The organism is Cupriavidus sp. C1SS-2L (genome assembly GCF_057073735.1).
Genome location: NZ_CP172710.1, coordinates 343,821 through 398,933, shown reverse-complemented (window position 1 = coordinate 398,933; position 55,113 = coordinate 343,821). Strand labels below are relative to the sequence as shown.

Below are 55,113 nucleotides of genomic sequence, written 5' to 3'. Positions count from 1 at the left end.
TGTCGCCACCGGCCACCGAGAACGCCAGCGGGAAATTGCTGGCGCCGAAGACGGCCACCGGGCCCAGCGGGACGTTGCGTCGGCGCAGGTCGGGGCGCGGCAGCGGCGTGCGATAGGGCAAGGGCGTATCCAACGTCGCCCCATGCCAGTGCCCGGCCCGTACAACCCCTGCGAACAGCCGCAACTGGCCCGCCGTGCGCGCCTGCTCGCCCTGCAGACGCGCTCGCGGCAGAGCCGTCTCGGCCATGGCGCGCTCGATGAGGGCGTCGCCGAGGCCTTCGATGCCGGTGGCGATTGCTTCCAGGAAGCTGGCGCGGGTCTCGGGCGTCGTCTCGCGATACCTCGCAAAGCTGCTCGCAGCCAGGCGGCAGGCCCGATCGACGTCGGCGGGGCCGGCGCCGCCGAACGCGGGCTCGATGTCGGCGGCAAGCGCCGGAGAAAACGCCTTGAACGCGCCAGCGGTGCCGCTGACGCTGCTCTGCCCGATCAGCATATGTCCGGTGATCCTCATGACGCCTTCTTCCCAATGAGCGGGCAGCCACCTTCTTCCATCGGCCGGAACGCCTCGGTGGCGGGAATGGTGGCGATGAGCTTGTAGAAGTCGCCCGCGTACTTCGATTCCGACGGCTTCTTCACCTCGAAAAGATAGAGCGGGTGGATCTTCCGGCCGTCTTCGCGGATGCTGCCCTTGCCGAACAGCTTGTCGTCGGTGGGCATCGCCTTCATCTTCGCGACCACGGCAGCGCCGTCGCCGTCCGCCTTCATCGCCGCCACTGCCTTCAGGTAGTGGATCACCGCCGAGTACGTGCCCGCCTGCGCCATGGTTGGAAACTTGCCGTTGTTGGCGGCGGCGAATTCCTTGCCGAACTTGCGGTTCTCATCGGTCATGTCCCAGTACCAGGTCTCGCTCAGCAAAAGGCCTTGGGCGGCTTTGAGGCCGAGCGCCTGGACATCGCTGCTGAAGACGAGCAGGCCTGCCAGCTTCTGACCGCCGGCGGTCACGCCGAACTCGGCGGCCTGCTTGACCGCGCCGATGGTGTCCCCCCCGGCGTTGGCCAGGCCCACTACCTGCGCCTTGGAGGCCTGAGCCTGAAGCAGGTAGGAGGAGAAATCGTTGCCCGGGAAAGGATGCCGGACCTTGCCGAGGACCTTGCCACCGTTCTTGACGACAACGGCCTCGGTGTCGCGTTCGAGCGAGTGGCCGAAGGCGTAGTCAGCAGTCACGAAGAACCAACTCTTGCCACCAGACTTGACAACCGCCTTACCAGTCCCATTCGCCAGTGCCCACGTGTCGTAGGCCCAGTGGATCGCATTGGGCGTGCAGGCTTTGCCGGTGAGGTCGGAGGTGCCGCCGCCGGTGACAATCATCACCTTGTTCTTCTCCTTGGCCACCTGGTTGACCGCCAGGACGACCGACGAGGTCGGCACGTCGACGATAGCGTCCACCTTGTCCACGTCGAACCAGCGGCGGGCGATGCTCGCCCCGACGTCCGGCTTATTCTGGTGGTCGGCGGCCACGATCTCCACCTTCAGACCATGCTTCTCGGGCGCAAAGTCCTGGACTGCCTTCTTCGCGGCCCAGACCGAACCGGGACCAGCCAGCCCGGCATAAACGCCGGTCTGATCGTTGAGCACGCCGATCCGGACCACGCCGTCCGTGATCTCGGCCTGCGCCGTCGAGGCCGTCAGCAGCGCGGCGAGCGAAAGCAGCTTGATGCGATTGTTCATCATGTGTCTCCTCTACTGTGGGGATAGATATGGGGTGTTCCGTTCAGCGCCAGATTTCATGCCTTTCCTTCCACGCGCCGGCCAGGCACGCCTGCTCCGGCGGGCGTTTCGTCATGACTTGGTGCCGGCACGGCAGCGTGGCACGGTGCGGGCCGGCCGCGGCGGTTGCCTACAATGTTCTGGCACAACGCGTTCAACTCGCCGACGATGCCGCGGCGGAACGCCAGCACGCACACGACGAAGATGCTCCCCATGATCACGGTGATCATGGAACCGACCTTGTCGGCCAAGGCGTTCTGGATGGCGACCACTATGCCCGCGCCCACCACCGGGCCGAAGGCCGTGCCAAGGCCGCCCAACAGCGTCATCAGCACGACTTCGCCGGAGGTGTGCCAGTGCGCGTCGGTCAGCGTGGCAAACTGGAAGACCAGGGTCTTGGTGGCCCCGGCAAGGCCGGCCAGGCCCGCCGAGAGGACGAAGGCCAGCAGCTTGTAGCGCGCGACGTCGTAGCCCAGCGAGGTGGTGCGCGCCTCGTTCTCGCGGATCGCCTTCAGGATCTGGCCGAAAGGCGAATGGATGATGCGGTGGATCAGCCAGAAGGCGAACAGGAAGATCGCCAGCACGAAGTAGTACATGCGCAGGTCCGACGCCAGGTCGATCAGGCCGAACAGCCTGCCTCGCGAAATAGCCTGCATGCCGTCCTCGCCGCCGGTGAACGGCGCCTGCAGGAACAGGAAGTAGAACATCTGTGCCAACGCAAGCGTGATCATCGCGAAGTAGATGCCCTGCCGGCGAATAGCGAGCGCCCCGACGACAAAGCCCGCGGCAGCCGAGACGGCCGTGCCGAGCAGCAGGCCGAGTTCCGGGGTCAGCCCCCAGGTCTTCATGCCGTAGCCCGATATGTAGGCCGCCGTGCCGAGGAACGCCGCATGGCCGAACGAGAGCAGGCCGGTATAGCCGAGCAGCAGGTTGAAGGCGCAGGCGAACAAGGCGAAGCACAGCACCTTCATCAGCATCACCGGATAGAGCACGGCCGGGGCCGCCAGCGCGCCCAGCAGAAGGACACCGTAGCCAAGATTTCTCATTTTCATACTCGACCTCACTTTTCCTTGCCAAACAGGCCTGCCGGCCGAACCATCAGCACGATGACCATGATCACGAAGACCACCGTGGCCGACGCCTCCGGATAAAACACCTTTGTCAGTCCTTCGACCACGCCCAGCCCCAGCCCGGCGACGATCGCGCCAAGGATGGAACCCATGCCGCCGATCACCACCACCGCGAACACGACGATGATCAGGTTCGACCCCATCAGCGGACTTAGTTGCCCCGTCGGTGCTGCCAGCACGCCGGCCAGCCCGGCCAGGCCCACGCCGAAGGCATAGGTCAGCATCACCATCACCGGCACGTTGACGCCGAAGGCTTGGGTAATGCTTGGGTTCTCGGTGGCGGCGCGCAGGTAGGCGCCGAGGCGGGTCTTCTCGATCGTGAACCAGGTCACCAGGCACACTGTGAGCGAGGCGCCGATGACCCACGCGCGGTATTTCGGCAGGCTCATGAAGCCGAGGTTGATGGCGCCGGCCACCTCGTCGGGAATCGAATAGGGCTGCCCCGAGACGCCGAACTGGAAGCGGAACAGGCCTTCGATAATCAGCGCCAGCCCGAAGGTGAGCAGCAGCCCGTACAGGTGGTCGAGCTTGTACAGCCACCGCAGCAGGCCGCGTTCGATGGCGATACCCGCTAGCCCGACCAGCGCCGGCGCCGCCAGCAGCGACCACCAGTAGCTGATGCCGAGATACTCCAGGCCCGCCCAGGCGACGAATGCGCCCACCATAAACAGCGCGCCGTGGGCAAAGTTGATGATGTTGAGCATGCCGAAGATCACGGCAAGTCCGAGGCTGAGAATCGCGTAGAACGAGCCGTTTACCAGCCCGAGCACGAGTTGCCCCAACAGCCCCTGTAGCGGGACTCCCAGAATCGTTATCATGTTGTCTCCTCCGCAGCGGTCTCAGACACCCAGGAGTTCCTGGAGCAGGTGCTGCTTCTCGTGAATCTCGTGCTGGTGGATCTCCGCGGCGATTTGGCCGTGCTCCACCACGTACATGCGGTCGGCCAGCGGCGCGGCGAACCGGAAGTTCTGCTCCACCAGCACGATCGTGTAGCCCTTCGCCTTGAGGTCGCGGATGACCTGGGCGAGCTTCTGCACGATCACCGGCGCCAGTCCCTCGGAGATTTCGTCCAGCAGCAGCAGCCGCGCCCCGGTGCGCAGGATGCGCGCCATCGCCAGCATCTGTTGCTCGCCGCCCGAGAGCCGCGTGCCCTGGCTATGCCGCCGCTCGTGGAGGTTGGGGAACATCGCGTAGATCTCTTCGAGGCTCATCCCGCCGCCACCCACCTGCGGCGGCAGCAGGAGGTTCTCCTCGCAGGAGAGACTGGAATAAATCGCCCGCTCTTCCGGGCAAAAGCCGACGCCGAGACGCGCGATGCGATGGGCCGGCATGCCGATTGCCTCGCGGCCGTCGATCATGACCGAGCCGGCGCGCCGCCCCGTCAGGCCCATGATGGCGCGCAGGGTGGTGGTACGGCCTGCCCCGTTGCGGCCGAGCAGGGTCACGCACTCTCCCTCGTTCACCAGCAAGTCGATGCCGTGCAGGATGTGCGATTCGCCGTAGAAGGCATGGAGGTCGGTGACCCGCAGGTATTCCGTCGCCATGATCAATGCCCTCCCGGCGCAGCGAGCGCGGCATCAGCGCTGCCCATATAGGCCTCGATGACCTGCGGGTTGGCGGAGACTTCCGCGTATGTGCCCTCGGCCAGCACGCTGCCGCGCGCCAGCACCGTGATGGCGTCGCAGATGCCGGACACCACTTTCATGTTGTGCTCCACCATCAGGATGCTGCGATTGGCCGAGACCTTCTTGATGAGCTGCATGACGCGGTCAACGTCCTCGTGGCCCATGCCCTGCGTGGGCTCGTCGAGCAGCATCAGCTCGGGGTCGAGGGCCAGCGTGGTGGCGATTTCCAGCGCGCGCTTGCGGCCGTACGGCATCTCGGCGGTCGTCATGTCGGCGAAGTCCTCCAGTCCGACGTCGGCGAGCAATGCCATGGCCCTGTCGTCGAGCGATGCGAGGACTTTCGGCGAGCGCCAGAACTGGAAGGAAATCCCGAGCCTGCGCTGCAGCGGGATACGTACGTTCTCGAGCAGGGTCAGGTGCGGAAACACCGCCGAGATCTGGAAGGAGCGCACCACGCCCCTGCGTGCGATCTGCGCCGGCTTCTCGCCGGTGATCTCGGCACCGTTGAACCGTATGGTGCCGCGCGTGGGATCCAGGAACTTGGTAAGGAGGTTGAAGCAGGTGGTCTTGCCTGCACCGTTCGGACCAATCAGCGCGTGGATGTGCCCACGCCTGACCTTGAGACTGACGTCGTTTACGGCGACAAATCCCTTGAATTCTTTCCTCAGTCCGACGGTTTCAAGAATGAGATTGCTTGCCATGGTCATTTCCGCGCCCGTTGTTGGGTCTGCTGGAGAATATGGCCGCAACTAAAACACGTCCAATATATTATTGGTTCGTCATTGACACTTTTTGTGTATATGTTGGAGGCGCGCAGCCAGTCGGGCGCCACTCGCGAATTGTCGCGGACGTCAGGACACGAAGGCGTGTCGAAGTGCCACAAGGCGACAGAAGCGATTGGTATCTGCACCCGACTTACGCGGTAACGCCAGCGCGCGAACCGTTGGGCATGCTTGACGCTTACATGTGGGCGCGCGAGCCCAAGGGTCCGGATGGCGTGCGGCCGGGCATTAAGGAGAGTACCCGCCGGACCGAAGGGTATGAGCGGGTCGCCGAACAAGCGGCCACACTGCCTGCCACGCGACTCGTCTATGTGGCTGACCGGGAGCGGACATCATGGCGCTGATGGTCAAGGTAAAGGAGTTGGGCCACCCGGCGGATTGGCTACTGCGCTCGCAGCACAATCGCACCTTGCCTGGCGGCGGCACGCTGTGGGACCGATCGCGCACTCTCCGCTGCTGAAGCGCTGCGCGCGTTACGTGAGGGACTCGGCTGACTTATGTATAAAGGTATGCGTCTTCGAATCAACGAATTGAATGGCCGCTTTCCATAGGCTGACGAGGGGCTGACGAGGGGCTGACGAGGGGCTGACGAGGGGCTGACGAGGGGCTGACGAGGGGCTGACGAGGTCGCTGGCCAACTCACTTTGTTGACTCTCAACGCACAGGCAGCGCGCGAGCGTCATTTCCGTTTGGCGCCTTCACAAACGCAGCATAAATTCAGCAAAGGCTTCCGAGTTAAGCGGGCGGCTGATTAGATAGCCCTGAATGGAGTCGCATCCGGCGTCCTTCAACTCTGCGGCCTGGCGCTGGCACTCGACGCCTTCTGCGATAGTTTTCATGCCCAGCGAACGAGCAAGACCGACAATGCCTCGAATGACCGCAGAGGCCTTCTCCGACTCCACCAGCGCTCGAACAAACGCCTTGTCGATCTTGAGCGTGTCGATAGGCAGTCGGACCAGATAGCCGAGACTGGAGTATCCAGCGCCGAAGTCGTCAAGCGGTGTGGATATTCCGGCTTGCTTAAGCGCGGCAAGAACCGACGTTGCCTTTTCGATATCACTCACAAGAGAGTCCTCCGTGACTTCAATATCGAGCATGGCGGGGGAGATGTCGTACGCCCTCGCGATATGCAGAATTCTATCGGATAGTCCCACACCGAGAAGTTGCCGAGCCGACAGATTGAGGCCGATCCGCGGTACGAATTGAAATGAACGCGTCCCACCCGTGGGCGGTGGGGTCAAGGGATCTTGAGATCGACCCTTACGGGCCAACGACATGGAAGTGTCCAGGAGAGCTGCTGCCCATCCTGTCAGTGTCTGAACAAGCGAAAACCTAGCGCAAACGGGACGCGTTCATATAGGTTACCCCATTCGCCGCCATGCAACGATATGCTGGCAAACTGCATTGAGCAGCCATTCGGCCAGAGCGCCTTCATATGGCGACTCAAGCAACAGATCCAGGAATGCGGCAGGCGTCAGCAAGCCTCGTTCAGGGTGACGCCAGCGAAGAAGCGCCTCAGCACCGATCAGGGAGGCGTCCGCGAGTGCTATCTGAGGCTGGAAATGAAGCTCAAACTGGTTCGCCGCAAATGCCTCACGGAGATAGATGCGCAAGGCAACGCGGTCGCGCATGCCCCGGTCGAGTGCCGCATCGTATGTGCGCACTTGAAACCCGCCGGATGACTTCGCTGCGTACATGGCCGTATCGGCATGACTCAGCAAGTCCTCGGCTGATTCCGGTTCTCTTCTCAGTAGCGCGATGCCAATGCTCGCGGACAGGGAGACGGATCTTCCGCATGCTTCGAATGGCACTGCTAGCACGTTGAGTACCGAGTTCGCGCTTGACGGCAGCCGGTGTTGTGCAGGGGGCTCAGTCGACGAGTCGCCGTTACCTGGTCATCGAAGGGCGGGCGCCTCGTAAGCGGACATTCGCGAACGGATCGCAAGGGACGCTCATGGCCGAACTCTGCCGTCGGGCCATCTCGCGATGGCAGATACCTTGGGCGCGTTGCCGAGCCATGAGTTAGATACCGTCAGACGGCAGCCACCTTGTTGGCGTGGTTAGAGGCGAATTCGCGTTGTGACGATGGGGGTTGAAGGGTCCCGCTGCACACCTGTGAGCCCAGCCCCGCTTTGCTGGCAACGATCTCGAGTCCTTCCGGCAGCCGCACGCCGTTCTTCGCCGCTGTCAACTCCGCCAGGATCGAGATGGCGATCTCATGCGGTGTCCTGCTGCCGATATATATGCCCACTGGCCCGTGCAGGCGAGCCAATTCCTCGGCTGTCACATCGAATTCCCGCAGCCGTTCGCGCCGAGCACGATTGTTGGCGCGGGAACCAATGGCGCCGACGTAGAACGCATCGGACTTGAGCGCTTCCATCAGCGCGAGATCATCGAGCTTCGGGTCGTGGGTTAGCGCGATGACGGCGGTGCGGGCGTCGGGGCGCATGGCGAGGACCGTGTCATCGGGCATGGTGCGGACCAGTTCGGCCCCGGCGACAGACCATTCCGACGAATATTCTTCGCGCGGGTCGCAGACTATTACCTGGTAGTCCAGAGCCAGCGCGATTTGCGCGACGAAAGCCGACAATGCGCCCGCACCGATCAGCAAGAGCCGGTAGCGTGGGCCGTGGACCGTGACGAGACGACCGCCGTCGAACAACAGCGCTGCTGTCGGTGCAGCCGGCCGGAAGGTAGTGGTGCCGTTGGCGATATCCACCTCCCGAGCGAACAGCATCCGCTGGCCGGCCAGTTCCAACATCCGCCCGATCATTACCGCGTCCCGCAACGGCTCCATCACGAGCTGGATGGTGCCACCGCAAGGCAGCCCCATGCGTCGCGCTTCTTCCGCGTTGACGCCGTAGGTGATGACCTCCGGCGTACTTCCTGTCGGCTGCGCCGCCCGGCCTCGGTAGATCAGGTCGTCCTCGATACAGCCGCCCGAGACCGACCCTGAAACCCGACCGTCATCTCGCAGGGCGAGCATGGCGCCGATCGGGCGCGGACTCGAGCCCCAGGTGCGGGTCACCGTAACCAGCGTCACGCCGAATCCAGCATCGAGCCAGCGCTTTGCGTCCTTCAGTACCTGCAGGTCGATGCTGTCCATGATGTGCTCCGCGAATGGCGTGTCTATTTTTCCGCGAGACGGCCCAGCGTCTCCGGTACGATTGCTGCCCCCGCCAGGTAGATCAGCGTGACCACTGCGACGAAGATGCCAAGGACTACCGGAAGGTCGGCTGGTGTGCGCGCAGCGAGTGAGGCCAGGGTCGGCATCATTCCGCCAATGGCGAAGCCGATGTTCCACGAGAGTCCCGTGCCCGAGGCGCGGATGCTGGTGGGGAATCGTTCGTTCAGGAAGATCAGGATCGGCGCAAAGCCGGCGCACCCGAGCATGCTGAGGGCCGCCGCGTAGACGCCGCGGAGAACGGCGGTCGGTGCGGCCGGCATCCACTGGTAGAGCAGCGGCATCAGCACCACGCTGACCGCGCCGATCAGCAGGAAGGCGCGCTTGCGCCCGATCATCGTGCTGAGGTGGCCCGCTGCTACCGACGCCACAATCACGCCGACGCTGCTCAGCATCAGGGTCGCCGCAGCCTCCCCGGGGGACGCCTTCACCACGACCTTAAGGAAGGTCGGCAGGTAGCCGGACGTCAGGTAGTAGGCGCTGCCGCCTCCCACGGTGAGCAGGATGTTGACCAGCAGTACGCCGCGATATTCGCGCGAGAACAGCGTGCGCAGCGGATGCGTCTGCGGCTTTGCTTGGCCGCTTGCCGCCTTTGCCGCTTGTAACTGCTTCCACAGCGGCGACTCCTCCAGCGAATTGAAGATGACCAGCCCGAGCACCGAGCTGACGATGCCGGCGAAAAACATGCAGCGCCATCCCCAATTCTCGAAGGCGTCGCCGGGAAAGAGGGCCGTCATCGCCATATACGTGATCGACGCCAGCAGCGCCCCAATGCCCGCGCCGCCACCGCCCACCAGTCCCGACACCGCCCCGCGCCATGACGGCGGTACCGATTCCGTGCCGATGGTATGGGTCGACGCTACCACCCCACCGACGAACACCCCCTGCACCAGGCGCAGCAGGATGAACAGCGCCGGCGCAAAGAGGCCGATCTGGCCGACCGTCGGCAGTAGCCCGAATGCCGCCGTCGACAGGCCCACGCCGGTCACGGCAACCACCATCGCCCCCTTGCGGCCATGTCGGTCCGCGTAGGAGCCGAAGATGGCCGAGCCGAGCGGCCGCATCAGCAGCGTCACCGCGAACGACGCGTAGACAGCCGCCAGCGACAGCATCGCGTGCTCGGAAGGAAAGAACAGCTTGCCGATCACCGGTGCCACGAACAGCAGGATGAACAGGTCGAACAGATCGAGCGCCCATCCCATGCATGAGGCCGTCACCGCTCCCAGCACCTGCCGGTTGCTCGCAGCCGGTGACACCACGGTCCCCGAGCCGCCCAGTTTCGGCTTGTCGTTTGCCAGCATTTCCATCGTTGTCTCCTTGTTTCTTTGAACAAGCGGCTCCCCGCGATGCCCGCCAAAGGGCATCGCCGCGGGGCCTTCTTACCTCGGAGGGCGGGCAGTTCAGCCCCGCCCGCGCATACGGTCAGCTACCGCGAAATGCAGGTTTGCGCTTCTCGTGGAACGCTTCAACGCCCTCGCGAAAGTCGTCCGAGCTACGCAGGCGGCTGTAGCAGTGCCCTTCGAGTTCGATGGCGATCGAAAGCGGCGCGTCCTCGGTGTCATTCAGCAGCTTCTTGGCGGTGCGCTGGGCCAGCGGCGAGAATGCACGCAGTTCGTCGGCCAGCGCGTCGGTGGCAGCTTCCAGTTCGGCATCGGCCACGCAGTCCACAACGATGCCCCAGTCGTACGCCTGCCGGCCGGGAATGCGGCGCGAGCGCATGACGATGTCCTTGGTGCGGCCGACGCCCACCATCTTCTGCAGCCGCGCGGAGCCGCCCGAGCCCGGAATCTGGCCGAGCTTCTGTTCGGGCAGCGCGTACTCGGTGGTGTGGGTGGCGATGCGGAAGTCGCACGCCAGCGAGAGTTCGAAGCCAACGCCGAAGCAGTAGCCCCGGTTGGCGGCAATCACCGGCTTGCTGCAACGCGCCGGCGCCGCAATGTTCCACGCCAGCTTCGATACGTGCTCGGGCGATGCCTCCAGGAATCCCTTGATATCGCCCCCGCTCGAGAAATGTTCACCTTGCGAGCGCAGGACGATGACGCGCACGCGGTCGTCGGCGTCCAGCGTCTCGAACACGGCGCGAATCTGGTCGCGGGCAGCCATCGAGATCACGTTGTAGGGCGGGCGGTGCAGGATGATGTCGGCCCGCTCGCGTGCAGGATCGATTTCGACGGAAAAGCCGTCGAGGTTCTGGAGCCGCTGCTGGTCGGGATGGGTCAATGCGAAGGCTTGTGTCACGTCGTTACTCCTTGGTCGGGACGTTGGAAGAAGGGCTGGAAAGCGAGGTGTATTCGCCGGCCGACAGTTTGCGGCGCAGGATCTTGCCGACCGGCGACTTCGGGAGGTCGGCCACGAACACGTAGTCGCGCGGGCGCTTGAAATTGACGAGGTCGGAGCCGCGGCAGAAGGTGTCGAGCGCCTGGGCGTCGACGCAGCCGCGTGGCTTGACGAATGCCACTACCTTCTGACCCCAGCGGAGATCCGGCAGGCCGGCCACGGCCACCTCATCCACGGCCGGATGCAGGGAGAGAACCGACTCGATGTCGGCGGGCGAGATGTTCTCGCCGCCGCTGATGATCATGTCATCCACTCTCCCCGTTACGAAGAGATCGCCGTCGGCGTCGAAGTAGCCGATGTCGCCCGTGAAGTACCAACCCTCGTGCAGCGACTTTGCATTGGCGTCGTCGCGGTTCCAGTAGCCTTCGAACGCTTCATCGCCGCGCAGGTCGGCGATGATCTGACCCTCTTCGCCTGAGGCGGTCACCGCCTCAGGCGAAGTGGCGTCCAGCCGTACCACGCGCAGCCGTGTATTGAGGCCGGCGCGACCGGCGCTGCCCGGCTTGCGCCCCGCGCGCTGCTCGATGCTGAATGTGTACACCTCGGATGAACCGTAGTGATTGACGAACAACTCCGGGCGGAATGCTTGTTCGAGCCGTGACAGCAAACCGTCGCTCATCGCCGCGCCGGCGAAGCCAAGCTTGGTGACCGTGCGGACACCCATGCTGTCGAAGCCCGGGGCGGCCAGCAGGTCGTGGTACAGCGTAGGTACAAGATAAAGGCAGCTCACGCGATGGTCGGTGATGGCCTGCTGCGCCTGCGATGGGCTCCAGCGCCGCACGCAGACGAACAGGCCGTCCACCAACGCCATGGCAAGCAGCGAGCGCACGCCCATCGTGTGGTACAGCGGCATCACGCCGAGCGTGCGCTCGCCGCGCCGATACAGGTTCTGCGCGACGTGAGCCAGGGCGGCGGCGCGCTCCTGCCGGTGGCGGCGCGGCACGCCCTTCGGCCTGCCGGTGGTGCCGGAGGTGTACAGCATCAGCGAGATGTCGTCGGCTGCGGCTAATGTGCTGTCGGGCCGGGGTGTGACGTCGAGCAGAGTGTCGAATGACAGCGAGCCGCCCGGCGCATGGTCCAGTGCGATGCAGGGTATCTCCTGCGCGGCGGGGCTCTCCAGCACGGCGTCGGCGCTGACGGGCTCGAACACCAGCGCCCTGGCGCCGGCATCGCGCACGCAATAGTCCAGCTCGTCCGGCTTGGCGCGCCAGTTCAGCGGGACGATGACCACGCCGGCGAACTGGCAGGCCCAGTGCAGCGTAGCCGCTTCCCAGCGGTTCTGCAGGATGGCCAGGAGGCGATCGCCGTGGCGCAGGCCGAGCTCGTGCAGGCCGGCGGCCACGCAGCGGATGCGCGCGAGCCATTGCTCGTAGGTCAGCAGCAGGTCGCCGTCGACGATGGCGGGGGCGCTGGGGCTGCGCTCCACGCTTTGCAGGAAAGTGCGGCCGAGATCAAGCATCGGAGGTCTCCCCGACTGTCGTCGCTTCGACGTGGCGTGCCCGCGCCCGGCTGGCCGCGACATCAAGGACGGCGGCGACGATCGGCGTGTAGCCCGTACAGCGGCACAGGTGGCCGGACAGCATGTCGCGCACCTGCGCCTCAGTCGGCTCGGGCACCCGTTCCAGGTAGTCCGCGCACGACATCAGGATGCCTGCCGTGCAGAAGCCGCACTGCAGGGCGTGGTGGCGTCGGAAGGCTTCCTGCAGGTCGCCCAGGCCTTCGCGCGGCGCGAGGCCCTCGACGGTGTCGATGGCGCGGCCGTCGGACTGTACGGCCAGCATCAGGCAGGATCGCGCGGCTACGCCGTCCACGCGCACCGTGCAGGCGCCGCACACGCCGTGCTCGCAGCCGACGTGCGTGCCGGTGGCGCCGAGTTCATGGCGCAGGAAGTCGGACAGCAGTTCGCGCGGAGCGCACAGGCCGCTGCGCTCGCTGCCGTTCAGGGTCAGGGTGACGCGATGGCGCTCGTCGCGCCGCATCACTGAGAGCGTGCCGGCTGGCGCGCCACGTAGGGTCTTGCTCATCTTGCCTCCTCGATTACGCGCATGCCCAATTGCCGCACCAGGTGGCGGCGGTACTGCGCGCTAACATGGGCGTCGTCCTGCGCGCCCAGCTTCCAACTGAAATCGTTGATGGCCTCGGCCAGCGCCTTGCCTTGCAGCCGTGGCCAACTCTCCAGTACTGGCCGGTCGGCCACGCCGCCCACGGCCAGTGAGATGGCGTCGTCGGTGACGATCGCAGCGCACGCGACCAGCGCGAAGTCGCCATGCCGGGCCGAGAACTCCATGAAGCCGTAGCGCGCGCCAGGCCGCCTCAGCGGGAAGCGCACGGCTTCCACCAGTTCGTCTGGCTCGCGCGCGGTCATCAGCATTCCCTGGAAGAACCCGGCGGCCGGCAGCACGCGGCGGCGGCGCAAGGAGCGCAGCACGACTTGGCCACCGAGCGCCGTGAGCACCAGCGGCAGTTCTGCGCTGGGGTCGGCGTGCGCGACGGAGCCGCACACCGTGCCCCGGTTGCGGATCTGGAAATGCGAGATGTGCGGGAAGGCGAGCGCGAGCAGCGGTACCTCGTCGGAGAGCGATGCGCGCCATTCGACGCTGCCCTGCGTCACGGCGGCGCCCACCACGAGATGGCCGTCTTCTACGCGCACGGTATTGAGGTCGGCGGTGCGAGAGATGTCGACCAGCAGTTGCGGCTGCGCGAGCCGCATGTTGAGGACGGCCATCAGCGACTGGCCGCCGGCCAGAATGCGGGCGTCCTCGCCGGCACGGGCCAGTGTCTCCAGCGCGTGCTGTGTGGATTCGGCGCGCAGGTAGTCGAACGCGGCGGGTTTCATCGACGGACTCCCAGGAGCGCCAGCAGGCGAGCAATCCAGCCGGGACTGCGCACTGGCTTGCCGCCTGCCTGCCGGCCGAGCGATTCGAACAACTGGCGCAGCACCACTTTGGCCGCGCCTTCGAGCATGCGGCCGCCGACGGCCGCCACCTTGCCGGACACCTCGGCCTCGTAGTCGTACGCGAGACGGGTGCCGTCGCCGTGCGGGGTCAGCTCTACCATTCCGGAGCCGCGTGCGCTGCCGAGCGAGGACAGGCCGGCGCCTGCCAGCCGTAGCCGGTGCGGCGGCTCCAGGTCGGACAGCGCGATCTCGGCTTCGTAGCGCGCCTTGATCATGCCCACGCCCACGGTTACGTCCGCGCGGTAACGGTTCTCGCCGATGCGTTCGAGCGCGTGGCAGCCGGGCACGACCTGGGCCAGCGCCTTCGGGTCGAGCAGGACGGCGAAGACGGCTTCCGGTGTGGCGTCGAGATCGACCGTCCCGCGTGCGCTCAGGGCCTTCGCGGCCTTGCCGCCTTTGCCGTTTGCAGGTGCTGCCTCTTTCGCCGCTTCGGCCAGTTCGGGGCGCGACGGCGGCGGATCGTCAAAGCCGATCATCGCCATCACCCTGGCGGGCGTAAGTGGCAGGCGGATGTCGCGCACGCCGAGTGCGTCCGCCACGGCGTTTGCGACGCACGGCGGTGTGCTCATGCTGTTGCCCTCGCCGAGCCCCTTGGCCCCGAGCGGCGTGAACGGGCTCGGCGTTTCCAGATGGACGATGACCGGGTCGGGCACTTCGCACGTGGTGGGCAGCAGGTAGTCGGCCAGCGTGCCGGACTGGAAGCTGCCATCGGGGCCATAGCGGAACTCCTCCATCAGCGCCGCGCCGAGTCCCTGCGCGAAGGCGCCGCGGATCTGGCCGTCGGCCAGTGCCGGATTGAGCAGCTTGCCGGCATCGTGCGCGGTGATGTAGCGGTCGATGCGCACGCGGCCGGTGGCACGGTCGATCTCCACGCCGCACAGGTCAAAGGCGAAGCCGTAACAGGCGGACGTGTTGACGCGATCCTGTTCGTCCGGCGCGTCGAGGTTGGGCGGTGACCAGAACACGGTCTCACGCAGGCCGGGTTCCTCACCGGCTGGCAGGAGTTGCGGCGACCAGTGCGGCGCGTTGCTGGCGGCGCGGGCGAAGGGTAGTGCGGTGTCTGGCGAAGCGCTCTTGCGGGCAATGCGGCCGTTGGTGAAGACCAGTTCGGCCGGGTCGCAACGGAGGTGGGAAGCCACGATGCGCGCCAGCTTGTCGCGCACACGCGTAGCGGCCAGGTGCACGGTTCCGGCCACGGCGCCGGCAAACCGACTGGAGTAATTGCCCGCAGCGACGGACCACGCGTCCTTGTGGGTATCAAATTCGACGTTGACTGCCACGTCCGCGGGGTCGATGCCGAGTACATCGGCCACGACCTGTGCACATACGGTCATGTGGCCCTGTCCTGCTGGCGTGGAGGCGACGGTCACTACCACGCCGCCGAGCAGGTCGACGCTGACTGTAGCGCTGGCGATAGCGCCGTTCTTTGGCCCAGCCTTGCGGCGTTCCTCGGCCGGTGTGGCGGTGGTGATGTAGCCCATGTTCGACACCGACGGCTCGACGATGGCAGCAAAGCCAATGCCGTACAGCCGGCCCTCGGCGCGCGCGGCATCGCGACGGCGCTTCAGTTCATCGTAAGCCCCCGCTTCCAGGGCGCGAGACATCGCCAATTGGTAGTTGCCGGAATCGAGCAACGCGCCGGCCGCCGCGCGATACGGAAAGGCGTCGGCGGGCACGAAGTTACGGCGGTAGACGTCGAGCGGATCGAGGCCGAGTTCCACAGAGATTCGCTGTACCAGCCGCTCCAGCGCGAAGTACACTTGCGGCCCGCCGAAGCCGCGCACAAGGCCAGTCGGTGTCTTGTTGGTCAACACCACGCGGTTGCGCACCAGCAGGTTGGGGATCGCGTAGGCGCCGGTCAACAGGCCATGCATGCGGTAGAAGGTAGCGGGCTCCGGCGCGCGCAGGTAGCCGCCGCAGTCCTCGAGCTGATCGTACGATAGGGCAACGATGCGGCCATCGGCCTCGACGGCAGCTTCCAGGGTGGAGAGCCGCGCGGTGGCCGAGGTGGCGGCGCTCAGATGCTCGAGCCGGTCCTCCACCCACTTCACCGGCGCGCCGGCCTTGCGCGAAGCGAGGCACATCAGCACCACGTAGGGAAACACCGCCTGCTTGACGCCGAAGCTGCCGCCCGAGTCGCGCGGAGCGACGTGGCGCAGGCGGTTGGCGGGCACCTGCAGGGCCATCGCCATGACTGCGTGCAGCGAGAACGGCCCCATGAAGTTGGAGGTGACCTGGTAGCCCTCGTCGCCCGGCAAGTGTTCGGCAATTACCACCCCACACTCGATAGGCGTGCACGTGTTGCGCGGGTAGTGGGCGGTCAGCGTCACGCGGTGCGGCGCGGCGGCGAACGCGCCCTCGGGGTCGCCGTAGCAGAAATGGCGGTCGCTGGCGACGTTGCTGCCGAGGCCGGAGTGCAGCACGGGGGCGTCGCCTGCCACGGCAGCCTCGATCGACACCACCGGTGGCAGCGCGCGGTAATCCACGCGCACGAGGTCGAGCGCATCCTCGGCCAGCGCGCGGCTTTCCGCCACGACTACGGCCACCGGTTCGCCTACGTAGCGCACGCGATCCTTCGCCAGCGCCCACTGCTCCATCGGCGCCTTCACGCCGACCACGAAGGGCCGGGACCAGGCGGGCAGGTCAGCGGCCGTCAGCACCGCGCGCACGCCCGGTACCTTCAGTGCCGTCGCGAAGTCGATGGCGCCGAGCTCGGCGTGCGCGTGCGGCGAGCGGAGGATGGCGGCGTGCAGGGTACCGGGCCTGACGCCGAGGTCGTCGGCATAGCGGCCGCGGCCGGTCAGGATGGCGGCGTCCTCGACGCGCGCCATTGGGCGACCGACGTGGGGTGCCTGCCGGCTCTCCTGTGTCTCCTGTACCGTGCCGGTCGTTTCGCCGGCATCGAATCTTTTCATTTGCGACTCCGTTTCACGCGACGGAACCGGGCCGGAAAGCGGGCAGGGACCGTGCAACGTCAAACAGAGATTAGTGAGATTCAGATATAAGTTCTAATATTGTTTTTTGATGAACTGAATCATTATTTATGATCTCATAGGTGATTAATAATCCACACTTTATGTGATTCTTCGGCACCCACCCCAGGATGACATGCATCACAGTAACTGATGACGTGACGCATATTTATTGATATCTATCCGAAAATGGACCTTAGACAAATTCAATACTTCATTGCGTTGTTCGAGGACGGTTCCGTCACACGGGCGGCGAAGCGGCTCAACATCGTGCAGCCGGCGCTCAGCATGCAGATCGCCCGGCTGGAAGAGGAATTTGGGCAGAAGTTATTCGAGCGTATCCCACATGGGATGGCGCCTACGGCTGCTGGCCGGATGATGTACCGCCTGTTCCTGCCCATCGTGCGCGACCTCGCGAGCGCGCGGCAGCAGATGATGCAGCGCGAGGAGCAGATGGCCGGCCGCATCGCGCTGGGTATGGTCGCCTCTGAGACAGAGAGTGTGCTGGTGGGGTCGCTAGCGCGCTTCAACGCGCGCTACCCGAATGTGGAGGTATCCGTGGCGGACGGTTTCAGCGCCGCGCTGATCGATCTTGTGTCCGCCGGCCAGCTCGACGCCGCGGTGGTCCACCGGCAGCGCGGTCGGCTAGCGCTACAGGTGCAGCCGCTGCATGACGAGGAGATGGTGTTGGTGACCGGCGCCGCGCATGGTCCAGAACTACCGGAATCGGTAGAGATGGCGAAGCTGCCGGGGTTGGAGTTGGTGCTACCGACCAAGCGCCATGGTCTGCGCGTGGTGCTGGATACGGCCACGCAGGCGCACGATGTCATGCTTGCGCCGAAGTTCGAGATCGACATCCTCGGCACCATCGTGCAATTCGTGCAAGCCACGCGCTTTGCTACCGTGCTGCCGCGCATCGTGGTGCAGCGGGCCGTGGAAGACGGCCGGCTACGCATGCATGCCATTGTTGCTCCGCGCATCGTGCGACACCTGGTCTGCGTCAGCCATCCGCAGCGGCCGCTGAGTACGGCCACGGAAGCGTTGATCACCATCGTGGCCGAGGAAATCCGGCGAGTTTCCGGGGGCGGCACCCCGTGAGACTAACGTCGCATGGCGCCATTCAATCGCTGGAACTCGGGATCCAATCAAGACCCCGTCCCTTCTTTCCGGAGCGGGAGCGGCAAGTGGCATCGCGCTCATGAACGCGATTAGCGGATTTGCTGGATTCTTCGCCCGTGGCTCGTGGGCGTTGCGCGCAGCCAGTCGAGCGATTTCAACCTGGCGATTTACTGCCTTGCGGCAAGTGCGGCGATGGCTGCAATCCTGGCGGCATTATTGCCGTACGGTCGAAAGTGAATGGCACCTCTCAAGGTGGCATGAGTATCGAGCCTGCGTGTCCGGAGTAGAGAGGTCAGCCGACGTTCGAATGACTTGGCAAGGCTGGGGGCCGAGGGGCGATATTGGCCGGTCTCTGCCCTCCATCCTTCCGGCGTCGGCGCAGATTCTCGGTCAGATCTCGCCCGCCTTACAAGCGCCCTTTCTTGTCTTTCGATTTCGCCCTGCGTGTCTATCGATTCGCTGGAAAAAGCGTGTTATTTCCAACTCCGCCACGCTGATGCCGTTAGCGCGTGAGAGTGCTTGTGCTGCCACGCTCGCTTTCGTGGGTGGGACGCGCCGTGTCGAACCAGCGCGACGTCATCTCTCCAAACTACATCGATGCGACCTCAGCCGTGCCGGAGACTACATCGAAATAGCGCGAAGGCGGCATCGAATCCATCGTCGCCCGAACCGATTCCTTGCGCAGGGACGGACGCGTGAGGAGCGCATTGACATATCGGATGACATTGGGCCGGTCTTTCCACATTGAGGCGAGGCCGAGGTACGCCAGTCGTGTCAGGTTGACGCCCCACAGCACATCTCCCAGTGAGAAGTGTGGCCCCAGGAGATACGGCGACGAGGTTCCTAGCAGGCGATCGAGGTCAGCCAGCAGGACCGCGACGTGGTCACGCGCTGCGCGCTGCAACGCGGCATCGTGTCGGACCGACTTGCCGCCCTGTTCCTTAGCGATTTTGGCGCGATAGGCGGAAACGAGCTCCGCATCATCGGCGTTGGCGTCGATCATTGCTTTCAGCGCCGCGACCTTGTAGTCGTAGACCGATTCCATGACCGTCCTGAGCGCCTCCGGCCGCAGGTCCGCATCAGGGTGGAAGCCATAGAGCAGCGTACCGTTCGGAATCCGGTCGACAATATCCACCTGCTGCATCACAAGGGCGCGCGCATCGGCGTCCTCCGGTACGAGCTGGACCGGATTGCGCGACACCGCGTCGAGATAGCAGCAGATGCGCCGCGAGTCCGCGATGACCCGGCTGGCCTCGTAATCCACGAGCAACGGAACCACGCACGGGTCGAAGCCTTCAGTCTGCACCGAAGTGCGCCCGCTATAGCCGCTGACGAATTCCCGCCCGATTTCCTCGCCTGCAATCAGCCGCAGCCCGACATAGGGCGCATGGTAGTGCTCGGCCGGAACGATGCCGTCCGGACCCATCGAACTCAGGATCTTCATGTCGTTCGAGCGGTACGGCAACTGCTTCTCGAACAGTACCGTGCGCACCTTCTGCGAGCAAAGCGAACTGGCTGCGTGGAAAAGTTCGAAACGCGGGTTGGCGTCACTCCCCACGAAGGTCGTTCGCGCGGGATCCGCGATCGCGGCACGCGCGCTGGCCGCCAGGCTCTTCAATGGATGTTTGGTCATGGTTCTTTCCTCCGGATTGTTGGTGCTGTCCGTCTTTGCCAACAGGGCATTCCATTACTTATGCATATGCGGACACACTGTGGGCGGGTCGCCGATGGAGCCACGCGCCGACCAAAGTTCCGGGAAGGGAGTCTCATCCATGGTCTGGCGCAGCCACGCGATGCCTTCCGTGCCAAAATAAGCGGGGCGCGCGCCAAAGGTCCGGCGCGTGGCCATCAGGTGGAAGTGTTTCCAGGCCGAGAATCCTTCGGCGATATCGGCCAGCGTCTCACCGAGATGCTGAAGTTGGAGGTTTCCGTTCGGGTCGGCGTAGATGTCGCACCAGACTTTCTCGACGGCCTTGTTCGGTGCGTACGGTACGCTGAAATCGCGATCAAGCGCCGTCTCAGGCAACGCAAAGCCGTTGCGATGCAGATAGGCCAGCACGTCGTCATAAAGGCTCGGTTCCGTCAGCGCTTGGCGGAGTTGATCCCACCGCTGCGGCTGCGGGGTGAAATGCTGCAAATGCTCCGCCTGCTTGATGCCCAGCAGATAAACCATATGCCGGTACGTCCAGCCCTGCAGGGCCGTGTCCTTGCCGTACGTTGCCACCGCTCGCGACAGAATGGACAGCAGATCGGTGGGCGTCATCCATGCGATTGACCGCCACGTGGCGTTGAGCGGCTCATGATGTGCCACCACGCGCTGCAGGGTCCGGCAAGCCTGCATCAGGTCATCCGCCCGCAGTTGCGCCTGGGCCATCTGGAGTTCCCTGATGATCAGCATCCAGTAGAGCTCGGACACCTGCACCGAGGTAATCCATGCATGCTCGCCGGGATGATCACTGACCGGATTCTGCAGCGAGTGAAGCGTGTCTGTCCGCATCCATGCGCTGTACGGTGTCTGTCCGGTCGGTGCGCTTGCCCGAGCCGGATCGGGGCGCTCATGTTTGACGTTGTCGTTCATCACTATCTCCTCGTTGTGGGGTTCACGGCTATAAGTTCTCGCGGTCGGCGCCCGCTTGCGTGGAGCAGAAGCTGGCCGAGATGCGGTGGATCTTGTCGATGCCTGCGTCCCAGGGGCATGTCGTGGATGCAGGGCTCCTTCAGTTGCCATGCACGTGGAGTGAAGCCAGGCCGGGATCGTCACGGACCATTCGCTCGATCTCGGCAGCGATCTTCAGCAGTGCGCCGTCGTCGCCTGGATGAGCAACGATTTGCATGGCGGCGGGCAAAGCGCAGCCCGCCGACCACAGCGGGATCGAGATGGCAGGAAAGCCGGCGACGTTAAAGGGCGCGGTATAGGTCATCAACGCCTGCCGAACAGTGCCGGACCATGCGCCGATAGAAGCAACACTCGCGTCGAGCTTAGGAGGCAAGCATGCGCAGGTCGGCAGTACCAGGTAGTCAAGTTCGGTCATCATTGCCTTGAGCCGGTGCCTGAAGCGGTGCCGTGTCTGCTGTGCCCTCGCATAGTCGCGCAGGCTCATCGCCTTTGCTAGGTCGAGCCGCTGGCGCGTTTCCTCGCTGTAATGGGCCGCCATGCGGGCCTCGTCGCTGCGACGGAAGTGTTCGACGCTGCCCTCAGTGAGGACGATGGCCGCGAAAGCGTCGTAGACGCCGTCGAACAGGTCTGCCGGGTCGACGTACTCGCAGGTGAAGAGCGTGCGCAGCATCCGGACCGCATGCGCGGAAGCGCTGAACACCGCGGTGTCGGGCGGAACCGGCGGCACATAGGCAAGCACACCGAGCCGCGCCGACAGCCAAGCGTCACTCTCCGGGATATCGATGCCGCTGGCTCGGGCAAGCACCGTGATGTCGTCGACGCCTTGGCCGAGGAGGCCGGGGTGGTCGAGCGTCGGCGCAAGCGGGAAGATGCCCCGGGTGGACAGCGCACCCAGTGTCGGCTTGAATCCCGCAATGCCGCATAGTGCGGCGGGAATCCGGACCGAGCCGCCAGTGTCGGTGCCGAGGCCAGCGGCGACCGCGCCGGCCGCGATGGCTGCGGCGGCACCGCCGCTAGAGCCGCCGGGCGTGCGGCTCCGGTCCAGCGGATTCAGCGTGTCGCCGAATGCCTCGCTCGATGTCGTGACGCCCCACGCGAACTCGTGAGTCGTCGTCTTGCCGATGACGATCGCGCCCTGGTCCACCAGCGTCCTCACTACATCGGCGTCCGTGTCGGGAACGTGGCCCACGTAGGCCGAGGAGCCGTAGCGCGTCTCCAGTCCCCGGGTATCGATCATGTCCTTGACGGCGATGGGCAGGCCTTCCAGCAGTCTGGGCTGCCCCGACGCGTATCGCCTGTCGCTTTCGGCAGCGGCCCGCAACGCGCGATCCCAGTCGATGACTGAAAACGCGTTGAATGCCTTCCTGCTCGCCTCGGCACGGGCTAGCGCCATCTCGGTTACGGTATGGGCTGTTGTGCGGCCGCCTTGCAGGCTCGCTAGCGTGTCGCGCAGGCGGGGCGCGAGCGCGTCATGGCCGGCGTGCCGGTCATCAGGTTCGTTCACCACAGTCGCTCCAGAAAGGTATGCAGCATCGCATCTGCACCATCGCCAAGATCGGCGACTTCGGCGGCATAGTTCTGCCGCAGCAGCGCCGCAACCTGTGCAAGCCTTGCGCGGTCGAAATCCAGGTCCCGCAACCGATAGGGAAGGCCCAGGCGCTTCACGACACCGGCGATCCGGCCGGCCAGTGCCGGCGCGGCGTCCGCAGTCGTCTCGCCGTGGCAGAAAATGTTCAGCTTGTTGCCGTAGGTTGCCGCGCAAGCCTGCAGGACCGGCGCGAGCGTGATGCACGAGGTGACGCTGTGCGGCAGGCCGTATGTGCCGCCGAGGATGTGGCCGATGCGGTGGCTTAGGCCATATATGACAGACGCGGGAAAGAAATAGCATTGCCAGGCTGCGAGCTGGAGTTGCAGCAGGTCATCGGTCGTGATTTGCCCCGACCGCAGCGCCTCGGCCGTGTCGGTTCCAGCGGGCCATTTCTCTAACACGGCGAAAAATCGCTCCACGCCCGCCGCGGCCAGGATGGCGTGCGGATGGTCCACGCCCACGCGGCGCATGCCTTCCACGGCGTGGTCGATGCCCTTGATGGCCGATGACAGAAGCAGCTCGCGTGGCGTGTTGACCAGCAATTTCGGATCGATGACGACCACCTTCGGCACCGTCTCGCGCACGGCATAGCTGCGCTTGAAAGGCTGGGGCCCGACCGTCTCCGTCACGCCGAAATAGTGCGAGTACTCGGAGCCCGACAATGTGGTGGGGTACGCGGCGATGGGCAGGTAGCGCCCGGTCTGCTGTTGGTGCAGGTGCGAGACGGCCTTGGCCGCGTCGAGCACGGAACCGCCGCCAAGCGCCAGGATCGAGTCCGCCTCGGCACGCAGGCAGGCGTCGAGCGCGCAGCGAACGCCAGTGTCCGGCGCATGCGGCGGCAGATCAGTGAAAGCGCCCGCACCGCGCTTCAGATAGGGCGCGACGTGTTGCGCATGGAAGTCCCGCAATGGATCAACGGTAAAGGTCAGCGGATGCCGCAGGCCGTGAGCCTCTAGGCTCGCAGTGGCAGCCGGGAGGATGTCATGGCCCCACAGGACCGCGTCTTGCGGCAGGCAATTCAACTCATTCATCAGTTCCACTCCAAGGTAACGGGCGCGATGGTCCTTGGATTGAAACGATAGGGAATTTGCCCTCCCTTGTAAGCCTGGCAGCGCTGAACGCAGCGTCCAAGACTAACGAACGCCGGGCTCAGGCATGGTCGAACGCAGTGACCTTGGGCAGTTCGACCGCGAGGAAATCGACCAGCGATCGCACTGCGGGAAGCAGCCCGGTACGGTACGGAATGAGCGCGGAGATGCGCGCATCCGCTGCGATCCAGCCAGGCAGCACTTGCCGCAGCAGGCCGGAGTGCAGCTCCGCGCGGCAGATGTATCCGGGAATGGCGGCAATGCCAAGATTGGAGCAGGCGGCTTCCTTCAACGACATCATGCTGGTGCTCTGGAAGCGCGGCTCGATGTGGACGGTCACCGTCTGCCCTTGCGGCCCCTGCAGTTGCCATTGCGGCGGCCCCTTGCGCCCCATGGCGATGATGGTGTGCGAGGCGAGTTGCGCGGGCTCGTCCAGGCGCGGCGCGCGCTCGAGGTAGTCCGCGCCGGCAAACAGGAACCACGGGGCCCTGGCAAGGGGCCGCTGAATCAGGTTTGAGTCCTGCAGCGGCGCAGTGTGGCCACGGATCGCCAGATCAAAGCCTTCGCCGACCACGTCGACGAGGCGCTCCGTGGCGACCTCGATGATGCTGACCTTGGGATGGTTGCCGAGAAAGGTTGGCAAGATCCGGCGCAGTGCAAACTGCGCCAATTCCACCGCTACCGTGACGCGAATGACACCGCTGGGTTCGGCAAGCCGCTGACGCATGGCTTCCTCGGCAACCTGCGCGCTTTGCAGCAGGGCGACGGCGTACTGGTAGAACTCCGCCCCGACCTCGGTCACGGTGAACTGGCGCGAAGTCCGGTTTATGAGCCGCACGCCCAGCGACGCCTCCAGTTCCTTGACCCTGTGACTCAGTGTCGACTTGGGCAATCCCAGGCTGTTGCCGGCCGACGTAAAACCGCCACGGTCGACCACCTGCACGAAGAAATATACGTCTTTCAGATCCAGCATTCGCGGCCTTGTCGGTCAGAGCAAACGTCGTACATGGCGATTGATCGTACTTCATGGGAAGCCTGCCCGAATGCCGACATCGTTCGGAACTTCGGAACCCTGCGTACAAGCGCGACGGCTTCTCAAATTTCTTCCGGAGACTAAGCTGGCTTCCATCATAAGAGCCATGAGCGGAGACACAAAGATGAACGATGCCCTGATCACCGACGCGCTGATTCGCGGACGCCATGCGAAGCGCGGCTTCCATCGTGAGCGCCCGGTGCCGCTCGAGACCGTGCGCGACATTCTCGCCGTCGCGAAATACGCGCCGAGTTCCAGCAACACCCAACCGTGGCGCTGCTACGTCGTGATCGGCGACGCGCGTGACCGCCTCGCCAATGCCGCCGTTGAGGCCTACCGGGCTGACCCCGAGAATCTCACTCCCGAGTATCCCTTCTTTCCCAAACCGCTGCACGAGCCTTACTCGGCACGCTTCAACACATTCCGTGGACAGCTTGGAGATGCGCAGGGCGTGCCTCGCAGCGACAAGGCGGGGCGCAGGCGGGACGTCGAACGCCAGTTCCGGTTCTTCGACGCGCCCATCGGCCTGATCTTCACGATGGACCGCCGCCTGGAATGGGCCAGCTTCCTCTGCTACGGCTGCTTTCTGCAGAACATCATGCTGGCCGCCCGGGCCAGAGGCCTGGATACATGCCCGCAGCAGATCTGGTCGCTCCAGTATGCGGTGTTGCGCGAGCAACTGGACATTCCTGAAGGCGAGATGGTGGTCGCCGGCATGTCGCTCGGTTATGCCGACGACAGCCTGCCCGAAAACAACATGGCGCTGCGTAGGCTGGAACTTGAAGAGTTCGTTTCCGTGATTGAAGGCTGATTGATCGGGCTTTCCAGCGCGCTTCCTGTTGCTGTCTGTTTGTTTGTTTCTTTCCCGGCATCGGCCATATGCCGTGCCATTTCTCATCCCTGATTTCGCGTAGGAGATATTGATGTCGATGATCAAAGGGTTTCATCACCTGACCGCCGGCGTGAGCGGCGCACAGGAGGACGTGGATTTCTATGTCAAGGTTCTGGGCCAGAGCCTAGTGAAGAAGACCGTGCTCCTCGACGGCGAGGATCCCATCTACCACCTATACTACGGCAACGCCAACGGTGATCCGGGCACGCTCGTGACATCGTTCCCATTCAGGCAGAAGGGCGTCAAGGCCCGTCCCGGCTCCGGGCAGGTGCGGGTCATCAACTACTCGGTTCCGGCAGGCTCGCTCAAATTCTGGCGTGCCCGTTTCCAGCAACTGAATGTCCCGCATGACTGCGACGTGACCGAGCGCTTCGGCGAGCGGCGGCAGCAGTTCCAACACCCATGCGGCATCGAATTCGACCTCGTGGAGACGGACCAAGATGCACGGCCTCCGTGCGTCTCGCCGGACATCCCGGCAGACGTTGCCATTCGCGGCGTGCACAGCATCACTCTGTCGCTGCGCGAGGTGGCCGAATCGATCCCGTTCATGGCGGACGCGCTCGGCTTCCGCTATGTCGGCGAGTCCGGCCCGCACCACCGCTTCGAGACTGCCGCGGGCGGCCCCGGCATGGTGGTGGAGTTCCTGCACGAACCCGAGCGCTTGCAGGGCTCATCCATCTATGGCGAGGGCACGGTCCACCATGTGGCATTCGCAGTCGACAGCATGGCTGAGCAGATGGTCCTGAAGGAACGCCTGATGGCAATGGGCTACATCGACACGTCGGAGTCGGTCAATCGCAACTACTTCCGCTCGCTGTATTTCAAGATGCCGGGTGGGGTGATCTTCGAAGCCGCGACGACCGACATCGGCTTCGCCATCGACGAGGCACCGGGGCATTTCGGCGAGGAGTTCCAGTTGCCACCCTGGCTGCGAGAGCGCAAAGAAGAACTGCTGGGCCGGCTTGAGCCGATCGCCGTTTAACCCATCCAATGAAGAAGCTGAAGACATGTCCACACCCAAGATCCTGGTTGTCTTTTATTCTCGCAACCGCTCGACCGAGCTGCTGGCGCAGGCCGTAGCCGAAGGCGCCATGGAGATCGGCGCCGACGTGCGGCTGCGGCGCGTGCGCGAAATGGTCGGTCCGGAGGTCATGCAGCAAGCGCCCGGTTGGCTGGAAAACGCCACCGCCATGAACGCACGGTACGAAGCGCCAACAGAAGCCGACGCAGAATGGGCCGATGCGATCGTGTTCGGCACCCCGACCCGGTTCGGCGCGATCTCCAGCGAGCTGAAGGCCTACATCGACGGCCTCGGCGGCCTCTGGTTCCAGGGCAAGCTGAACGGCAAGGCCGGCTCGGTGTTCGGTTCGACGTCGTCGACGCATGGCGGCAATGAATCGACGCTGCTATCGATCTATCCCACGATGGCCCATCTCGGACTGATCATCGTGCCGACCGGCTATGCCGATGCCGTCATGTTCAAGGCGGGGACGCCGTATGGCGCCACCCACGTGTCGAACCGCGACGCGGACAAGCCAGATGAGGACCATCTCGCTGTGGCGAGATTCCAGGGCCGGAGGGTGACCGGCGTGGCGCGAGCCCTGCACCGGCAATGTGAAGCGGTGCCAGCCTGAGACGTGTAGTTGGGCTGCCTGATTGGCACTACGACATCGGCCCCCGCTTGACCAGAAGGTCATTGCGGGGCTCGCACCCGCCACTCGGCGTGATCCCGGAGGGCGCGCAGGAGCCCGCTCTCAGCGTCACGGCAATTACCACGCCCCAGATGCCACAATAAATGTCTCCAGGCTGCGGCAGTTGACGTTTGCCAACTCGGCAGACCCGAGTAGCATCATCGAAGTGAGCACGAAAGCCATCTGCCTGACGATGGATCGACATACGCGTGGCAGCGCCGGCGTCCATGTTTCAGTTGAGCGACTCGGCGCCGCGTGCCGGTGAGCCGAGACGTCGAGCCAAGTCTGGATGATGTCCGTAATCGGAATGCTGGTTGACATACTCGCCTTCGGATAACTCTAGTCACACGGCCGCTTCCGTGAGCCTCAGACGTCGGGCTTTCGTCATATCGTGATGTATGTAAGGCACCGTCGGAAAGCCGCCTTCTGCGGGTTTCGAACAGACCGTCTTTTCTTCTATTTCCCCTCTTATTTGGGCCGCCTTCGTGAAGCGATAGTGGAGGCAAACACGCCGCTGTCCGTGAGAATCTAAGAGGTGAGTTGGATGATTGTATCCATGCCGTGTCCACGACGTTCGCTCTGATAGGCAACGAGAAACTCCTGCTGCTGGAGGGGGCGCGGTGCTTAGGGTGCGCCACCCCAAGGGTTGTCGGGGCAACCTGGCTCGATGATTCGGAGTAGCTCGGCTTTCTGGTCTGCGGTCAAGCCGAGACGGCCCTAGCTTACCCGCGCGCTGGGAGTCCGGGAGCGCAGTACGAGAACGGAACTCTCGAAGACGCACTACGTAGTTGTTCTTTTCCTCGAGTGTCTTGCATACTTGCCGTGCTGCTCTTTGGCCCATCCATTCCAAGTAGGCGCTGGCATAGTAAAGGCGGATAGCTATGGTGCTAATGGCCACCATCCGTTCCTCCTTTAACCTCGGCGCGCGCCGGCGCACCTTATCGAGGCTCACTACCTTCCCGTTTGTAGGGCAGTCCGCCCAAAAGGAAGGTATGCGGCACGTAAAAGGTCATCGAGTTCGTGCAGATCCAGGAATCGGCCGACAGCAAAGCGCTCATGAAGGTCGATTTGGCGTTCTGCAACGAAAGTGAGCAGAAATTGGACTCCTCGCAGAGCCTGTTCGATGGTGGCTGCCGAGCCTGTCTTTGGCCTGATCTCGGTGGAGACATAAACGCACGGGTCGAACGACGGTAAGCCACATCGAGCATCAACCAGGATGGGCATACGCTCGCCGTTCTCGAACACCGTCGTTCGAATTCTGTAATGAGAGCGCTGGTGCCGATTTGTTGGCGGCATTATTGCGTTAACTCCATAGGCACGATTACAGCCACGCCCGCAATGTGATCATCCGCCATGATGGATTCGGAGGCACGCGCAATGTCTGTCGCAATCTGATTGATGGCGCTAGCCTCCCCGCTTTCACTCAAGAACATGTAGCGACCAGACGAAAGCGGAATGCCCTCGATGCAACCGCCGACTAAATTCTGTATGACGCCCAGCCGAGCATCCATCGACAGGGGGAGCGAGATAGCCGCACTGGTTCCGTCTGGGTAGATAACGGTTGCAGGATATGTGTTGTCGTTCATTAAGAAAGCTCGCGCATCTGTGTGTAGGTCGGTAGCTCCAACTGACCAGCGTCTGGTTCCTCCAACGATGGCGCTAGTCCCTCGCCAATTAAGGAGGTGAGCCACTGCGCACGCAATCTCTAACGGTACAGTTGTATTGGAAGGCTCCGCCTCAAGTACTTGTTTGCACACTCAGTCCCTAGTCCATAGGTCAGCAGTGTCCCCGCTCTGATTGCGCCATGCCAACAGCCCAAATTCCCTAAAAAAAACAGGAGGTTGGGGTAAGTTATGTACAGTCTGTGGGACGAGTCCTGTCGGCGAGGGCTGGGACCTGGGCGCTACCGACCGATCAGCAGTTTTCGGTTGACCCGGAAGCGGCGCTGCTCATTTCCAAGTTCGAGCTCGATCGGTTGTTGGAGACGCATGATGCGGGTGTTGCGCCCGGCCAAGTAACCGCCGGCTACCGCTGGTACGCACAGTACGGCTGCCTGACGCTGTCGCACGGCCAGCGTGCCGAGCACGATGAAATCGCGCGGCGCCTTACAAGGACCGCCTTGGACTCACCCTCGAGTACGACGTGAAAGCACTGCGCGCGCGGGCGCTGCCCTTTGACGCCCTGCCGCCGGCGGGACAGGCGGCAGGGCAACAGGTGGCGACGCCGCAGCACGCGTTGTTCTGACGGTTCATCCCATGCAAAAAGCCCCGGAATCTCGCGATTCCGGGGCTTTTCTTTTGCTTGGGCCGATTGCGCAGGGATTACAGCGCGGCGTCCTTCAGCTTCTTCAGCGGGCGGACCTTCACCTTGACGCTGGCCGGCTTGGCGGCAAACCATTGGTCCTGGCCGGTGAACGGGTTCTTGCCGAAGCGCTTCTTGGTGGCCGGCACCTGAATGGCCTGCACCTTGAAGAGGCCCGGCAGGGTGAACTCACCGGCGCCCTTCTTGTGGATCGCGCTGACAATGGTGTTTTCCAAGTGGGCGAGCACGGTCTGGACAGTCTTCTTTTCCAGTTGGGTTTGCTCGATCAGGTGAGCCAGCAGGCTCGACTTATTGAACGTGTCCTTGAGCGGCTTGGCGACCGGGGCAGCGGCGGCTGCCTTCTTGGCTGGCGCGGCCTTCTTTGCAGGGGCAGCAGCCTTCTTCGCGGCGGTCTTGGTTGCAGTCTTTGCTACGGGTTTAGCTTTCGTGGCCATGGTCGTGTCTAGTTGGAAATACGCGCCGACCGCTCGAAATTCACTTGCGCAGCGCTGCGGCAAAGCATAGCAAATGTGAGCGCGTGTGCAAGGGCTGAAAACCCTTTTGGTCAGGGGCTGGTGCGTGGCCGCAACGGCTAGCCTTTGCCGATGGTGGCCGCAATGCGCACGCATGTCCGATTGCTGGTGAGCCCGAGCATCTGGCTCACGTCGTCGTGCGTCCGGCCGGCGAGCAACTGGCGACGGCAAAACGTGTTGCGCAGCGTGCGCGGGCTCATCTCGACATTGGTGGCGCCGACGGCCGTGAGCGTAGCGGCTACGATGCGTCCGAAGCTCATGTCGGTAATCGGCCGACCGTCGGGAAGAAGGGAAAAGAGCAGATCGCCGTCTATCGGTAGCGTCTGGCGCCGCGCCAGCCATTCGCTCAGCAGGGGAACGGCGAACCTGGCCAGATGAACGGTGCGCGCTCCTCGTGGTCCGTGTGCCGGGACGAGGAGGTACGGCGGCTGCGCATCAGGGTGGAGATCCACCACGCGAGCGGCGCGAGCCTCAGCTGCGGTGATGCCCGTTGCCAGAAAGAGAGCCACGATGGCTCGACTGCGCAAGTCAGCAAGGTCTTCGACAGAGGACTGGAGATGGGTCTGAAGACGCCGATCCAAGCCCTTGTCGAGGTATTGCGGTTCGGGTTCGTCGTCTGGCCAACGCACGGACTGGAGCAGGCTGGCGGCCGGATTGTCTTTCCGTACGCCGACGAAGACGAGATGTCGACAGAGGCGGTCCAGCAGTTTCACGTAGCGCACGCGAGTCGTCTGTGTGTAGGTTCGCGCGTCGGCGGTCCGCCAGAAGGCCTCGATATCGTCGGCGCTGAAAGCTATGACAGTCGTGCCCCGGGCCATCAGGTGTCGGCGGAAGTGCTCAAACATCGCCTGGTGCTGGACGATTGATCGGATGGAGAAGGGGCGCTTGTCGGCGCCGGCGGCTTCGCGGGTTTGCCAGTCGCGATAGGCGAGGGTGGGATTCGATCGCCAGAGTACGTCCATGTCAGCCATAGATGCTGTTATATACTGAAATTGCGTTTTCGCACAGCCATGCCGCCTCGCCGAGGCGGATATTCGCCCGCAAGACTGGATTTTCGGCCGCGAGGGCTGACAATCTCGAAACTTCAAGAAGAATTCACTTCTGCGTTTGATCCCCGAGACTGGCAGAGGAGACGCCGCTGCGTCTTTCAGAGAAAATTGATCGACCACGGTATCGATCATTCACCTGCAGCTCAGGAGAGCCAAGAAATGAAGATTTTTGTGCGCTTCTTTAAGGTAATCCATGGACTCATGGCAGTTCTCTTCACTTGCGCGACACTGATGTTGATCGCGATAGCAGCTCGCATCGGATGGACAGCAGTTGCGAGTCAATGGGACCAGTCAGCCGCGCAATCCATCATTGAAGCTTTGGGGCTGCTGGCCGGAGCGGTTGTCGCGTTGCAGATCGCCGAAACCATCGTAGAGGAAGAGGTCATACGGGCGGCTGACGTGAGCGCACCAACACGGGTACGACGTTTTATGTCGCGATTCCTCGTGGTCGTGGTCGTCGCGCTTGCCATTGAAGGGCTCGTGGCGACGTTCAAGGCGCTACACCACGATCCCTCGCAGCTTCGATATGCGGCCGAACTGATTGCATCGACAGGCTTGCTTCTTGCCGCCTGGGGGCTTTTCGTTTACCTGAACCGGTCGGCAGAGGAGTTAGAGCCGGAGGCGATGGCGGAAGCGAAACGTGAAGACAAGAAAGTGCAATAGTGCGGTGCCGCATACCCGTCGGGACATGACGCCTCCACTGCGAAGGGGCCACTTCAAACGGGCGACAACATCTAGATCGAGCCAAGCGAGTCCGTCTGCATGACCACACGCCACGCTGGATCTAGTCATAAGCGCCTGCCAGTTTAAGAGGCACGGACTCTTCATGGAGGGCTGCGTTAATTTTCTCACGGTTGCTTCAAGGAGGGGTTGGGCGGTCCCGGCACCGCTCCGGCTGATCTGAAGCAGGCCCTGCCGATGCTGCTATGCCAGGCAAGCGGCCGCCCAAAGGCCGCCCTGAAGGACGGGGCTTGACGCGCACCTTGGTCAAAATGGAGAGGGCGCGGCAATGGGTCGATGATCCTCCCTTGCTCGCCTGCTATTGCATGCGGAATGGCGCCTGCGAAAGGACGGGACCCCGGCGGTGCATGGCGAGTGCGACGACAGCAACCCTGGCCCCGCTGTGATGACTGGCACAAGGCCAAGCCGCGTGCCAAACTACGCAGTCGCCTAATCATTGCGGGAATAGAAAGCGCCTGGCGACTGCCAGGCGAAGCCGGACTGGCCGGCCAAGGAGACAACCTGTTGCGGCACTGTGGATTGAACACAGAAGCTGCGGGGCATGACCCCGCCGCGCTACCATTGCGCCATGTCGCAGAAAGATGCGCCCGCGACTTTCAAAGCGATGAGATGTACGGCGAAAATTCCTGTCCGTGGGAGCCGCGCGCATTCCTGGCTTTCCTTGCTGAACTAGCTCGGCCCGCTGCTTGTGCCCACACTCCCCAGACCAGCATGTAATAGATCGGCAGAAACATGGTTTGTTCCTAAAGCAAGTCTCGACCTTTGCATTTAAGGAGTTATGTCGCCATTGGTCCGTCGGGCGTTCGCTGAGGCCCAATGTCAGACAATTCCCATTCGGATTGAAGAGGCGGCATGGAACGCCTGGCCGCTTGCAAAGGGCATAGGCTTTCCCCAGCAGCTGATGGCGTTTTTCCGCGGAACAAAGGGTGTGAACGGCTCGGTTGGCATTCACTGGGGCCAGCGCCGCGATCGTGGCCCTGGGAGCGATGCGGCAATCCGTTAGCATCTGACCTCCGATGACTTGGAAGAGGAGCTCGACAAAGCCTCCCACCAGCACGACAAGATCATCGTCGTACCGTCTAGCTAACCCGTCCCACAGGGCGACAAAGAGATTTACGTAGAAGCCGCTTAATTCGGGCCTTAGACTTCAACCAGGTGGCGTTCATGTCAGCCCTAGATGCGAAGCAGCACGCTAGCAGACATTCCCAGGCGCAGTAGCGCATGATCTCTTGCAGTAGTGCGTACCACTTCTCGGGAGCGAACTGCAGATTGCCGACCCTCGCCCACGCCTTCAGCCCTGCATGGGCCAGCGCTACGAGTTTCTCGGGCGTTGCTGGCCCGGTTTGGCACAGCTCAATCGCATCCCGATGCAGCTTTCGGTCCAAATCACTCATGCCGGCACCTCTGTGGAAGGATGGAGCGTCCCTGACGCTGACCCAACGCGGGCATATTTTCGCGCGGCCACGCACGATCTCTTCCACTTCGACGTCGGCGGTGGGGCCGCTCGGCCCATTGAAGACCGACATCACGCGAGCCTTGCGCGAGGGAAGAGCGGGCGTGGCCCGGTAGAGCAGGGTGGCGCCGGCCTCGATCCATCCATATGCGCGATAGAGCGGTGTGCCGTTGGCCTGCTGGCCGATCTGGTCGCGGAACGCCGGCTTCAATCCGTCGAGGAAGGCGCCGAGTTGCGACCGCTGCATGCCGATGCCACCACTGGTTTCCTGTGGAGCAGGCAGCGTGGGGCCGTACCGGTGGGCCAGCGCGGCGCACATGACACGCCGATACTCGGCGCCACCAGCGAGCAGCACCAAGCCGACGCGGCTTGGCCAGGCGGCGGGCTGCAGGTAGCGAGGCAAGTCGGCCAGAGTCTGGTCGGCGCGTTGCCGCGTCATGCGCTCGTCGTACGGTGCAATCTCGCTATCGGGCTGCAGGAAGCCGTGACGCGCGGACAGAATCAGGACGCGGGGCGCCGCCTCGCTGCGCACGTGCGCCCGGTACGATGCGTACATCACGCCGCGGTATAGGTCGATGGCACGCGCATCCCGATCGAGCTTTGTGCCCGAGTAGGCCATCAGGAGCAGCGCCTGCTCGCCGGCATTCTGGCGGGTTTTGGGTGCAAGGAGGAAGAGGGGAAGCTGAGTGGTCGAAAGCATGGCGTGGAGTCGCGTTGCATGCTTTTCACTCTACAGACACACCACCAAAGTCAAGGCAACTGCGCGCCACGCCCCAACGTCGGCGCCACCGGCAATTGATATCTACCGAGGTGGATTGACGTGGCCTAACAGACGGCTTGGCTGGCAGCTTCTTTGTGACCGATTTATTGCCCTCCGCAGGCTTCGCATCCGCAGGCGGTTTGCGGGTTGTCGAGACAGCCGACTGGGTCGCCTTCTTTGCTGTCACCTTACCTGCCGGTGGCTTGTTACGTCCGGCAGCCGGGTCCCTCGCAGCGTTCACCCCCAGGCGGATGGTGCTCGCCTGCGACCGTCATCCAGCTCACGTATAATTTCACTATAGTGAAAGAAACCGGACGCCCGCCTGCCTTCTGGCTTCCCCCCCGCGCGATGCCACGACCACTCCCTGATTCGACGCCTCCTTCGCGCGCAACCATTCGTACTATTCAGCAACTGGGTGATCGCATCCGAGCTACTCGGGCAAGGGGCGGGATGCCCATTGATCAGGCGGCGAGGAGTTGCGGTGTCTCGGTCGGCATGCTGTCCAAGCTAGAGAATGGCAAGGGGGTTAATTTCGAGCACGTCCTGCGTGTGCTGGACGGACTGGGTTTGACAATGCTGGTCGTGCCCAAGGCGCATGCACCCTTGCTCGAGCAGGCTGCGGGCCATGCGGTCAGGACCGGTGACTTGGCAACGTGGGAATAGCATGCGCGGCCCAGATCAGTTGGCGTGCATCGGCGCCGATTGGGACCGCGCCCCTGACGCACGCGCAGGACCTCTCGCTCAGGGTGGCCGAATTTTGCAAGGCGATCAGGACTGGAACCACGGAGCCAGCTACTAGAACTGCCTCCTCGAAGGAGCTTCGCCAACACGGCGGGCTCTGCGACTATGTCCCAGCCCCTTGGCTGCGGCGAACACTGCACTTCTTGCATGGCGGTTGCTGACCTGATACGGCCAGCGCACGCCGAACTTCTCGGTGCTAGACTTGTCCCATTAGTTGAACAAGTTAGCCGGAGGGAGCCATCCATGCGCACCGTTCACTTCTCTGATGCCCGCAACAACCTGAAGGCGGTCATCGACCAAGCCATCGACGATCACGACGCCGTGCTGATCACGCGTCGCGACGCGCCGAACGCCGTCATCATGTCGCAGGAACAGTACGACAGCTGGATGGAAACGATGTACCTGATGTCGAATCCGGCCAATGCCCAGCGTCTGCTGGAATCGCTTGCGCAGTTGCGCCAAGGCAAGGGCGTCGAGCGCCAACTGATCGACCCGGACACTGAATGACGCGCAAGGTCATCTTTGCCCCGCACGCTAGGGAGGAATACGTCTGGTGGCAGACCCAGGACAAGAAGATCCTCAAGCGTATCAACCAACTGATCGTCGAGTGTCAGCGCGACCCGTTCGAGGGCATCGGCAAGCCCGAGCCCTTGAAGGGCAACCTAGCGGGCGCCTGGTCACGCCGCATCGACGATGCCAACCGCTTCGTTTACACCGCTGACGACGACGCGGTGTACATCGCCGCCTGCCGTTACCACTACGGCGACAAGTAGGTCAGATTGGTTCCTGGCACAACTGCTCGACGATGCCCGGGTCAGCGCCAGGGGGGGGCGATGAACCCGCGCTGCTCGTCGCGGTTCGTCCCGCAAAGGCGCTAAAGCCTGAGGTAGCCTGATCGAGACAGACACGCCTGGTCCTTAGATTAAGATCGTGGATCAGGAGCGCGCGAAGATGAGCAAGGCAAGACAGACGTACACGGAAGAGTTTCAGGCAGAGGCCGTGAGACTGGTGCTGGAACAGGGGCTGACGCTGCAGTCGGCCGCCCAGCGTCTTGGGATTCCGAAGGGCACGTTGACGAATTGGGTGTTGAGAGCCAAAGCGCCTGGAGCAACAGCGGCACCAGGAGGCGTGACAGTGGCGGAGCTGGCGGCGGAGAATGCGAGGCTGCGCAAGGAGCTGGCAGAAGCGAAGCTGGAGCGCGATATTGTAAAAAAAGCCGCAGCGTACTTCGCCAGGGAATCACTGCCCGGTACGCGTTCGTGAGGCAATGGCGAGAAGTGTATCCGGTGAAGATGATGTGCCGGGTATTGGGAGTCTCGCGCAGTGGTTATTACGACTGGACGCACAGACCTCACGGGCTCAGTCCGGAACAGGAGCGGTTGCATCTGGCGATCCGGGCGGCCCACAAGCGCACGCGTCAGACGTATGGCACGCGGCGCCTGCAGCGAGAACTGGCTGGCGATGGATTCATGGTCGGTCGTGACCGGCTGGCCCGACTGCGCAATGAGATGGGGATTCGGTGTCGGCAAAAGCGTCGATTCGTGGCGACAACGCGCTCGGCACATAATCTGCCAGTGGCGCCCAACCTACTGGAGCAGAAGTTTGAAGCCGACAGGCCAAACGCCGCGTGGGTGACTGACATCACGTATATCGCAACCGACGAGGGGTGGTTGTACCTGGCAGGAATCAAGGACCTGTACACATGCGAGATCGTGGGCTACGCGATGGGGCCCAGAATGACACAGGAACTGGTAGGCGAGGCGCTGTTCCGGGCGGTGCGTAGCAAGCGGCCGCGGCCCGGCCTGATACATCATTCGGACAGGGGTAGCCAATACTGTGCTCACGGCTATCGCAGGTTGCTGGCGCAGTTCGGCATGCAGGCATCGATGTCACGCAAGGGAAATTGCTACGACAATGCGCCCATGGAAAGCTTCTGGGGCAGTCTGAAAGCAGAGCTGGTGTACCACCATCGGTATGCCACCCGGATGGAAGCCATGGCCTCTGTTCGTGAGTACATTGAAATTTTTTACAATCGCCAACGGCGGCATTCCAAGTTGGGGTACCAAACGCCAGGCGAAGTCGCTGCAAGCTACCTCAATCGACTAGCTGCAGCATGAACCAGACGTGTCCGCTCTAGACAGAACACCTCAGCCGTTATAGCCGGCCTGGCGAAGCAGCGTTCGGTCGAAGTGGGTCATGCAGCTTCCTGCATCGTGAGTGGGCGTAGATCCTTCACGCTGACCCATCGCGCGGAAATCTTCGGGTGGCCGCGGACGATCTCCTCCATCTCGACATCGGCGGTCGGGCCGCTCGGTCCCTCGAACAGCGCGAGCACACGAGCTTGACGGGCGGGGAGGGATGGCGCAGCCCGATAAACGAGGTTAGTGATGGCGTCGGTTTCAATCCAGCCATACCGGCGATAGAGCGGGGTGCCATTGGGGTGCTCGCCGAACGGTTCGCTGAAAGGCGACGCGAGACCGTCCAGGAACGCGCCGAGTTGGGATCGTTGCATGCCGATGCCGCCCTCGGTCTCCTGCAGCAACGGCGGTAGTACGCCATAGCGACGAGTCAGCGCGGCGCGCATGACGCGGCGATATTGCTGCCCCCGGCCAGCATCACCTTGCCGACTCGCAAGGGCCAGGCCGTGCGCTGAAGATAGGCCGGCAGGTCGGCCAGCATCTGCTCAGCGCGCTGCGGTGTCATGCACTCGTCGTAGGGCGCGATCGCTGTATGTGGATCGAGGAAGCCATGCCGCGCAGACAGAATCAGCACGTGCGGGGCCGCGTCGCTGCGAAGGTGCGCGCGATAGGACCGGTACATGACGCGTCGATAGCGCGAGCTGGCCGATACAGCTTCGTGCCCGAGCAGGCGAGCAGCAGTAGTGCCGGGAAGTTGGTGAGGTCGGTCCGCTCCAACGAGTTTGGGAACAGGGAGAGTTGCGAGGGTGTGGAAAGCATGGGACGCGGTGTTCACGATGATGCTTCCAGCGTACCCGTGCAGCGGCAAAGTCAAGGGTGCGCTGCGCGCAGTCGATGCACATCGCAGCTTTCCGCGGAGCCGAGGGTTAGGGGATGAGGCGAGGCCCGGCGGAACACCTCCCGGGGCTATCAAGGAAGTGGCCGTCGACGTTAGTTGCACGGTTGGGGTCGCCGGCGATGCTCGTGACGGCCGGCGTGCATTCGTCCGGCAATGGCATGGGCACCAGACCATGGAGCGCGCGGTAGCGCGCTAGCAGGCCGAAGCGCGTCTGGCTCGCAGTGAGCAGCGCGAGACGCAGTCAAGCTGAGGGCAGGGGACACACAGGCGCCGGCGCCTCTTTACATCGGATGCCGGGAAAAAAGCCTGTCATCCCATTGCACGGGCTCCGCTGCGGAAACCTGGATCCGTGCCGCGTCAGGATGGGTGGGATTGACCAGAGCGTTCCACTCCAGGCGAGCCACCACGGACGGCACTACCAGAACCGCGGATCGGCCCTCGGCCAGCCAGCGGTCGCCAAAGCCTTGAGCCGCGCGGGGGTCTTCGAGCATGTCCCAGCCGGCAGGCAGTTGGCCAGCATCGACGCGTTCCACCGACAGGTCCTCGGGCACCGCTCCAATCACCAGAACGTGATGGCGCGGGACCTTGCCGATTCGGGCATGCACCAGCACCTCGAGCATTGCGCCGGCAAAGGTCAGCGCGCCGTAGATCACCGGTCGCCCGGGGCTATTGAAGCGTCCGCCAACCAGCATGGCGCCCGTGCCGTTCCAGACTTCGTGCCGACTGTCCGCAATCCGGAAGATCCGCATCAGGCGGACACGCCGTAGAAGAGCCGCCACAACAGATCCTCAACGCGCCTGGCGCCGAGTTCCGTCATGGCCACGTCCAGCGGCTTGCTGCCGCCGAGCAGCGGATGTGCTGCAGCGAGAAACGCGCGTGCGTCATCCTCATTGTCCCAGACGAAGTTCGCGGTGGAAAATATCCGCGCCAGCCGTTCGGTCTTCTCAGACTCGTCCGGCGTAAGTCGATCCTTGCGGCGCTTGAAGGTGGCCTCTGGCACGATGCGGGACATCAATGCACGGCGCTCTTCGGAGCTGCGCACCACGTGATCGACGATCTCGCGCAGCGCGGACTTGGGCAGCCCTTGCCGCACCGCGGCGTCCAGTTCAGCGATGGATAGCCGCGGCGGCGACAGCGCCATCATGGCGCTGATGGCTTCGGGCGAAACGACCAACATGGGCAGCCCCTGTTTATGGATCAACTGATACCTAATTATAAGCCAAATGATCTTTATTGGGCGGCGCGCAATCAATTCTTACGAGACGCATATGGATTGTGTGCTCCCTTTGCTGCATGCCCGGCGGCGCGCAGCCGACTTTCCAACTTAATTATTTCCCAGGCTGCGGGAGGGTCCGCAGTAGGCGTCAGCAAGCACAAAAGTTCCTTATAAATCTCTTTCTCATAAGAAAGCTTATGTTAAATTGTTGCGGTACATAACAAATATGCGGGCCCCGACGTCGGTTTGCACAAATGGCTGGTCACGCGACGAACTTTCATACTTGAAAGTCCGTCGCGGACCAGCGCTGGGACGATCTCTTGTTCGTCTAGCAACAATGCCAATGCATTGGACGCTCAAGCGTCCGGCGCGGGCTCTGGGCGCTTTCGGATCCAATCGGCAAATGCCTCGTCTTCGATGCGATAGTCTCCCATTGCCAGTCGGGTAATAACTGTTGCTGCCAACAACCGTCGCAATGCATGGCCGGTGGTGTTCCGCGTGGCAGGCTTGCCTAGCATGGTGCCCAGCTTTTCCAACGTGGCACTGGAGTGCAAGTCCGACTCACCTCGCGCCAGCAGGTACAGAATGGCACGGTCAGCAGGCTTCATCTCGCGCCACTGGGCAAGCGAATGCTCGTCCGAGAATACTGAGGATTTTGTGTAAGCCAGCGCAGCGGCTTCGCCTTGCGGTTGATAGAGCATGTACCGCTCGATGAACCGCTTGAAGAACTCAGGGGTGCGGTGCAGTTCGTCAAAAGCGTGCCTGCCCTGCTCAAGAGTCAGCTTCTTGCGCGCCATGCTGTTAAGGAGATCGACTGTGAAGGCAACGAACTCGTCGCCCAACAATGGAAAGGGCTCCAAAGGGGCCCAGTTGTAGAAAGGCTCCGATGCTCGGGCGAACATGGCGCGAAGGGTGGTCTCGGAGCTACCGGCAAAAATAACTTTGACGCGCTCCTTGCGGATATCAAGCGCTGCGCGGAGCGCGTGGGCGAAATCGCTGTGGTCCGCCCCGGCCAGAACCTGCGCTTCGTCAATCACGAGAAGCAGCGGCTTCTTGGCGCGATCAATCTGCTTTAATACTTCGTGGAGTGCCGCGGTCCTGTCCACGCCTGGCTTTCCTAACTCGGCCTCCAACGACCCCTCTATCGAACCGCCAAGTTTCGCGCTAGCCTTCACCTTCTTAACCGGTGTGCGTAGTTTGGAGAGGAACGCTGCGGCTCCTTTGGGTTCCAGGGCTTCAGTAAGTGCGGTCACGAGGGCCGTTTCAGGCGAGGTACGGTTATCCCAGAGGTTCGTGTACGCTGTCAGGTAGCCTTGGGTCACGGCCTCTGGCATCAGATCCCGACGAAGAAACTCGGTCTTGCCCATGCGCCGTCGAGCAAACAGCCCGCGTGCTGCGGAGAGTTTTAAGTCAAACGCTTGCAAATAGGCCTTCGCCAGCTCCGGGCGGGCAAAGTGCCAGGGATCCGGGAGGTTCTCACCTGTTCTCATCAATTTCGAGAATTCTCAGAGTTCGTGAGAACTCATGATACAACGTAGACAGTCACTCGCATAGAGTGTCCTCCCCGAAGCTGTCCAGTTTTGCTTTGGCCTAGCGTGGCAGGGCGAGCCGTCGCTTCAACGCAGCAGACGCAGAAGTCCTTTTCGAGGATCGTATAGGTGATACCGCGGCCCGCGCCAGTTTCGCCAATAAGAGCCGCGCGATCCTTCCTCTGCCGGGAATTGGGCAACCTGATCTTCGGTGTTGCCTGATGGGCAACTCTGCCGTGGCCCGTAGTCGATGCCTGAGGTGTTCTGTCTAGAGCGGACACGTCTGGTTCATGCTGCAGCTAGTCGATTGAGGTAGCTTGCAGCGACTTCGCCTGGCGTTTGGTACCCCAACTTGGAATGCCGCCGTTGGCGATTGTAAAAAATTTCAATGTACTCACGAACAGAGGCCATGGCTTCCATCCGGGTGGCATACCGATGGTGGTACACCAGCTCTGCTTTCAGACTGCCCCAGAAGCTTTCCATGGGCGCATTGTCGTAGCAATTTCCCTTGCGTGACATCGATGCCTGCATGCCGAACTGCGCCAGCAACCTGCGATAGCCGTGAGCACAGTATTGGCTACCCCTGTCCGAATGATGTATCAGGCCGGGCCGCGGCCGCTTGCTACGCACCGCCCGGAACAGCGCCTCGCCTACCAGTTCCTGTGTCATTCTGGGCCCCATCGCGTAGCCCACGATCTCGCATGTGTACAGGTCCTTGATTCCTGCCAGGTACAACCACCCCTCGTCGGTTGCGATATACGTGATGTCAGTCACCCACGCGGCGTTTGGCCTGTCGGCTTCAAACTTCTGCTCCAGTAGGTTGGGCGCCACTGGCAGATTATGTGCCGAGCGCGTTGTCGCCACGAATCGACGCTTTTGCCGACACCGAATCCCCATCTCATTGCGCAGTCGGGCCAGCCGGTCACGACCGACCATGAATCCATCGCCAGCCAGTTCTCGCTGCAGGCGCCGCGTGCCATACGTCTGACGCGTGCGCTTGTGGGCCGCCCGGATCGCCAGATGCAACCGCTCCTGTTCCGGACTGAGCCCGTGAGGTCTGTGCGTCCAGTCGTAATAACCACTGCGCGAGACTCCCAATACCCGGCACATCATCTTCACCGGATACACTTCTCGCCATTGCCTCACGAACGCGTACCGGGCAGTGATTCCCTGGCGAAGTACGCTGCGGCTTTTTTTACAATATCGCGCTCCAGCTTCGCTTCTGCCAGCTCCTTGCGCAGCCTCGCATTCTCCGCCGCCAGCTCCGCCACTGTCACGCCTCCTGGTGCCGCTGTTGCTCCAGGCGCTTTGGCTCTCAACACCCAATTCGTCAACGTGCCCTTCGGAATCCCAAGACGCTGGGCGGCCGACTGCAGCGTCAGCCCCTGTTCCAGCACCAGTCTCACGGCCTCTGCCTGAAACTCTTCCGTGTACGTCTGTCTTGCCTTGCTCATCTTCGCGCGCTCCTGATCCACGATCTTAATCTAAGGACCAGGCGTGTCTGTCTCGATCAGGCTACCTCAGCCTGACATGTTATTGTTACGCCACTCGTAACGAAAAATGCCCCGCTGATGCGTTGCGTCGTACTCCTTCTAGCCGTCTCTGCTGTGATATCGAGCGCGCATGCTGCTAAGTGCCGCAACCAGGGGCAAATCTTGTACACACAGGATCAGTACTGCCCCGCTGGATACACGGACATTACTTCCGGGTCAGGGGGATCGGTGTCCACGATAGGAAAATCAGCGATCGTGCGACAGCAGGAACAGCAGTTTCTGGCCGGGCGAGCAGCTGATAGCCAGCAATACCAGGCGCAGATGGCACAGCAACAGCAACAGGAAATAGCCGCCAATCAGCAGCGCAGCGTTTGCCAGTCTCTGGATGCGCAGCTTCGCTCTACCGAAATCGCCATGCGCCAGATCAACGCGTGGCAAGAGATGGACCGTCTCAAACAAAACCACAGGGCAATTCGCGATCAGCAGTTTCAGCTCGGTTGCCATCGATGACGAAGACTGTCGCTGGCTTGTATCGAGAAGATGTGTGCATGAGGACCTCCGTGTGGCGCGTGCAGGCACACTTTTCGATTTCTTCGGGTCGCCCACGAAGGAATAACGTGCCTGCTCTAGCGCCAATTGGGCGGCCATACAGCTTCCAATCGTCCCACGGCCGACGGCTGGCTGAGGTGCTGGGGCGCTGGCGCCCCTTCAACTCCCCCGCCCAAGCAAAAAGCCGCCCTCTATTCTTTATGTTCTCGGCGGGGGTGTCTGTGCCAGCCCGTCGGATTTCCTAACCTGTGGGTCCATCGACGACAAAGAAAAGCGCCAGTCGGCGCTTTTTCCCACGCGCTCACGATTACATCAGCGTCTCGCCGCCTTGTTATGCCGGCAGCAGGTCATCCGATGGCGACGGCATGCTGCGACCGGAGGTAACATCAAAATCCAGATCAAGCTCCACGCCGTCATAGTCCACCTGCGGCGCCAAGCGGCGGCGCGGTCCGGCCTTGAGGCGCCCGAGGTTGTAGCGTTCCATTGTGCGAAGCGTACGCGACAGGTTCGAAACCGCGCAGCCGGTTTTCTCAGCCAACTCGTCGAGTGACTCTGGGTGCGTCTGCCTGATGAGCGTGAGGAGTTCGCGGTTGGCGGGCGACAGCACTTTCGCCAGCACGTCGAGCGATTGGAACCAGACCTTGGGCTCGTCGGGGCCCGGTTTATATTGGCCTCGTGCAATGGCGATCGTGCGCGCCTTGTAGTCCTCGAGCGAGGCGATCCTGATTTTCAATCTGCTCATGATCCGCTACTCCTTTGCTGGAGGATCGTGTCGACTTCCGCCCAAAAATTGGCGACAAGCGTGCCGGCATCCTGATAGTCGTAAAACCGCACGCGCTCGCCAGCGTGCTTGTGGTCGTACTCGATCCGCGTGCGCGCTCCAGGGCCATTGCCCTCGAAGATGGAGTGGGCGTTGTCAAAGCCCAGGAGGCGCAGGCCGGCCGTGTCGTGCAACGTCAGCGAATATTTGATGCCATGCGGCCGTTCGGGCGACACCGCACAAGTCTTCGCTTCAAACTTGACCCAACATGCCCCATCGGCGTCAACGGTGAAACTCTCGCCATTCCAGCGCGAGTCTGTCCGCGTCGTACCGTGCGCGCCTAGACTGGATCACCATACAGCATCGGCTGCTCCAGCCGTGCACGTGCTGTTTTGCGCACGTCGCTCGGGAACTCGCTGCAGGGCTCCTCCGATTAGTTGGATCTTGCCGTTGAGGACTGTTTGATGCCTGCCCTCGTCTGCAGGACGGTGAGGCGCGGTGGCGCCTGTGCTTGCCAAAATCGGCTTTAATTAATTAATGCCAGTTCGCCATCAGGATGCGCCATGAAGCCTCACATCCAGCTCTCCCATCACGCGTATCGTGCCGGTCAATCCCATCATGGCAGCCGGTATTACCTGATTCTAATGGCCTGCCTTCTGGCATTCGGCCTGCTTTATGTAGCCTGGTCGCTTTGACCAATGGGGTCGTGGCAGTCAGTTGCCACGACGAGTGCATCAACGCCATAGTCGGTGCTTGCGCAAGTTGCCAGCCGGCACCCCTTAGGGTCATGCTGTCATGACTTCGTTCGTCTTCAGTGTGAATAATTGGTCGGCGTCTGCCTGCGCCAAGGCGCGATCAGAACGTGTCTGATCGCACTGGTACGTCTCGATCCTCTCCTCGTTTGAAGCCGTCTGCAGCACCAGCGTGACGGCGCGCTTGTAGTGCTCACCCCCTCCGTTGTTCCAGTGAAGGGTAAATGCTTTTCCACGAACAAGATTTGCTTCCATAGCACCGGTTCCTGTTGTCACATGCGACGACGCCGAGAGGTCCGGCACACATGCTTGGCGATGGTAGGGCCGAGAGGGAGAACTTGTTCGGGTTCCCAATGACCTGTCGAGGCGATCCGTTGCAGTATCGCCTGTATAGCTGGCAGTCGGATGTCGGATTGCTGGATCGATTTCTCAACCCTTGATCGAACGCGCAGCGCCAGTATTTCTGCGACAACCATCGCGTCATCGTAGACGGCAACCGGATAGACGCTGTCCTACGGCGGGCAATCTGAGTGAGTGTCCCCAAAGCACCCAATGGCGAGCTTTTGGAAATAGGGCACGCCTCGTCGTTGCCGATCAACTAAGTTTTGAGACCAACCGCTCATCCTTCCGGATGATGTCGACCTCCTCGTCAATAATCGCCAATAGCTCGACCAGCGAGCCGGAGAAGTGCTGACGCACTTTCTGCAGTGTTCTGCGCTCGCTGGCAGAACGAACGAGTTCATAGCTGGTCTCCGATTCTCGTGAAAGACGGATGACTCTCAGCTCCTTGCTCGGCGGTAGCCGCAGCCAATACGAATACCCGTTCCTTATCCCTTGCTCGGTACGTTCACGAGGAACCAGGTATGGGCGGGCGAGCATGATGTCCGCGTGAATCGCTTCAAATGACATGGCGCGTGCTCAAAAATAAGAAACCCCTGCAGGCAGGGGTTGGAACTTGCTCTTTCGTGACGAAGCTTGGCTTACGCTTCTTCTTGAATCAGGTATCGGTTGAGGTTTTTTCCCAGCCAGGACGGTTGGCGGCCGCGACCGGACCAGGTCTTGCCGGTCTTCGGGTCGCGGTACTTCGGGGGCAGCGCCGCTTTAGCCTTGGCTGCGACACTTCCCGCAGGGCGGCCACGACGGCGCTTAGCAATGTCTTCGACAGTCAGCCCGTATTCCGCCATCAGATTCTGAATCTTCTCGATGACCGATGCGACTTCATTGGATCGTACCTCTTCGAGGTGAGCCTCCAGTGCTGCCTTTTGAGCCATCAGTTCTTTGTAAGTCGCCATTGACGGTTTTCCTTTCCAATCGAGGGGTGCAGATAGAACGTAGTTTAGAGCCAATTTCTGCTTCGGAACATAACAATTTTCACCTTTTCGGCAGATGAGCAGTTCAAATGTGACAGACGCCGAATCATCACCCATAACGTAGAGACAATGTGCGAAATCAGCTAAGTATCGCCGCGCGGATGTGCGGAGTCAGTGAGATGGGTGGACCAAGCACCGTAGAACAATATGAATCCGCCGTAACCAAGCAGGAGCTAGGGACCCGAAAGGCCCCGATAAGCCGGTAGCCCCCTCTTGCCTTTGATAGCCAAGGGCGTTTCATGCTTTTGATTTCAGCGTGTGACGCGCGGCAATAAGATCAGGATTGTCATGACTATTGCGGCCAAGAGGAGTCATCGGTGGGGACGTTGGCGACCTGCGCCCTAGTTTTTAGGAAAGTTGAATCTGTAACAACTAACCGACGACGTACCTTCCAAGAACGGTTTGGCGACTGCTATCACCGTCAGCGGGATCAGTCCCACTCCGCGGCCCCTAGCCACTCGCCTTGCCTTACCCTGCGCGGGTTGCTTCCCTATCCCCGCCCTTCTGCTTCCCCAATCGCGGCGGACACGAATTCCCGATTACAATTTTGCGATGCATCATGAAGCCCGAGCTGGAGTGCGTAAATCGGCACAAGCCTGTGGCGTTGGAGGAGAAAATGGGGATCGCTCGAGCAGGCAACAAAGAGCAGGCGCTGAGGCTCCTGGAAACGGTGGGAGTCACAGTCGTGGACTTGGATTATGAGACGGGTTGGCAGGATGCGGTTGAGCTTGGCCGTCTGGGAGACAAGCGTGGTGTGCGCGTACAGTATCGCGGCCATGAGAGCATCGCAGTGAGATCGCCAGCGGCGCTTGCTGCTGGACTGAGTCGGCTGAAGGGTACGTTCCGTCAGCGCAATCTCTACTGCCAATTTACACTGAGCGATCTGCCGGCCAGTGAGTTGGAGCGCCTAGAGGCAAAAGCAGCGCAAATCGGAGACTACATCCTCGCGGGACATCTTGCGAGAGATGTCGACGCGGAATGGAGCGAGTAGCGCCTCGCCGATCAGCCAGGTAAAGCGAAGTGGCACCACGCATCCGCGTTTTGCCCGTCTCTGTTGGCTGGCCAACATGGAAAACTGGCATGTGCCAAGACCCGCGCGGTCGAGCAACTTTAGTGAGAGAAATGTGGACGTTTCAGAGGCGGGGTATGCTTGACCATATCGAGCCACTTCCACGGGTTCCTACCCCAAAGTGAAGTCCGGCTGATCCCACTAATGGTCCGTCGTGGACGCACGACTTACTATGGCCGTAGCGACCACGCTCTCGAAATCAGCCAGTTCTGACGCATGGCGACATCGAGGGTGTCGTTCAGTAACACGTCTAAAATTGCGCGGGCTGTTCGCCGCGCAACGGGCTTCGCGTTGCCCGTATGGTCATCACCCAAGTTTCCACCCCGACCCGCTCAACTGATGCAGAGAAAGGTAAGAGCCACCGTGGTCTGCTTCCGAGGCGACCGCTTGCTACTGGTTTCCAAGGATGGCAGCCGGTGGGCGTTGCCAGGCGGGCGGCCAGGTAAGACTGAAACCTATGGTGACGCGGCGGTGCGAGAGCTTCAGGAGGAGACTGCGCTACAAGCCAGAGGGCTTAGCTTTCTCTTTCAGGTCGTCGGGGCGACGACGGTGCATCATGTCTTCGTCGCAAATATCGGGAAGTCCGCCTTGGCTAAACCGAGCAAGGAAATCACGCGCTGCCAGTGGTTTTCGACGGAGGAACTGGCAGAGGTGATCGTCAGCGCCACGACGCGCCGGATCATCACCGACTTCTGGAAAGCACGAGCGCCCTAGCCTGCGCTCTTCCCCGGCCACTGACCCCAGCTTCCGCCGCCCCATCACAGGCGTTCATCCGGGCAACCAGCACTGGGAACGCGTCGGGATTACCCCGGGGGCTTGTCGCCCCGTACCATCATGATCGGGGCAATGTGCCTGACTAAAGCCGGGCGCATGCGTGCAGGCGGACACATTCTCGACCTTCGGAAGATGCGTGAGTCCGATCCAGAAGTTCGGTGCGCTGCAGGTCGGCGAGAGTTTTCGCTGGGCCACCCGGCGATCTTGATTACCACGCGTTTCACATGATCACGATGAGGTCGCCGCAGAAACGGGTACGCTCACCTGCCGACGGATGCCATGTTGGCATGGTTCCAGCGTTGTTTATGGCGGCGCACGCTGCCGCCCACAACAGGGCGTGCTCAAAGTATGCTCCTCCGCTTCAGAGCGGCAACGCGGGCCCGGCCACTATTCAGCGGCTAGCTTTAAGCCGGAGTGGAAGAAAATTTGAGTCATCGCCGATTTGCGGGGTGATTTTGAGGGTCTTGTAACGCCCCCACACGACTGACATGTCGGCAATCGCGGTCATTGGCTCGATATTGCGCGACGACGCATCGAGTCAATGGTGTTGCGTTAGCGCTGTGGGGGCTTGCTGCGCTGCGGTGAACACAGCATCATGAGCACTTCGCCTGCGCAATCGGGAGCCCTACGTATGCAACATCGCCTGGTTTCGGGATCGGCCCATTGGGGCGGCCTGCGTCACTTGCTGAACGCCGCGCTCTGCGCAGCGTTGCTGATGGGCTCCCAACTTGAGGCCCACGCCCAGGAGTTCTATGTACTTGGCGGGTTGCAACAAACGCCGTCGCTGGGAGAGAAGACATATGGCTACACGTATGAGTATGCCCATAACCTGACCGACAACATCTACGCTTCCTTCTCATATCTCAACGAGGGGCATGTCACCAACCACCATCGCGACGGCCACAGCGCGCAGTTGTGGGGGCGGTTGCTGTCGGCGGACCGACGCTTTGCCTTCTCGCTTGGCGTCGGTCCGTACCGTTACTTCGATACCACCGTGAAGACAGCGGAAGGCGGCGCGAGTGACCAGCACGGTTGGGGCATCCTGATCAGCGCGGCAGGCACCTGGTATATCAATGGTGGTCCGTGGATCCTGCAGGCGCGATACAACCGCGCGCAGGCCGGTAGCCTCGACACAAACACGTTCCTGATCGGCTTAGGCTACCAGCTCGATCGGGGGAGCAGGGATGGCCCGGTTGTGCCGCCGCCGTCCTACAGCAGCCTGACGACCCACAATGAGTTCACGGTCTTCGGCGGTACCACCATCGTCAATAACTTTGACTCTCCCAGCGGCATAGCCTATGCGGTCGAGTACCGGCGCGGCATCTTGCCGTACGTAGACCTCACGGCGATCTATCTCAACGAGGGGGACGCGCGGGTCGTGCGCCGGCAGGGACTGGCCGCACAAGCCTGGCTGGTGCGGCCATTCTTCAATGATCATCTGACACTGGGCCTCGGCTTTGGTCCCTATTTCGCGCGAGACCATGACGACGGTGGCGGCGTCACGCGTACACTCGGCCTGTTCACAATGTCGGCAAGCTATCGCATCAGTCCGTCGTGGACTACGCGCTTTTCCTGGCATCGCACCGTCACGACCAATAGCCGAGATACCGATGTGATGGTGCTTGGACTAGGGTATCGGTTTTAGCTTGCCGAAGCATGGCTTCAACCTGAGTCTCCGCTGCTCTAAACATGAGCGTAGAGGCGCGATATGGTAGGAAAAATGACGAGAGCCCGATACGGGCCTCAGTCCAAGTGAATCCAGATAAGGCGCGAGGTGCGCCCATTCTGCCTCAATAGACGAGTTGTCGAGGAATCGTACTCGCCGAGGAAACGATCACGCCGAAGCGCCGGACGTCGCTACAGTCGAAACTACCTTCTTCTCCGCAACCCGCTGCTTTCGCGCGCCTTACACTGCCGCCTTCTTCAGTGCGGCGTTCGTGGAGGCCTTGGTACCGGCCGCAATCTTTTTCGACGCGACCTTTCGGGCGACAGCCTTGCCTGTAGTCTTCTTGGCGCTTGCAACCTTCGCCTTCTTGGCTGCGAGCTTGTCCTTTGCAGCCTGCTTTTCATAGCGCGCCGCGGACTTGGCGGCTTCCGCTGCTTGGGCGACCTCACGCTTTGCTGCTTCGATGGCCTTCTTCGTGTCGGCGCGCAATTTCAGCAAGCGCTTCTTCGCTGCCTGGGCTTCACGTGCGAGCACGCTAGCCTTCTTTGTCGGTACCGACAGCTTCTTTGCTGCAGGCTTCCTTTTGGTAACCGCGTTCGTTTGCGTGCTGGTTTTGGTTGCTGCGACCATGTCAATATATCCGTTATTTTCGTTGGAGCGCCGAGTATAACCCTATTGGTGTTCTGCTTAACACGAAGTCGCGAAAATGCCGAGTCACAAGGCGGAGGCAACGCTATCTCTGCCCCTTGGGGCAACTCCACCGGTGGATGACTTTGCTGTTCGCCAAGGTGGCGGCCTGGGCCCAGAGGGGTAAGCTGGCACATCGCGGTGAGTGATGGCAAGCAGCAAGCTGGCGCATCCCACTTGCGCTGACAGGATGTCTTTTCTCGAGCGCGGCGTTGAGCAGAGAACGTACAGCCGTTTGCATTATGTTTCCGCATACCGGCGCTCACTGAAAAGGGTCGAGGACTATTGCTTGTCGGACGGCGACCGATACCGAAATGCAGCGCGCGCATGGAGACTTCTTCCATCACAGTTGGGAGACACCCATGCGCAAAGCAAGAATCCATGTCGTTCGGTTTGAAGGTCTGCGATGGGCCACTCAAATAGAGGGTGCTCCCAGCGCCTCGCAGTCTTTTCCTTCGCGTGAGCAGGCGATTGCGGCCGGTACTGAGAGGGCCAAGCAAGAGCGGTGGGAGTTGATAATTCACCGGCGAGATGGCGGGGTCTACAGGCGCAACGACTTCGGAGGTCAGCGGGGCATCATTGGCTAACATGTCTTTGTTGCGGCGATTGCGTCTGCGCATGTAGGACTACGTCCGATACCTACTCCATCGCACAACCTCACAGAGGCATAGTTACCAGCCTCCGTGACGTCCATAGTATTCGTGGTGTCCGTGACCTCTGTACCCATATGAACCATAGTACCCGCCATCGTACGGCACCACGACGCAGCCGCCGAGAAGAGTAGAGACTGCAATCAACAATAGGAGAAGTGTTCTCACGGCGCGTCCCTCATCTTAAAGAAGAGCGGAGAGGCCAGGCTAACCTCCCGGCTGCCTTGCACTCTCCGTAAAGCTTCTACATTCGAGCTTTGTCGCAATGGCCCGTAGCCTTAGCAACGTACCCCGGTCTGCTCGATGGGAGCGGCTTACTGCTTCTTCGTCTTGTCTACGTCGGCGGTGTTAGCAGCCTTCGTTGTGGTCGGCTGCGCTTCCGGCTTGCCGACCTCCACCCCGGCCTTCACTTGGTCGACATTATTCTTTACGCCAACCTTTGCCCTACCAGCCTCGTTATGGGCGGCTTTTGTGTCGCTTGCCTGGTGGGGCGTGCCTGTGGCGGTGGACTTATGGGCGCCAGCTTGTACGTTGGCCTTCGCCTTGTGGGCGCTCGCATGAACGCTTTTTACGTCGCTCTGTGCGCTCACACTGCTCTTGTTGGCCTTTTCCTGCGTGGCGCTCTCTTCCTTGATGCCCTTAACCTGGTCCTTCTTTGCCTCGGCTTGGGGATGAGTTGCGGAAGCTGGGACACCAGTCTGCGCGAAAACCGTACCAACTAGGGCTGCAGAGGCGAGAGCAGCGAACAGCTTCTTCATGACGTGAACTCCTGAGGAATTTTTGGAAGCGCGGCATTACGCCGTGCTTACCGGCAAAAACGACACTGCCCAGAAACGAGTTGACTCAGAACTCGTGACATTCGGTAACTTCTGAAACAGGCAAGCGCAAGCAGCGAGCTTGGCAGAATTTGCGTCCGCTTAGCGTAGATGTTTTGTCCGTACGGAAAAATCTCCCCCGGCCTGGCTTCTGCTGAAGATGGCCTATCGCCCGTTGCTGCGCTCCCGTCCAGACGGATGGGTACTTGGCATCTCGACGTCGCGTTACAGAAAGTCACCGCTTTGCAAGTCGGCTAATACACAGCCGAACCATGGTGACCTAGAGTCTCTGCAAGAGAAAAAGGAGAAGAACATGCGAAAGGCCTCAGCGCTCTTGCTTTTGGTTGGCGTTACCGCTCTTGGCTCAAACATGGCCGAGGCACGGGTGGACGTCGGCATTGGTATCGGCATCCCCGTGCCAGCGGTAGTGGCTCCGCCCCCCGTCTATTACGAGCCGGCTCCGGTGGTCGTTCAGCCTGCGCCCGTGGTAGCGGCTCCGGCTTACTATGACGACGACTGGCGGGCTCGCGCTTGGAGGGAGCGCCAATGGCGTGAGCAGCGGTGGAGAGAGCACGAGTGGCGGGAGCGTCGGCGGGAATGGCGGCGATGGCATGACGACGACTAGCCGAACAAGTGACGGGCTTTGAAAGCAATCGGCACGCAGGTGTTGGATCTACGAGTAGTGGTATCAGGCCGCGTCAAGCGACCAAGGCAGACCTACGTGATGTGGAAGCTTTGCTTCAGTTGTGTTCAATCCCCGTTGGCGGCATACACAGCGAGGCGGTCCAGTTTCATGTCAGCCGAGACAAGACTGGGCTCCTCGGCTGCGCCGGCATCGAAGTGTTCGGCGACACGGTTGGCTTGTTGCGTGGGATCGCTGTCGCGGAGCGGGCCAGACGAGCCGGGCTAGCTGCCTTACTGGTGTCCGCACTGGTCGCCGATGTCCGCTTGCGTGGCATCGCTACATTAGTTGTCGGAACCAAAACGGCGGCCGGCTATTTCTCCCGCCTTGGATTCACACCTGTCGACCGTGTCGCCGTCCCTCCCGGATTACTAGCGTCCCGTGAATTCGATGGTGCCAGTTTCGGCGACACGCCACTACTGAAGGCTGATCTCTAGCGAGAGCACCGTGGTTCAGTCGTCCGCGGTGGCCCTCGTGTCGACCTTTTTGTTGCCAGCGGAAACCTTCCGGACTGAGCAGACCGCGGCCCGGGCAATCGGCGTCGTTGCAGTCACGGGGTGAGACTCGACTATCGCACACGGGCGGTTGAAGGCTCGTCGGCTTCCGAGTTTGCCACGGCCGGAGAGGAAAGCTAGCCGATCTCATAGCTTACCCGGAGCCATATATTCCATGCTGACATCTTTGGTTTCGCCGATGCCATACTGTCCAGCTAACTCCTCCCAAACACGCCTAGCCTCGCCATCGAAGCACGGCGAGCCCGACAGCAAATACCGTCGCCCGCTAGAGGTTACGCCGACCCCCGTGTCACAGTCGAAGGATTGAATTACGCTGCTCACTCGAGCCTCTTTGTTCTCAAGGCAGTATCCGACGAAATGTCGTTGACCTGACCTTGTTTCGCGGATCCGCCAGCGCTCAAGTGTGACGAACGGCTGTACATCGACAGGTGCAACTGCGCTCACAGACATGATGTGTTCATCTATTGAGATCGCAAAAGCCCAACGCAAGTTAGGCCATCCGAGAAAAGTGCGTGCGGGCTTTCGAGAGCGGACCACGAACCAATGCTCAATTACCCGGGTGTTAGCGGACCCAAAGAGGCCAGATGGGCAGGTGGTGGCAGCGTGGCCTAATGATGTGAGATATAACTCGACCTCACGACGAACTCAATCACTCTCCGGCGAACCAGACCCCGAACTTTCATTGTTGAGGGGCAGAACGTCTCGGAATCGTTCCTCGATATGAGCAACGATGGCCGGGGTGGCCTTCCCACGCATAATGTCGAGGAACTCTTGGAAGGCTTGTTCGATAGACGTCGAATCCATCGCCTCGACCAGACGCGTCTTGATAGGGTGTCCAGTTCGGCCGACGGTCCGCTCTGCCATCTCCATCAGATACATTCGGGCTGCGGCAAGGGAGCGCTTCTGTCCTTCCTGTTTCGGCGGGAGGGCCGAAGGTTGCGTCTCCAACTGCCGGGTCGCTGAGTCATGGATGGGTGCGGCGACCAGTCTGATGAATCCCGCTTGTAGCAACTGGCGCAGCGTATCGGGACCAAGCCCAAGATGTTCGCAGCGGGCGCGAAGGTCCCGCGAGTCGGTCTGCCCATCCACCATGATGAGCAGCGCGCGGCTGCGGCGGTCCAGTGTCCCATTTCGCCCGGTAAGCTCCTGCCGACCGGTTTCCGTCTTCTCCAGCCGCCCAATCGTTCCTTCCATCGCTCCCCTCCCCACGGGTCGCGGCCAAACTAAGAGGTCCGGTTTACAGGAGTGTGACAACCCCATAACGCGCACAGGATAAGGTCGCCCCATACTTTGCGAGTCAACGGGTTTTCCCTGGGGTCACGGAAAAGCTGGCCGCACCACTGCCTTGGTCCAGATCCTAGGTTAGACCTTTCACTCGACGCCAGACCCGGCCTGGTCCACAGTGACCGTCCACCACTAGGTTCGCCGCGCTGCATCGCAGCACACATAGAGCTTGATTCCGGCGGCAAGAAAGTTTAGGGTGAACGCTCGGTGTGCGCGCTCAGCGCATCCTCGCACCGAGTTCACTCACTGCCGTTCCCACCGACCCCCGTGGAACTCCATCCACGGGCCAGCAGTCGTAGTTCCTTTTTCCGAGCCCGACAAAGGAGCCTGACATGCTCAGTCCGCATGAAATCGCCGCGCTGCTACTGCTTGGCGATGCGCAAGACATTGACGACCTCGAACCAGACCAACTGGACGGATTGCTGGTCCACAAATTGGTAACGATGGAGCATGGCCATGGTAGCGGTAATGCCCATCCTCGCTTGACGAGTCAAGGGTATTCCATGTTCGAAGCGATGCGAGGCATTCGGTAACTGGACGGGTCTACCCTGCTGCCCGAGACTTTCGATTGTCGAGCGCCGCCGGTGAAGTGGAGGGCCGCGACTCAGTCAGAACACCTTGCCTCGATTGGGAGTCGGTGACGCCGGACGTGTGCTGTCGTTTACACGAGCGCCAATCATTCCGCAGCCCATTTTGGGTCTGTCGCGGTCCTGCTCGTTGTCAAACACGAGTAAGAACATATCATGGACTGACATATCGGCTTGCTTCGCGTTAGCATGACGCCTTGGTGACCGCTAAGGCTGCGACCAGGCGACATGGACTATCTTGAACAGGTTATTGATGTTCGTCTGACACACCATGCCCGTTGGCTTGGTGTTCGGCCGCCTTTCGATGGCAGCGAATTCACTTGGAAGGGTGAGCACTACTATCACCTGAGCGGTACCGACCGGCGGGGCCGTCGCGTCCTCATCGAAGTGTTCAGGATTGGCGACGATGGTAAGCTCGAGGCCGTTTTGGCATTCCAGTATCCACCGCCGATTCGCGATCTCTACCCGGCAGAGTATCAGCTCTTATACAGTGACGACCCATGGGAAGGCGCGTTTCCGCATGCCCAGACCTAAGGCTACGCTGAACAAGCTGGGTAAATTGAGTGACGCAAGTTGATCAGGAGCCCGTTCGGCCGGAAAAATAGCTGTGGCGATGCGAATTTGCCTTCACGCGCCCCCAATTGGGGTGTGTTGACGGGGCGCCCGCCCCGCATTCGCCCTTTATGGGCGGACTGCTCCCATCAGATGCCCTCGACTCAAGTAGAGATTGGCCAGCGCCAGCGCCGTGAAGGCACGGCCGGCGTTCTTCTTCAGGCCACGGTAGCGGACTTTCGTGAAGCCCCACAGGCGCTTAACCACGGCGAAGACATGTTCAACCCGGGCCCGGATCTTCGATTTGTTACGGTTCTTCCCGCGTTGCACTTCGTCAATCTCCCCGTTCCTGCGGGTCCGCTGATTGGTGAAGTCCTTGGCGTGCGGCGCCTTCGATGCGATCAGCTCCTGCTGACTGGCGTATGCGCTATCACCGTAGACACGCCGCTCCTGCCCATGCAGTAGCTGGGGCAGCGCATGCTTGTCGTGAACATTGGCCGGCGTCACCACCGCGGAATGAGCCAACCCGCTCTGACTATCCACGCCAATGTGCAGCTTCATGCCAAAGTACCACTGCTGGCCTTTGCGGGTCTGATGCATCTCGGGGTCGCGCGACTTCTCTTCATTCTTCGTCGAGCTGGGCGCACCAATGATCGTGGCATCGACAATGGTGCCGGTCTTCAGCTTCACGCCATTGGCTTGCAGGCTTCGGCCAACCTCCGCGAACAGCCGTTCGGCAAGCTGATGTTTCTCCAGCAGCCGCCGAAA

Annotated in this window: 56 protein-coding genes and 2 pseudogenes (2 of these 58 running past the window's edge); 18 read left to right on the top strand and 40 right to left on the bottom strand. The window is 62.0% G+C overall.

The window, feature by feature from the left end; all coding sequences use genetic code 11:
- The 6 genes in view from ACIGJG_RS32580 to ACIGJG_RS32555 are tightly spaced (at most 56 nt apart) and all read right to left on the bottom strand, a layout consistent with a single transcriptional unit that may run on beyond the window.
- On the bottom strand, positions 1–511 hold the beginning of the coding sequence (locus tag ACIGJG_RS32580) for an aldehyde dehydrogenase (NADP(+)) (RefSeq protein ID WP_011296172.1). Its footprint begins 1,082 nt before the window's first position; the window shows 511 of its 1,593 coding nt (coding positions 1–511); the start codon lies at positions 509–511; its stop codon lies off the left edge, out of view.
- Positions 508–1,728 carry an ABC transporter substrate-binding protein gene (locus tag ACIGJG_RS32575; RefSeq protein ID WP_041680896.1) on the bottom strand — a complete coding sequence of 407 codons (1,221 nt, stop codon included), beginning with the start codon at positions 1,726–1,728 and terminating at the stop codon, positions 508–510. Before ACIGJG_RS32575 ends, ACIGJG_RS32580 begins: the two co-directional genes overlap by 4 nt.
- Before the next feature lie 56 nt (positions 1,729–1,784).
- Positions 1,785–2,813, bottom strand: a complete 1,029-nt coding sequence (locus ACIGJG_RS32570) for a branched-chain amino acid ABC transporter permease (RefSeq protein WP_041680796.1) — start codon at positions 2,811–2,813, stop codon at positions 1,785–1,787.
- Between the two features lie 14 nt (positions 2,814–2,827).
- Entirely contained in the window at positions 2,828–3,715 is an 888-nt protein-coding gene (locus ACIGJG_RS32565; RefSeq protein WP_011296175.1) for a branched-chain amino acid ABC transporter permease, read from the bottom strand.
- A gap of 21 nt (positions 3,716–3,736) precedes the next feature.
- Positions 3,737–4,441 (bottom strand): ABC transporter ATP-binding protein, encoded by a 705-nt coding sequence (locus tag ACIGJG_RS32560; RefSeq protein ID WP_011296176.1) that lies wholly within the window; start codon positions 4,439–4,441, stop codon positions 3,737–3,739.
- A gap of 2 nt (positions 4,442–4,443) precedes the next feature.
- Positions 4,444–5,223, bottom strand: coding sequence for an ABC transporter ATP-binding protein (locus ACIGJG_RS32555; protein ID WP_041680897.1), 780 nt, complete (start codon positions 5,221–5,223; stop codon positions 4,444–4,446).
- 188 nt (positions 5,224–5,411) lie between these two features.
- Between ACIGJG_RS32555 and ACIGJG_RS32550 the strand changes: the two are divergent.
- Positions 5,412–5,746, top strand: a pseudogene (locus ACIGJG_RS32550) (IS4 family transposase); the annotation flags it as partial.
- A gap of 256 nt (positions 5,747–6,002) precedes the next feature.
- Here ACIGJG_RS32550 and ACIGJG_RS32545 read toward each other — a convergent pair.
- From ACIGJG_RS32545 to ACIGJG_RS32505, 9 genes are all read right to left on the bottom strand, one after another.
- The gene (locus ACIGJG_RS32545; protein ID WP_049796604.1) at positions 6,003–6,581 is read right to left on the bottom strand and encodes an EAL domain-containing protein; all 579 of its coding nucleotides are present in this window, start codon (positions 6,579–6,581) and stop codon (positions 6,003–6,005) included.
- Between the two features lie 84 nt (positions 6,582–6,665).
- Positions 6,666–7,154, bottom strand: a complete 489-nt coding sequence (locus ACIGJG_RS32540) for an EAL domain-containing protein (protein WP_140950981.1) — start codon at positions 7,152–7,154, stop codon at positions 6,666–6,668.
- 182 nt (positions 7,155–7,336) lie between these two features.
- Positions 7,337–8,410 carry an XdhC family protein gene (locus ACIGJG_RS32535; RefSeq protein ID WP_483674143.1) on the bottom strand — a complete coding sequence of 358 codons (1,074 nt, stop codon included), beginning with the start codon at positions 8,408–8,410 and terminating at the stop codon, positions 7,337–7,339.
- 23 nt (positions 8,411–8,433) lie between these two features.
- Positions 8,434–9,795 (bottom strand): MFS transporter, encoded by a 1,362-nt coding sequence (locus tag ACIGJG_RS32530; RefSeq protein WP_049796606.1) that lies wholly within the window; start codon positions 9,793–9,795, stop codon positions 8,434–8,436.
- A gap of 115 nt (positions 9,796–9,910) precedes the next feature.
- On the bottom strand, positions 9,911–10,726 hold the full coding sequence (locus tag ACIGJG_RS32525; protein WP_011295671.1) for an enoyl-CoA hydratase/isomerase family protein: 816 nt from the start codon (positions 10,724–10,726) through the stop codon (positions 9,911–9,913).
- A 4-nt stretch (positions 10,727–10,730) separates the two neighbouring features.
- Positions 10,731–12,284 carry an AMP-binding protein gene (locus tag ACIGJG_RS32520; protein ID WP_011295672.1) on the bottom strand — a complete coding sequence of 518 codons (1,554 nt, stop codon included), beginning with the start codon at positions 12,282–12,284 and terminating at the stop codon, positions 10,731–10,733.
- Positions 12,277–12,849 carry a (2Fe-2S)-binding protein gene (locus tag ACIGJG_RS32515; protein ID WP_140950228.1) on the bottom strand — a complete coding sequence of 191 codons (573 nt, stop codon included), beginning with the start codon at positions 12,847–12,849 and terminating at the stop codon, positions 12,277–12,279. The genes ACIGJG_RS32520 and ACIGJG_RS32515 overlap by 8 nt, the downstream gene beginning before the upstream one ends.
- On the bottom strand, positions 12,846–13,661 hold the full coding sequence (locus ACIGJG_RS32510) for an FAD binding domain-containing protein (protein WP_011295674.1): 816 nt from the start codon (positions 13,659–13,661) through the stop codon (positions 12,846–12,848). The genes ACIGJG_RS32515 and ACIGJG_RS32510 overlap by 4 nt, the downstream gene beginning before the upstream one ends.
- On the bottom strand, positions 13,658–16,696 hold the full coding sequence (locus ACIGJG_RS32505; RefSeq protein ID WP_220632199.1) for a xanthine dehydrogenase family protein molybdopterin-binding subunit: 3,039 nt from the start codon (positions 16,694–16,696) through the stop codon (positions 13,658–13,660). Before ACIGJG_RS32505 ends, ACIGJG_RS32510 begins: the two co-directional genes overlap by 4 nt.
- A 246-nt stretch (positions 16,697–16,942) precedes the next feature.
- Here ACIGJG_RS32505 and ACIGJG_RS32500 point away from each other — a divergent pair, with 246 nt between their 5' ends.
- The gene (locus ACIGJG_RS32500) at positions 16,943–17,851 is read left to right on the top strand and encodes a LysR family transcriptional regulator (protein WP_140950235.1); all 909 of its coding nucleotides are present in this window, start codon (positions 16,943–16,945) and stop codon (positions 17,849–17,851) included.
- Positions 17,852–18,461: 610 nt separating this feature from the next.
- Here the strand turns inward: ACIGJG_RS32500 and ACIGJG_RS32495 are convergent.
- The 5 genes from ACIGJG_RS32495 to ACIGJG_RS32475 all read right to left on the bottom strand — a co-directional run bounded on the left by ACIGJG_RS32495 (position 18,462) and on the right by ACIGJG_RS32475 (position 24,138).
- A complete protein-coding gene (locus ACIGJG_RS32495) occupies positions 18,462–19,505 on the bottom strand; it encodes a glutathione S-transferase family protein (RefSeq protein ID WP_140950236.1) in 1,044 nt (347 codons plus the stop codon).
- A gap of 54 nt (positions 19,506–19,559) precedes the next feature.
- Complete coding sequence (locus ACIGJG_RS32490; protein ID WP_140950237.1) at positions 19,560–20,450, bottom strand: tryptophan 2,3-dioxygenase; 891 nt, start codon at positions 20,448–20,450, stop codon at positions 19,560–19,562.
- Positions 20,451–20,589: 139 nt separating this feature from the next.
- Entirely contained in the window at positions 20,590–21,996 is a 1,407-nt protein-coding gene (locus tag ACIGJG_RS32485) for an amidase (protein WP_140950238.1), read from the bottom strand.
- Positions 21,990–23,108, bottom strand: coding sequence for an iron-containing alcohol dehydrogenase (locus ACIGJG_RS32480; protein ID WP_140950239.1), 1,119 nt, complete (start codon positions 23,106–23,108; stop codon positions 21,990–21,992). The genes ACIGJG_RS32485 and ACIGJG_RS32480 overlap by 7 nt, the downstream gene beginning before the upstream one ends.
- Before the next feature lie 118 nt (positions 23,109–23,226).
- The gene (locus ACIGJG_RS32475; protein ID WP_220632200.1) at positions 23,227–24,138 is read right to left on the bottom strand and encodes a LysR substrate-binding domain-containing protein; all 912 of its coding nucleotides are present in this window, start codon (positions 24,136–24,138) and stop codon (positions 23,227–23,229) included.
- Positions 24,139–24,322: 184 nt separating this feature from the next.
- Here ACIGJG_RS32475 and ACIGJG_RS32470 point away from each other — a divergent pair, with 184 nt between their 5' ends.
- From ACIGJG_RS32470 to wrbA, 3 genes are all read left to right on the top strand, one after another.
- On the top strand, positions 24,323–25,009 hold the full coding sequence (locus ACIGJG_RS32470; RefSeq protein WP_011295764.1) for a nitroreductase: 687 nt from the start codon (positions 24,323–24,325) through the stop codon (positions 25,007–25,009).
- Positions 25,010–25,121: 112 nt separating this feature from the next.
- Positions 25,122–26,072, top strand: a complete 951-nt coding sequence (locus ACIGJG_RS32465) for a ring-cleaving dioxygenase (protein WP_011295765.1) — start codon at positions 25,122–25,124, stop codon at positions 26,070–26,072.
- A gap of 25 nt (positions 26,073–26,097) precedes the next feature.
- A complete protein-coding gene (wrbA, locus tag ACIGJG_RS32460) occupies positions 26,098–26,724 on the top strand; it encodes an NAD(P)H:quinone oxidoreductase (RefSeq protein WP_140952666.1) in 627 nt (208 codons plus the stop codon).
- A gap of 1,352 nt (positions 26,725–28,076) precedes the next feature.
- Here wrbA and ACIGJG_RS32455 read toward each other — a convergent pair.
- The 3 genes from ACIGJG_RS32455 to ACIGJG_RS32445 form a co-directional block, all read right to left on the bottom strand.
- Complete coding sequence (locus ACIGJG_RS32455; RefSeq protein ID WP_483674139.1) at positions 28,077–28,367, bottom strand: hypothetical protein; 291 nt, start codon at positions 28,365–28,367, stop codon at positions 28,077–28,079.
- A 735-nt stretch (positions 28,368–29,102) separates the two neighbouring features.
- A complete protein-coding gene (locus ACIGJG_RS32450; protein ID WP_041680712.1) occupies positions 29,103–29,537 on the bottom strand; it encodes an HU family DNA-binding protein in 435 nt (144 codons plus the stop codon).
- 137 nt (positions 29,538–29,674) lie between these two features.
- The gene (locus tag ACIGJG_RS32445; protein ID WP_140952660.1) at positions 29,675–30,586 is read right to left on the bottom strand and encodes a tyrosine-type recombinase/integrase; all 912 of its coding nucleotides are present in this window, start codon (positions 30,584–30,586) and stop codon (positions 29,675–29,677) included.
- Positions 30,587–30,823: 237 nt separating this feature from the next.
- Between ACIGJG_RS32445 and ACIGJG_RS32440 the strand changes: the two genes are divergently transcribed.
- Positions 30,824–31,327 carry a hypothetical protein gene (locus tag ACIGJG_RS32440; protein WP_041680714.1) on the top strand — a complete coding sequence of 168 codons (504 nt, stop codon included), beginning with the start codon at positions 30,824–30,826 and terminating at the stop codon, positions 31,325–31,327.
- A gap of 1,157 nt (positions 31,328–32,484) precedes the next feature.
- Here the strand turns inward: ACIGJG_RS32440 and ACIGJG_RS32435 are convergent.
- Positions 32,485–33,558 carry a DUF6884 domain-containing protein gene (locus ACIGJG_RS32435; RefSeq protein ID WP_258234673.1) on the bottom strand — a complete coding sequence of 358 codons (1,074 nt, stop codon included), beginning with the start codon at positions 33,556–33,558 and terminating at the stop codon, positions 32,485–32,487.
- A gap of 408 nt (positions 33,559–33,966) precedes the next feature.
- Here ACIGJG_RS32435 and ACIGJG_RS32430 point away from each other — a divergent pair, with 408 nt between their 5' ends.
- From ACIGJG_RS32430 to ACIGJG_RS32415, 4 genes are all read left to right on the top strand, one after another.
- Complete coding sequence (locus ACIGJG_RS32430; protein WP_011295773.1) at positions 33,967–34,281, top strand: helix-turn-helix domain-containing protein; 315 nt, start codon at positions 33,967–33,969, stop codon at positions 34,279–34,281.
- Positions 34,282–34,602: 321 nt separating this feature from the next.
- Complete coding sequence (locus ACIGJG_RS32425; protein WP_140952657.1) at positions 34,603–34,866, top strand: type II toxin-antitoxin system Phd/YefM family antitoxin; 264 nt, start codon at positions 34,603–34,605, stop codon at positions 34,864–34,866.
- Positions 34,863–35,132 (top strand): Txe/YoeB family addiction module toxin, encoded by a 270-nt coding sequence (locus ACIGJG_RS32420; protein WP_140952653.1) that lies wholly within the window; start codon positions 34,863–34,865, stop codon positions 35,130–35,132. Before ACIGJG_RS32425 ends, ACIGJG_RS32420 begins: the two co-directional genes overlap by 4 nt.
- A 178-nt stretch (positions 35,133–35,310) precedes the next feature.
- Positions 35,311–36,476, top strand: a protein-coding gene (locus ACIGJG_RS32415) for an IS3 family transposase (RefSeq protein WP_483673311.1) whose coding sequence is annotated in 2 segments (ribosomal slippage) — positions 35,311–35,575 and positions 35,575–36,476 — 1,167 coding nt in all. Because the reading frame shifts where the segments join, the coding sequence is not laid out codon by codon here.
- 77 nt (positions 36,477–36,553) lie between these two features.
- Here the strand turns inward: ACIGJG_RS32415 and ACIGJG_RS32410 are convergent.
- The 12 genes and pseudogenes from ACIGJG_RS32410 to ACIGJG_RS32355 form a co-directional block, all read right to left on the bottom strand.
- Positions 36,554–36,943 (bottom strand): hypothetical protein, encoded by a 390-nt coding sequence (locus ACIGJG_RS32410; RefSeq protein ID WP_258234672.1) that lies wholly within the window; start codon positions 36,941–36,943, stop codon positions 36,554–36,556.
- Complete coding sequence (locus ACIGJG_RS32405; protein WP_258234671.1) at positions 36,928–37,179, bottom strand: hypothetical protein; 252 nt, start codon at positions 37,177–37,179, stop codon at positions 36,928–36,930. The genes ACIGJG_RS32410 and ACIGJG_RS32405 overlap by 16 nt, the downstream gene beginning before the upstream one ends.
- Positions 37,180–37,676: 497 nt before the next feature.
- Positions 37,677–38,144: an RES family NAD+ phosphorylase gene (locus tag ACIGJG_RS32400; RefSeq protein ID WP_483674138.1), complete on the bottom strand. Its 468-nt coding sequence runs from the start codon at positions 38,142–38,144 to the stop codon at positions 37,677–37,679.
- The gene (locus ACIGJG_RS32395) at positions 38,144–38,572 is read right to left on the bottom strand and encodes an antitoxin Xre/MbcA/ParS toxin-binding domain-containing protein (protein WP_011295776.1); all 429 of its coding nucleotides are present in this window, start codon (positions 38,570–38,572) and stop codon (positions 38,144–38,146) included. Before ACIGJG_RS32395 ends, ACIGJG_RS32400 begins: the two co-directional genes overlap by 1 nt.
- A gap of 395 nt (positions 38,573–38,967) precedes the next feature.
- Complete coding sequence (locus tag ACIGJG_RS32390) at positions 38,968–40,101, bottom strand: ATP-binding protein (protein ID WP_140952647.1); 1,134 nt, start codon at positions 40,099–40,101, stop codon at positions 38,968–38,970.
- A gap of 327 nt (positions 40,102–40,428) precedes the next feature.
- A protein-coding gene (locus tag ACIGJG_RS32385) for an IS3 family transposase (protein WP_483673311.1) occupies positions 40,429–41,594 on the bottom strand; the annotation gives its coding sequence in 2 pieces (ribosomal slippage) (positions 40,429–41,330 and positions 41,330–41,594; 1,167 coding nt in all).
- Between the two features lie 285 nt (positions 41,595–41,879).
- The gene (locus ACIGJG_RS32380) at positions 41,880–42,281 is read right to left on the bottom strand and encodes a hypothetical protein (protein WP_483674137.1); all 402 of its coding nucleotides are present in this window, start codon (positions 42,279–42,281) and stop codon (positions 41,880–41,882) included.
- Positions 42,282–42,513: 232 nt separating this feature from the next.
- Complete coding sequence (locus ACIGJG_RS32375; RefSeq protein WP_483674135.1) at positions 42,514–42,924, bottom strand: HVO_A0114 family putative DNA-binding protein; 411 nt, start codon at positions 42,922–42,924, stop codon at positions 42,514–42,516.
- Positions 42,921–43,211, bottom strand: a pseudogene (locus ACIGJG_RS32370) (toxin-antitoxin system TumE family protein); the annotation flags it as partial. The pseudogene ACIGJG_RS32370 and the gene ACIGJG_RS32375, both read right to left, overlap by 4 nt.
- A gap of 516 nt (positions 43,212–43,727) precedes the next feature.
- The gene (locus ACIGJG_RS32365; protein WP_483674134.1) at positions 43,728–43,949 is read right to left on the bottom strand and encodes a hypothetical protein; all 222 of its coding nucleotides are present in this window, start codon (positions 43,947–43,949) and stop codon (positions 43,728–43,730) included.
- A 339-nt stretch (positions 43,950–44,288) separates the two neighbouring features.
- Positions 44,289–44,603: a hypothetical protein gene (locus tag ACIGJG_RS32360; RefSeq protein ID WP_483674133.1), complete on the bottom strand. Its 315-nt coding sequence runs from the start codon at positions 44,601–44,603 to the stop codon at positions 44,289–44,291.
- Positions 44,604–44,674: 71 nt separating this feature from the next.
- A complete protein-coding gene (locus ACIGJG_RS32355; protein ID WP_011295779.1) occupies positions 44,675–44,986 on the bottom strand; it encodes an H-NS histone family protein in 312 nt (103 codons plus the stop codon).
- Positions 44,987–45,680: 694 nt separating this feature from the next.
- Here ACIGJG_RS32355 and ACIGJG_RS32350 point away from each other — a divergent pair.
- The 3 genes from ACIGJG_RS32350 to ACIGJG_RS32340 all read left to right on the top strand — a co-directional run bounded on the left by ACIGJG_RS32350 (position 45,681) and on the right by ACIGJG_RS32340 (position 48,552).
- A complete protein-coding gene (locus ACIGJG_RS32350) occupies positions 45,681–46,055 on the top strand; it encodes a PHA-granule associated protein 4 (RefSeq protein ID WP_140952624.1) in 375 nt (124 codons plus the stop codon).
- Positions 46,056–46,472: 417 nt separating this feature from the next.
- On the top strand, positions 46,473–46,847 hold the full coding sequence (locus ACIGJG_RS32345) for an NUDIX hydrolase (protein WP_483674132.1): 375 nt from the start codon (positions 46,473–46,475) through the stop codon (positions 46,845–46,847).
- Between the two features lie 691 nt (positions 46,848–47,538).
- A complete protein-coding gene (locus ACIGJG_RS32340) occupies positions 47,539–48,552 on the top strand; it encodes a TonB-dependent receptor (RefSeq protein ID WP_483674131.1) in 1,014 nt (337 codons plus the stop codon).
- A 261-nt stretch (positions 48,553–48,813) separates the two neighbouring features.
- Here the strand turns inward: ACIGJG_RS32340 and ACIGJG_RS32335 are convergent, their stop codons facing one another.
- The gene (locus tag ACIGJG_RS32335) at positions 48,814–49,203 is read right to left on the bottom strand and encodes a fumarate hydratase (protein WP_483674130.1); all 390 of its coding nucleotides are present in this window, start codon (positions 49,201–49,203) and stop codon (positions 48,814–48,816) included.
- A gap of 371 nt (positions 49,204–49,574) precedes the next feature.
- On the opposite strand from ACIGJG_RS32335, the gene ACIGJG_RS32330 reads away from it, so the two are divergent.
- Positions 49,575–49,847, top strand: coding sequence for a DUF2188 domain-containing protein (locus tag ACIGJG_RS32330; RefSeq protein WP_483674129.1), 273 nt, complete (start codon positions 49,575–49,577; stop codon positions 49,845–49,847).
- Positions 49,848–50,224: 377 nt separating this feature from the next.
- Here the strand turns inward: ACIGJG_RS32330 and ACIGJG_RS32325 are convergent, their stop codons facing one another.
- A complete protein-coding gene (locus tag ACIGJG_RS32325) occupies positions 50,225–50,668 on the bottom strand; it encodes a hypothetical protein (protein ID WP_483674128.1) in 444 nt (147 codons plus the stop codon).
- A 370-nt stretch (positions 50,669–51,038) separates the two neighbouring features.
- Here ACIGJG_RS32325 and ACIGJG_RS32320 point away from each other — a divergent pair, with 370 nt between their 5' ends.
- Together ACIGJG_RS32320 and ACIGJG_RS32315 are read left to right on the top strand one after the other, a co-directional pair.
- Complete coding sequence (locus tag ACIGJG_RS32320) at positions 51,039–51,350, top strand: hypothetical protein (protein ID WP_011295785.1); 312 nt, start codon at positions 51,039–51,041, stop codon at positions 51,348–51,350.
- 101 nt (positions 51,351–51,451) lie between these two features.
- A complete protein-coding gene (locus ACIGJG_RS32315) occupies positions 51,452–51,844 on the top strand; it encodes a GNAT family N-acetyltransferase (RefSeq protein ID WP_235679955.1) in 393 nt (130 codons plus the stop codon).
- Between the two features lie 723 nt (positions 51,845–52,567).
- On the opposite strand, the gene ACIGJG_RS32310 is transcribed toward ACIGJG_RS32315, so the two are convergent.
- On the bottom strand, positions 52,568–53,116 hold the full coding sequence (locus ACIGJG_RS32310; RefSeq protein WP_483674127.1) for a hypothetical protein: 549 nt from the start codon (positions 53,114–53,116) through the stop codon (positions 52,568–52,570).
- Between the two features lie 422 nt (positions 53,117–53,538).
- Here ACIGJG_RS32310 and ACIGJG_RS32305 point away from each other — a divergent pair, with 422 nt between their 5' ends.
- Positions 53,539–53,739: a hypothetical protein gene (locus ACIGJG_RS32305; protein ID WP_084792025.1), complete on the top strand. Its 201-nt coding sequence runs from the start codon at positions 53,539–53,541 to the stop codon at positions 53,737–53,739.
- A gap of 282 nt (positions 53,740–54,021) precedes the next feature.
- Positions 54,022–54,327, top strand: a complete 306-nt coding sequence (locus ACIGJG_RS32300; protein ID WP_483674126.1) for a hypothetical protein — start codon at positions 54,022–54,024, stop codon at positions 54,325–54,327.
- A gap of 147 nt (positions 54,328–54,474) precedes the next feature.
- Here ACIGJG_RS32300 and ACIGJG_RS32295 read toward each other — a convergent pair whose 3' ends face one another.
- On the bottom strand, positions 54,475–55,113 hold the 3' portion of the coding sequence (locus ACIGJG_RS32295; protein ID WP_483672899.1) for an IS5 family transposase. Its footprint extends 336 nt past the window's final position; the window shows 639 of its 975 coding nt (coding positions 337–975); its start codon lies off the right edge, out of view — the gene reads right to left on this strand; the stop codon is at positions 54,475–54,477.

Excerpts from the sequence above, each read along its gene's own strand:
- ACIGJG_RS32575 (WP_041680896.1), bottom strand. The coding sequence starts at position 1,728 with ATGAACAATCGCATCAAGCTGCTTTCGCTCGCCGCGCTGCTGACGGCC.
- ACIGJG_RS32570 (WP_041680796.1), bottom strand. The coding sequence starts at position 2,813 with ATGAGAAATCTTGGCTACGGTGTCCTTCTGCTGGGCGCGCTGGCGGCC.
- ACIGJG_RS32565 (WP_011296175.1), bottom strand. The coding sequence starts at position 3,715 with ATGATAACGATTCTGGGAGTCCCGCTACAGGGGCTGTTGGGGCAACTC.
- ACIGJG_RS32560 (WP_011296176.1), bottom strand. The coding sequence starts at position 4,441 with ATGGCGACGGAATACCTGCGGGTCACCGACCTCCATGCCTTCTACGGC.
- ACIGJG_RS32555 (WP_041680897.1), bottom strand. The coding sequence starts at position 5,223 with ATGGCAAGCAATCTCATTCTTGAAACCGTCGGACTGAGGAAAGAATTC.
- ACIGJG_RS32545 (WP_049796604.1), bottom strand. The coding sequence starts at position 6,581 with ATGTCGTTGGCCCGTAAGGGTCGATCTCAAGATCCCTTGACCCCACCG.
- ACIGJG_RS32535 (WP_483674143.1), bottom strand. The coding sequence starts at position 8,410 with ATGGACAGCATCGACCTGCAGGTACTGAAGGACGCAAAGCGCTGGCTC.
- ACIGJG_RS32530 (WP_049796606.1), bottom strand. The coding sequence starts at position 9,795 with ATGGAAATGCTGGCAAACGACAAGCCGAAACTGGGCGGCTCGGGGACC.
- ACIGJG_RS32520 (WP_011295672.1), bottom strand. The coding sequence starts at position 12,284 with ATGCTTGATCTCGGCCGCACTTTCCTGCAAAGCGTGGAGCGCAGCCCC.
- ACIGJG_RS32515 (WP_140950228.1), bottom strand. The coding sequence starts at position 12,849 with ATGAGCAAGACCCTACGTGGCGCGCCAGCCGGCACGCTCTCAGTGATG.
- ACIGJG_RS32510 (WP_011295674.1), bottom strand. The coding sequence starts at position 13,661 with ATGAAACCCGCCGCGTTCGACTACCTGCGCGCCGAATCCACACAGCAC.
- ACIGJG_RS32505 (WP_220632199.1), bottom strand. The coding sequence starts at position 16,696 with ATGAAAAGATTCGATGCCGGCGAAACGACCGGCACGGTACAGGAGACA.
- ACIGJG_RS32500 (WP_140950235.1), top strand. The coding sequence starts at position 16,943 with ATGGACCTTAGACAAATTCAATACTTCATTGCGTTGTTCGAGGACGGT.
- ACIGJG_RS32495 (WP_140950236.1), bottom strand. The coding sequence starts at position 19,505 with ATGACCAAACATCCATTGAAGAGCCTGGCGGCCAGCGCGCGTGCCGCG.
- ACIGJG_RS32490 (WP_140950237.1), bottom strand. The coding sequence starts at position 20,450 with ATGAACGACAACGTCAAACATGAGCGCCCCGATCCGGCTCGGGCAAGC.
- ACIGJG_RS32480 (WP_140950239.1), bottom strand. The coding sequence starts at position 23,108 with ATGAATGAGTTGAATTGCCTGCCGCAAGACGCGGTCCTGTGGGGCCAT.
- ACIGJG_RS32475 (WP_220632200.1), bottom strand. The coding sequence starts at position 24,138 with ATGCTGGATCTGAAAGACGTATATTTCTTCGTGCAGGTGGTCGACCGT.
- ACIGJG_RS32470 (WP_011295764.1), top strand. The coding sequence starts at position 24,323 with ATGAACGATGCCCTGATCACCGACGCGCTGATTCGCGGACGCCATGCG.
- ACIGJG_RS32465 (WP_011295765.1), top strand. The coding sequence starts at position 25,122 with ATGTCGATGATCAAAGGGTTTCATCACCTGACCGCCGGCGTGAGCGGC.
- wrbA (WP_140952666.1), top strand. The coding sequence starts at position 26,098 with ATGTCCACACCCAAGATCCTGGTTGTCTTTTATTCTCGCAACCGCTCG.
- ACIGJG_RS32455 (WP_483674139.1), bottom strand. The coding sequence starts at position 28,367 with ATGAACGACAACACATATCCTGCAACCGTTATCTACCCAGACGGAACC.
- ACIGJG_RS32450 (WP_041680712.1), bottom strand. The coding sequence starts at position 29,537 with ATGGCCACGAAAGCTAAACCCGTAGCAAAGACTGCAACCAAGACCGCC.
- ACIGJG_RS32445 (WP_140952660.1), bottom strand. The coding sequence starts at position 30,586 with ATGGCTGACATGGACGTACTCTGGCGATCGAATCCCACCCTCGCCTAT.
- ACIGJG_RS32440 (WP_041680714.1), top strand. The coding sequence starts at position 30,824 with ATGAAGATTTTTGTGCGCTTCTTTAAGGTAATCCATGGACTCATGGCA.
- ACIGJG_RS32435 (WP_258234673.1), bottom strand. The coding sequence starts at position 33,558 with ATGCTTTCGACCACTCAGCTTCCCCTCTTCCTCCTTGCACCCAAAACC.
- ACIGJG_RS32430 (WP_011295773.1), top strand. The coding sequence starts at position 33,967 with ATGCCACGACCACTCCCTGATTCGACGCCTCCTTCGCGCGCAACCATT.
- ACIGJG_RS32425 (WP_140952657.1), top strand. The coding sequence starts at position 34,603 with ATGCGCACCGTTCACTTCTCTGATGCCCGCAACAACCTGAAGGCGGTC.
- ACIGJG_RS32420 (WP_140952653.1), top strand. The coding sequence starts at position 34,863 with ATGACGCGCAAGGTCATCTTTGCCCCGCACGCTAGGGAGGAATACGTC.
- ACIGJG_RS32410 (WP_258234672.1), bottom strand. The coding sequence starts at position 36,943 with ATGCGCGCCGCGCTGACTCGTCGCTATGGCGTACTACCGCCGTTGCTG.
- ACIGJG_RS32405 (WP_258234671.1), bottom strand. The coding sequence starts at position 37,179 with ATGTACCGGTCCTATCGCGCGCACCTTCGCAGCGACGCGGCCCCGCAC.
- ACIGJG_RS32400 (WP_483674138.1), bottom strand. The coding sequence starts at position 38,144 with ATGCGGATCTTCCGGATTGCGGACAGTCGGCACGAAGTCTGGAACGGC.
- ACIGJG_RS32395 (WP_011295776.1), bottom strand. The coding sequence starts at position 38,572 with ATGTTGGTCGTTTCGCCCGAAGCCATCAGCGCCATGATGGCGCTGTCG.
- ACIGJG_RS32390 (WP_140952647.1), bottom strand. The coding sequence starts at position 40,101 with ATGAGAACAGGTGAGAACCTCCCGGATCCCTGGCACTTTGCCCGCCCG.
- ACIGJG_RS32380 (WP_483674137.1), bottom strand. The coding sequence starts at position 42,281 with ATGGCCGCCCAATTGGCGCTAGAGCAGGCACGTTATTCCTTCGTGGGC.
- ACIGJG_RS32375 (WP_483674135.1), bottom strand. The coding sequence starts at position 42,924 with ATGAGCAGATTGAAAATCAGGATCGCCTCGCTCGAGGACTACAAGGCG.
- ACIGJG_RS32365 (WP_483674134.1), bottom strand. The coding sequence starts at position 43,949 with ATGGAAGCAAATCTTGTTCGTGGAAAAGCATTTACCCTTCACTGGAAC.
- ACIGJG_RS32360 (WP_483674133.1), bottom strand. The coding sequence starts at position 44,603 with ATGTCATTTGAAGCGATTCACGCGGACATCATGCTCGCCCGCCCATAC.
- ACIGJG_RS32355 (WP_011295779.1), bottom strand. The coding sequence starts at position 44,986 with ATGGCGACTTACAAAGAACTGATGGCTCAAAAGGCAGCACTGGAGGCT.
- ACIGJG_RS32350 (WP_140952624.1), top strand. The coding sequence starts at position 45,681 with ATGGGGATCGCTCGAGCAGGCAACAAAGAGCAGGCGCTGAGGCTCCTG.
- ACIGJG_RS32345 (WP_483674132.1), top strand. The coding sequence starts at position 46,473 with ATGCAGAGAAAGGTAAGAGCCACCGTGGTCTGCTTCCGAGGCGACCGC.
- ACIGJG_RS32340 (WP_483674131.1), top strand. The coding sequence starts at position 47,539 with ATGCAACATCGCCTGGTTTCGGGATCGGCCCATTGGGGCGGCCTGCGT.
- ACIGJG_RS32335 (WP_483674130.1), bottom strand. The coding sequence starts at position 49,203 with ATGGTCGCAGCAACCAAAACCAGCACGCAAACGAACGCGGTTACCAAA.
- ACIGJG_RS32330 (WP_483674129.1), top strand. The coding sequence starts at position 49,575 with ATGCAGCGCGCGCATGGAGACTTCTTCCATCACAGTTGGGAGACACCC.
- ACIGJG_RS32325 (WP_483674128.1), bottom strand. The coding sequence starts at position 50,668 with ATGAAGAAGCTGTTCGCTGCTCTCGCCTCTGCAGCCCTAGTTGGTACG.
- ACIGJG_RS32320 (WP_011295785.1), top strand. The coding sequence starts at position 51,039 with ATGCGAAAGGCCTCAGCGCTCTTGCTTTTGGTTGGCGTTACCGCTCTT.
- ACIGJG_RS32310 (WP_483674127.1), bottom strand. The coding sequence starts at position 53,116 with ATGGAAGGAACGATTGGGCGGCTGGAGAAGACGGAAACCGGTCGGCAG.
- ACIGJG_RS32305 (WP_084792025.1), top strand. The coding sequence starts at position 53,539 with ATGCTCAGTCCGCATGAAATCGCCGCGCTGCTACTGCTTGGCGATGCG.
- ACIGJG_RS32300 (WP_483674126.1), top strand. The coding sequence starts at position 54,022 with ATGGACTATCTTGAACAGGTTATTGATGTTCGTCTGACACACCATGCC.